This is a genomic window from Microcoleus sp. bin48.metabat.b7b8b9.023 (genome assembly GCF_013299185.1).
Classification (GTDB): Bacteria; Cyanobacteriota; Cyanobacteriia; order Cyanobacteriales; family Microcoleaceae; genus Microcoleus.
On record NZ_JAAFKG010000033.1, the window covers coordinates 30648 to 84118 of the forward strand.

A 53471-nucleotide genomic window follows, 5' to 3' on the forward strand; every position below is an offset into this window, starting at 1 on the left:
GACTTCAGTCCTCTGAATATGCGGACTGAAGTCCGCACTACAAACACTGTAATTTGGTTCGTAGTGAGGACTTCAGTCCTCTGAATATGCGGACTGAAGTCCGCACTACAAACACTGTAATTTGGTTCGTAGTGAGGACTTCAGTCCTCTGAATATGCGGACTGAAGTCCGCACTACAAACAATATATCTATCGTAGTCCTACGGAAATCTCATTGATTTTTTCCTATTAATCGCTCAACTTCCGATATTTGTAAATTCATCATTTGTGCAACTTGCTCTAAATCCATTCCAGAATTTAACAGTCCAGAAACGAGCGATCGCAAAGCGGATTCCGCCGCCAGCCGTGCAGAATGTTCGGCCCGCCGTGCAGAATGTTCGGCCAGCCGTGCAGAATGTTCGGCCCGCCGTTCTTGTTCCGATTGCTGGTAAGTTTTGAGAAACTCTCCTGTTTGAGGATTTCTAAACCTTAATTCTCCAGAGACTATGTGCAATTCTAGTCCCAATACTTCGCTATACAACCACAGCGTATCAAAAGCAATTTCGTGTGCCAAAATCGGCTGGTACTGGTTGTTAACTAAACGCAATCCTTGCAAGATCGGATTCAAATAATCCCCAGACGGATCGTACTGAAAGTATTCCTTGACTCCCAAACTTTGATAGATTTCTGGTTTAGTTTGTTGGTCTACATCTTGAGTTGTTTCTGATGTTATTTCTAAAACAAACTGCGGGGCGATCCCTGCTTCTTTCCAGATTTGATAAGTATCTCTTTGGCGTTTCCTGACTCCAACTACTACATAGACATCAGGGGCAACTACTGCTGATTTGTTGCCTTGTTCGTAATAGACGAAAGAATTTGCGGATACATAAACATCCGATCGCGTTTCAAAATAAAATTTCAGAGCTTCCACGCTGTAAGTCATGTAATCGCGCGTGATGTCACTTTCCGCCATCGGTTCTCCGTCGCTGCTGGGATATTCTATTTCTGATTGTTCGATAGAAGTTAAAACTGTCACAGTTGAAGCCTCCTCTGTTCTCGCTAATTCGATTTTAGCAGGCTAGAAATTTAATTATTTAATAAAAATACTTTGCCGATCGAGCAATAGACGCTGAAAACCCCGACTTCGCATCCGAAGTCGGGGTTCTGGGTGGAGAATTACAAACGCGGCGTTTTATCTTGTTTAAAAGCCGCCAGCCATCCGCGAAGTTCGTCGGCCGCAATCTCGCGCCCGCCCAAACCAAAAGCTAGAGCAATCCCAACGGCGATCGCCCCGAGCAACAGCCCGAAAGCCAAATTCACAATATCGCTGCCAATGCCCATCTGTTGCAGCGCCAAGGCTCCAACAAAAGCAATCACCGCGATTCGAGCCGTTTGGCCCAAAAGCCGCGCTTGGCGAGTTCCAGAGCTAGCAATCAAACTAAACGCCAGATTCGCCAAATACAAGCCGATCGCAAATACCACCAAACCAGACAGCACCCTACCAGCAACCAGCACAATACCGCTAACAATCGCAGTCAGCGCTGGAATCTTCAGCACGTCGGTAGCCGCCACCACAGCAAACAGCATGATGCCTACCTGCACCACAATGCCGAGCAATTGCGAAGGCGTGCGTGCGGGAACATCCGGTTCCTGAAGTACGGTTGCGTCGGGATCCGTCGAACTCGACGACGGTAGTTGCAGCGGCTGTTTCGGCTGCATTCCCAACCAAGAAAAGACATTGTTAAAGCCAATTCCCGTCAAGATATTCGTCACCAAATCGCCGATCCAGCGCCCCAAAATGTAAGCAACCGCGAGAATTATCGCTGCTGTAAAAATGTTGGGAAGCGCGCCCAGAATCGTATTGAGCATCGCGATCGCCGGCAAGGAAATCGCCTGGATGTCCAAAGCGTTCAAAGCTGCGATCGCCGTAGGAATCAAAATCAACACATAGACAATTGTGCCGATAATCCACGACAGCGATTGTCCGCCGGAGCTCCGGGAAATGCCAAAGCGAGCGCCCAAACTGTCCGCGCCAGCAGCAGCCAGCAGATTCGTGACAATCCGCTGCACCACTTGAGCCAGCAGCCAGCCCACAAACCCAATCAGCACAGCTTCCAGAATCTTCGGAATTGCCGCCAAAATTTGGTTCAGCAAATTATTCACCGGCAGCAGAGCCTGCTGTAAATCCAGCGATTCGAGAACCAACGGCAAAAACAGCAGAAAAATGAACCAATACAGCGCATTCGCCAGAGTATCGCTCAGTAGCAAAGGAGTCTCGGTGGGTGCAGTACCCACTTGCTGGTTCAAGCGCTCGTCTACGCCAAAAGTCCGCATCGCCCGCGATAGAGCCAATTTGGCAACTGTCGCCACCACCCAAGCAATCCCCAAGAAAATCAGGGCTTTGGCTAACTTCGGCAAAGCACCAGCAATTTGGTTGAGAAAAGTATTCAGCGGTTGCGAGACAGCCGTGAGATTCAGCCGGTTGAAAAAGGCAACTAGGAAAAAGATAAAAATGATCCAGAATACCGCTGCGGAAATCCATTTTTCCACTTGCGGCGATCCTTCTCCTTCCGGGCGCCCGGTAATCCAAGCAGCCAGTCGGTTGTCGATCGTCGTTTTCTTGAGCAATCCGCCGACTAGCGATGAGACGAGGGCTGATACGATCAAGCCAATTAGCAGGATCCCGATCGCCCAGACGAGATTTTCAATGTCTTTGCCCGCAAATAGATTGTTTAATCCCCGCTCCGCTTCTGAGAGCGGATTCGGGGCTACCTGGGCCTGTGCCAAAAGGCGATCGGACAAAGCCACTATTGGCCCCGATATCGGTTGAGTTATTTCTTGCCAAGTTTCATTCATTTTTTTCTCAGGTTAACGTCAGATTTTGACAGGAGAAGACGAAACTTTAAGAATAGTTCCACCAAATCTAGACCTCGCCTAAATTTAATGTTTGTACGCTTAAAAGCGTACTGGGTTAACTACAAAACCCTCGATCGAATTTGGGATCGATCCATCTCCGACTGCTTTTGGGCCAATCTTCATTCAAAGAACCGCTGACAGCGGCATTTATGAGTTGTCCGCTTTGGGTTCTGAACAATCCCCTTTTTACTCTACAGCCAATGTACTCAGATTTTTGTTGAATTGGTTCCAAATCCAAGGCAGAACACTTAGATGTGTAACTCTCCCCTACTAACAGAACTTGAATTTCAGCAATTTGTCCTTTGTACTGCAACATTTGCACGAGCCGGCGATGCGGAATGCAGGCAAATTTTTGAGGGTTAACCTTGCCAGGATTAATCCCATCTTTCAAATCCTGGTTCCCGCCTACAACCAGCAAGCCAATTTGATGATTGACGAGTTCTTTAATAATTGCGGAACTCGTTATGTGGAGGTAATAATCCACTTTGCAGTTACGCTTGTGCCACAAATTGGCGACTTTTTTACTGTTTTTTTGGGTGGCGGGCAGCAACGATTTCAATATTGATGAAACCCGATTGCAGTATTGGTTAGTTGACTTGAGTGCCCGTCCGTCGTAGATTTTCGGTACTAACCCAGCAATATTGTAGATTAATGTTGCCAGATTGTTTAATCCTAAATCTATGGCAGCTACTCTCTGATTGACTTGTAAAGGCTGTTCTAATTTTTCATAAACTACCTCGACAATATAACAGCCCACCTTGGGAACAATCCAGATTTCCAGAATCGAGGTCACTTTTGAGGGCAACCAAATATTAGTCCCAGAGGGATGAGCGTATACTTTTTTTAAGACTTTTTTGCAGGCAGCTTGAGAATCCAATACAACTACATAGCGCCAGCCTGCTCTTTTTCGCTCTTTTGAATCTTGATAATCAGGGATTTTGGGTGCTGCTTTAAATTTAGTTGGGTCTTCCCGATAGTTTCGCACCGCTACATGATATCTAGTCCATGCTTTGAGGAGTAAACCGAGGGTGCTTTTTGCTACCTTTGCCGGAAGTGCTTTGTAATCTGAAGTGGTTTTGAACGCCCGATCGGCAGCCCAATGGTTTGTTTGTTCGTTAGCGAAAAAGTTTTGACAGTAAATGTAGTTAGCGCAGTTGTAAAGATTTTTGTACAGCCATGAAAGTCGATCGGCTTCTCGATAAAACCTATAACTTGGTTTGATGACGTGCTTTTCAACTAACTGCATAATTTGGTATATATACTGTTATTTCCCGATGATACACTGTATTTAGGAGTGTGTCAATGTTTTACTTTATGCAAAAATTGACGTTATAACTAAGTAAATAACTCTCTTAGTAAGCAAAGTCTTACAATACCCTTCTTGTTGCAGGTTTCCATGTCTATTCGTCAAGTTTTCGAGCAATCCATTGAAATTCGCGCTGCTGCTACGTTGGTGGAGCGTTGTATAGTCGATCGCACTTTAATGCACAAATGGCTCAATCCGCTGCTGCGTTGCGATCCAGAGGGCGAATGGGATACTGCTGTAGGAAGTCGCAGTTTATTTATCATAAAAATTCCCGTTTTGCAACCCACTTTAGAGAGTGTTGTGTTGGAGCGACAACCCGGTTTAATTGTATGGGGGTTCGACGGATATTTCAAAGGATGCGATCGCTGGGAATGCCAGCCCCAAATCCAAGGGACTCTCTTGATTAACCGCTTTGAATTTCAAATTCCCAATCCTTTAATTAGATTTGGATTCAATCGCTTTGCAGCCCCTTGGACGCAAAAAGATATGAAAAGCCAACTGCGCCGACTCAAACGGGTAGCCGAGCAATTATCTCAACAAATTGGCTAGGGCATCGGGCATCGGGCATCGGGCATCGGACATCGGTAATTGATAATTGGTAATCGGTAATTGGGAATGGGTGAAGCAAAATCCGCAATCCCCAATTACCAATTACTAATTCCCAATCCAGAGCAAAATGATTTACTTCCCAGCCCCCGATGATGAGTTGGGCTGACAAATCATTTGTCTTGCTTGACCAGCCGTACTTTGCAAACCCGGGGAATTCTGATACATAGCTTGCAAATCTTGGACATCTTTAATCACTCGCTGGTAGATAGCCATCGCTTGATTGCCATCAACTTCTAACGCAGGAGGAGTGTAATTCTGCATCACTTCCATCAGCGATATTTTGCCATCTTTGGAAGCTGCGACTAAAGCATCGCGCAGTGCCGGCGCGCTTTGTGCCTTTGTAGCCGGGGTATAAGCAACTTCGCCCAATTGTTTGAAAACAATTTCCCCAAAATAAGTATTTGCCAGCCGCGAGACTATTTGGGGATCTAAAGCCACTTCTCGCGTTAATATTTCGCGCACCGATTCGGGAGTTTGTTTTGCAAGACTCAAAACGCTTTGCAATTGAGATGATGGTTTGCCGGTTTGTGCAAAGCTTTGCAAATCGCTCATGGGTAAAGTTACGTCAACAGCACCGTATTTTACAGTAACTTTGTCTAATGCAAAGGCTTTGCCACTGCTCAGCAATACTGTACTTGTTCCCACCAAAAGCGCCAAACCTAATGATAAAGACTTTGAGATTCTTTTGGCTAAATGGGCTGACTGCGGTTGCATTCCGTTGAGATAACCTTGTTGAAACTTAAAGTTCATGAGTTTATGCCTCTTTACGTCAAAATACTTTTTCGTTCGATCGAATGCCCAGGTATCAGTCGGGAAAGTGGACTCAGGTGTTCCTTCATTCAGTTGACTGCTTGACAGTTGACTGCTTGACAGCGACCTCTCTCTACCTGGAAGTCCGAGGATTGGAGTAATTAATCATCTGTTTTTAATTTCTCCCGATCGGGCTTGGGGCTTTAAACCTATTTTTTCGGGTAAATGACCTAGTCATTTTACAGTCATGTCTGTCAAATTGAACCTATCAAAAGATAGGTGTTAATTGACATTTTATATGTTATACTCCGACTTTTGACAATTTTATATACCTTTGCAAAACTTATAAAAGCGAGATTTGGCGATCGCCCCGCGAGTATATAGATTGTCGGTTTCACCTGTGATATTGTGCGAGCCAATAGCTGCAAGCTTGACTAGCGATCGCAAATTTAAGTTTAGTTTTGGTCGAGCCTTTCGAGCAATAGGCGAATTCTAGCAGCATCCTCAGCATTCGGAGCATTTGTCAGGTATAATTCCAAATCGTGCCGCGCCTCGGCCAAGCGCCCCAGTTGATAATAGAGAATTCCGCGATCGCGCCTTTCCCCCAGTGCATCAGGAAACAGCAGCAAAAGCCGATCGATCGCCGCCAGAAACCTCATAGCGTCACCCTGTTGGAAGTAAATCGCCTTCAGATTTCCCAGCATTCGCCCCAATAACTGCCGCGGACTTACTGGCGCGAGAAAAGCCGGCTGCAACTCCATAGGTTGACCGTAAATTTGACTAAGTCTCCCTTGACAATCTTCAGGAAATAGTATCTCGCCACCATTAAAGGCATCGACAAAAATCCCAGCATCCTCAAAATCCGGCCTAATCAAAAAATGTCCCGGCATCCCAATCCCCACCATCGGAAAATCAATCCGCTTAGCAACCTCCAAATAAACCAAAGATAAAGAGATGGGAATACCAGTGCGGCGATCGATCACTTGATTCAAAAAGCTATTGCGGGGGTCGTAATAATCAGCATTATTGCCGGAGAATTCCAAATCGTCATACAAATAGCGGTTAATAGTTTGAATGATCCGAAGTGGATAATTCTGTGGCGGGAGGCGCAAACGCACTCGATCGGCGATCGTGTCAAGCGCGCTGAGATAATCCAGAGGCTCAAAATTTGGGTATTCTTCCAAAGCCATGTACAGCGCAGCTTTCGCCAGGTCGATCGCAGCGTCTGGCTGATTAATTTCTTGATAAAAGAGTTGTCTGGCGATCGTCAAATTCATATTTATGATTGATTAATTTTTTAATAAACATCGTGCGAGATTGCCTCTCGCCTATTTAAATTGTATATCCTGATTGAGAGGGAGCGAGGGAGAAGGGCAGAGGAAGATAGAATTCTCCACAGTCATCGAAAGATACAATTTAAATGTCGCAACAGCTTAGGCATCCCGCGAATAACCTATGAATGGCAGAATGCGAGTTCGATCTGGAGCATCTCAGTTTTACATTATTATAGTGCGAGCTTAAAAGCTCCCATATTTTACAATACGCAAGTTCGCGACAGCTCGCACTCAAAGAAAAAATGCTTTTTACAAAACCCAGACGCACCCGAATGCGAGTTCGATCGAAGATGGCAGATACTCAAATTTTACCCTGAAATTCAGCTTCGGGAATACATCCGGACTCATTTAGATAGAGACAACACTTTAATTTAGAGTTTAAATTGATAAAATGGTAATCTACTGCACAAATATAGATAATCGAAATTGTAACCGTGAATGTAGAACAAATCGATCGCCTGCTAGCCCAGTGGAAACAGAATCTCGATCGCATCAGTCAAAATCTGATTGACTTGCATGGATTGCCAACTTATCAACAACTGACTGCAATGCCGTCTGACGTTGAGTTGACTGGCAAAACAAAAGCAAAGGTTGTTCCCGCACTCAGTGCGATGAATGACCTCTTTCAGAATTTTGATTTGTTAGTGAAAACGATCGATCGCGCTGTGATACTCCGCAAGCAAGTTCCTAAGTTTTTGAGTTCCAGTGCAGAATCTCAACTGCGTGAAATTGAATATCTTTTAACGGGAAATTCGATTCAACTTGGCGAACAACAAATTCCTCTAGCACAGCGAGACTTGCTAAGTGCAGCCCAAACCCAAAATGCAATTGCACCTGCGAAATTACTGGAAGTGATGACTGCTGCTTTTCAAGTCGCGAAGGATGTGGTTGTCGCAGTGGAGACGGCACAATCGCATTTAGCAGCACAACTGACGCGATCCCAAACTGAAATGCGATCGATCCAAGCTTTAGCTGACTCTCTCGGTGTTCGGACGAGTAATGAACTAGCAGTTGCCCAGCAAAAGTTGCTCGATTTTGGCGATCGCATTATCTGCGATCCTTTAGGTGTCAGCGATGAGTTCGAGCGAGAAATTGAACCAATTATCATTCGAGCGAGACAGTATTTAGAAGAAATCGCTCGGGAAAAAGCATCGGTTAAACAAGAATTATTTCAAGCGCATCAACTTCTGCAAAACTTAATTCATTTAAATCAGCAACATCAAACTATTTTTGCAGAGTATCAGGAAAAAATAACAGAAACTGCAACACGATCGCAGCCTTTAACAAATGAACAAATTGAAGCTTTAAATCAGTGGCTTGCTCGGCTAGAAATTAAATTTAAAGAAGGCATATTGCAACCTGTTAAGATTGGTTTACAGAATTGGCGAGTCAGAACGCAAGAGTATTTATCCGCTCAACAGCAAGCTTGTACAGACAATCAAACTGCGCTAGAAATGCGTCAAGAATTGCGAGGACGACTCCAAGCACTGCAAGCTAAAGCATTAGCTAAAGGGATGGCAGAAAACGAATATTTGAGTCAAATTGCCCAACAAGCTAAGGACTTATTATATACTCGACCCACTCCTTTAGAGCAAGCAATCCAGCTTGTCAGTGAGTATGAAAAGGTATTGAATCGTTCTTTTAAGTCGATATAATATCGTATACGATCGATTGACCGCAATAAGTTAGGTTCGTAGTGTGGACTTTAGTCCGCAGTATGTTGCGGACTAAAGTCCACACTACGAACGGTTTTTGTTATGGTAATCGACCGGACTTGATATAACTGACATCTTGCACCATTATCAATAGGAAGAATTTCATGTTTGCAAAAAACATTTATTTTGACAGTCTGATATGTCGTAGTAGGGTGCGTCAGCCACTTCTCTTGGCTCCCCATCTAAAAATTAGGCTAATGGCTGACGCACCCTACAATATCTACAATAATCGCGAGCTCTTTGGCGAGCGATCGCACTGCATTCAATTGACATTGGTGCATGATTTTCGATAACCAACTCGCTGGAATATCAAGAATATTCCTTCAAACGCAGATTGAGTCCCAAAAAGGTTAAAATAGCGATCGCACTAATTAACCCCAGACTGAATATCTCAACTTGGTACGTATTTTTAAACGCTCGATCGAGCATAGCCCCCTGCAAAATATCATCACTTGATTGCTTAGATTTATCTGGCACGTACCCCACACTTTGGAACCCTCGATCGAGATTAGTCGTAAACGCTGTAAAATTAATTTCGGTGACATCCTGGTGTTGCTTAAGGAATTGCTGGAACGCCCAATTAGATTGCCCCCGATCGTTGCCCGTACACAGTGCGATCGCTTCAGCTTTTTTGCCGCTATTTGCCAGCGATCGAATCTGTTTGTCTATGTTAACATAAACCCCAAATGCCGATAACATTTCCACCGCCGCGTCTCGCTCTCCACTAAAGGTAATATTGGCAAATTCTTCGGCGAATAATCCACTAAAGCCCGCGACATCCTTGACGTTGGATTGCTTGAATTCTTTAGCTAGGGATTCAAAATTTAAATTGCCGGGGATGACGACAATTTTTGCCATTTTCTCAACAAAGTTGCGTTCGTGTTGAGGCGCCAATTCTCGATCGAGTAAATAGCGGCTTTCATCGGCATTGGCACTGTAGGCAATAGCGCGAGCCTGTCGCAACGGTAAAAGCGAGTTGAAGGCATCCTCCTTGGCGACTTTCAGATGATAGGAAGCCGCATTTAGTGCATTGGTGATATAAAAGAAAAAGACGATCGCACATAGGGTAGCTCCCAGCAAATAGGGATTGAGATTGCGGCGCATCCGGTGGTAGAGAAACAGTTGTAATAGTCCCAATACGACAAGTGGCAAGAGGTTGCCAATAACTGCGAGAAACAAGAGGTTAGCCGATCGAGCTTTTTGTGAGATATAAGCTCGATCCAGACTCTCTAAGTTAACCTTCTGCAATTGTTCGGCAGCAGGCAGTAAAATCGAGTCCAAAATGTTTGCTGCTTTGCGATACGCCTCCAAAAGCGATCGCGAATCGCCCCGTTCATTCGCCAATCGCGCCCGTTCGATTTGCGTCATGTAGTCCCCCAGCGATAGGATCAGCGTGCGAATCTGTTGGCGTTCTGCATCCCCCTCCGTAATGTTCTCCGCCGCTAAAGCTAGGAGTTTAGACAGTTTTTCTTGCCGTTTCCGATACTCTTTAACTGCTTCAGGATTCTCGCCCGGTTTGACGAGCAATTCGTTAGCAGCATTGGCATCCAAATCGGCGAGGCTATCTTTAATTCGCTGGGCAGTTAAGACGCTGGGTGCGGTATTTTTGCCGATGGTTTCGATCGCATCGCGCTGCATTTTCACTGCTTGATTGGCAGTCCCCAAGGCTAAAAGGCTGACTCCCCACACCAGGTACAATCCCCATCGCAGAATCTGAGGGGTGGTGAATTTGGTTTGCCAATTTGCGATCGAACTTGGTTTTTTTCTTGAATGAGAATTGCTAGTAATTTGGCTCATAGATTTTGTAATTGGTAAGTGGTCAAAAGATGCGGACTTAAGTCCGCACTACGAACCGTGAATCTGAGGGGTGGTGAATTTGGTTTGCCAATTTGCGATCGAACTGGGCTTTTTTTTTGAATGAGAATTGCTAGTAATTTGGCTCATAGATTTTGTAATTGGTAATTGGTCAAAAGATGCGGACTTAAGTCCGCACTACGAACCGTGAATCTGAGGGGTGGTGAATTTGGTTTGCCAATTTGCGATCGAACTGGGCTTTTTTTTTGAATGAGAATTGCTAGTAATTTGGCTCATAGATTTTGTAATTGGTAATTGGTCAAAAGATGCGGACTTAAGTCCGCACTACGAACCGTTTTTGTTATTCTGGCAATCTATCGGACATGATATAATTTGTCAGTGGTGGGGCGGTTTATCTCTATCACCGATTTGCCTGCTAGTTAAGACTGAGTAACATTAACAGTCAGCTTTGTCCAATGTCCTAATGTAATTTCATCCCCATTTTTCAAACTAATATCTGTCATCGGCACAACTTCAATTCCATTGAGAAACGTACCGTTGGTAGAACCGATATCGCGCAGGATTAATGCCCCATCTGGTTGGCGGTGAATGACGGCGTGGCGGTGGGAAATGGCATCGTCCAAATCGAGGGCGAGATCTGGATAAATGGCGCGGACATCGCTAGTGCGTCCGATGAGGGTACTGGGTTGTTCCAGAGGGAAAGTTAGGGGTGCAAACGCGGGCGGTTCCGGGCTACCTTCGCAGCCCAAAGTGCGATCGACTGTGATGAGGAGTTTGGGAGTGCCTGTAGCTGTGGGTGAGGTAGATGTCGCGGAAACACGGGTTGCGCCCGCATTTATAGTACCCGCATCCGGGTTAGAAGAGGCGATTTGCGAAGCGATCACTTTGGGAATTGGAATTTCTCCACTCGCACCGGTGACGAAGTTATAGCCACAAATTTCGCAGAAGTTGCCGCTATCTTCCTCGTGGGGAGTCGCGCAATCGGGACAGTTAATGGTAGCTGTGGCAACTCGAACGGGCGGACTTTTGGCTTCGACAGCAGCACCTCCATTAATCTTCGCGCCGCATTCCGAACAATAATCGGATTCGATCGATTCGTGACCTTTTGGACACTGATAGACTGACATAATTATTTATACGATTTTGGATTTTGGATTTTGGATTGCAGATTTTGGATTGTATAGCAACCGCCAGATAGGTTAGGACATAAATCAATACGATCGCGATCGGAGATTCTCACAGCGAAAACTAATGAAAAATAGACACTCTTGTTTGCTTTGTTCCTCGCAATGACAATCTTAACTGAACCGTATCGAGACATAAATAATGTCATAAATAGATCCTAATACCCTTGAGCAGAAACGGTTAGATGCTCGTACTATGTAACTGTCAACTGTCAACTGTCAATTGTCAACTTTCAACTGTTAACTGCTATAGATTTGGGATGGCTAATTTCTCGAAATTCGTGCCGTTTTAGTCGATCGAGTTTCCAATGCCATTTCGTCTTCCTTCGCCACATTCCGCTTCAAACGAACGGTTCCCGTGGGTGCATCTTCCACCTCCACCACCTGGCGCAGCAGTTTCGCCGTGGCCTCATTACCAGAGTCATGGGCGAGTTTGACAGCCCTTCCCAGCTTAGCCGTCGCCGCTTCTACATCACCTTTATCGCGGGCTTCGAGTCCTTCCTGAATGGTTTGCGCGAGTTCAGCTTGTCCGGTATAGTGTGCAACTCGCCGATCGATTTTCGTCGATTTCTGTTCGTCATCCGTCCACACCGCTAGAATCCGCGCCTCGGTAATTTTCGTTTCCACCCCATCAGCGGTGTAAACTAAACTCGCCCGTCCCGCCAGCATCTCATCTCCCACATTACCGGGATTCACCTCAATGCAGAAGTGGTAATCGCGCGATTCAGCCGTTCCCCAAGCCCCTGTCGGATAGTCGCAAACTTGCGGTTTAATAGATTGAGCGCGATCGGTCAAATCGACAATTTCGGGACTAACTTGCTTGCAGAATCGCACCTTTGCCCCTTGGGGAGTCCACAAACGCAAGGCGACATCACTCACCGTTTTAGTCATTGCTTGGGCGAGAATGGTTTGGAAATCCGCTTCTATTTGCACCGCGTTGGGGATGATATCGGTGGTTCCGAGTAGCTTGTTGGCAATAAACTGAAGCTGCTTGACGCGCCAGTCGGTTCCCACGCCCCGACAATCGCACTGGAATACCCCTTCGCACGCTTGCAGCACGTTTTCCAGGCGTTTTTGGTCGGAATCATCGTTTTGCCCGTCGGTAAGCAATAGGGCTTGTCTGACGGCATTGGGCATCTGTTTGAACTGCGTTAGTGCAGCTTCCAGCCATTGGGAAATTAATGTGCCGCCACTGGCTTGGACTTCTTTAATTTTGGAGATGGCTTGGGATTTGTTTTCTGCTGTGGCTGGGGAAGTGGGAAAAATTACCTGGGCGCGAGTGGAACCTACCACTATAAAAAAGCAGGTATCCGCCGGAATTAACTGTACAAGTTTAATCATCGCATTTTTGGCGGCGTGGATTTTTCCGCCCTGCATCGAACCGGAAATATCGCAGATAATCCCGAAGAGTTTGCCTCCTGTTTGAGGTGCGATGCCGATGGTTTCGTCCCCACGGACGGTGACGGTCATAATCGCATTGACTTCTCTGGAACCTTGATGCAGGTAGGGATTTTGGAAGACTTCGGCTTGGAATTGGGTAGACATGGTTTTTGAGTTGTTGAGTAAATTTTGAGTAAATGCGATCGATGCTTTTTTCAGTAAAAATGATGCTAATTTACAGATTGAGAAAAGAGATTAGAGTGTAGGTTGAGTAGAACTGAGAGCTTGCAGCATTATCAATAATCCTGTAAGGGCGGGTTTACCCACCATCTATAATGAACATCGACAATTTACTAGAAAGAATTGGTTGAAAGCCGCAATCCCGATCAGGAGAAATTAAAATCAGACTATTCATTACTCCAATCCTCGGACTTGTAGGGAGAGGTCGCTCTCAAACTGTCAACTGTCAACTGTCAACTGTCAACTGTCAACTGTCAACTGTCAACTGTTGAAAAAAACCCGCCCTCACCTAACGACAGAAATTCGATCGCACAATCTCAGAAACCGGGTTTCTTTTTATATGCTTCGTACTCAGCAGGCCTTATTCACAGAAACCCGGTTTCTCGTCACCCAGGGATAGAATTGCGATCGCACATTCCTCAATTTTATCAAAAAGCGCGATCGTGAATCTCTCGTTGGGTGGGGGCAGGTTTATTAAGATTGTTGGTACTCATTAGATATGGTTGGCGAACCTGCCCCTACAGGTTAATGCAGAACGTTGCAATATCTTATTTACATCCCGTACACTGCTGCCGCAGCAGAACTTCCTTCTTCCTTCATATAATATTATCCTCAAACGATTAACAGAGTGACAGTAATGTTATCTCGCCCGCCACAAGAGCGAGCAAATTCTACGAGATGGCGCCCCATGCCGATCGCATCTTCTGAAGCATTGCCCTTGATTAGATCGGCGAGTTGTGGGGCGTCGGGTGCATAATTCCACAATCCATCCGTACAAAGTAACAAATATCCAGAGCCGGGAATCGGAAACTGCACCATCGAAGGAATCGCATCATTTTTAGCATCCACACCCAGCCAGCGCGTAATGGCATGAGCTTTATCGGACTTGCTAGCTTCGGCTGCGCTCATTTGTCCCGATGTAACTATTTCGTTAAACCAAGAATCATCTCGCGTCAGCAGTTGGGAGTTTTCCCGATCGATCCAGTAGGCGCGACTATCTCCCAACCAAGCAATTGTCGCGATCGCATTTTGGACGACTGCGGCTACAATCGTCGTCGAAGGTGCATCTTGATTCAAACTTCTATGAGGAATAACACAGACTTCATTGAGTGCGGCAGCGATTCCGTGTTGGAGAGCTGTTTCTGGAGGGAGATGTTGTTGCAGAGCAGTGACAATGCCATCTCTGGCACCTTCTGCCGCTGCTTTTGATGCCAATTCGGGAAACTGAGAACTCGACACCCCATCGCAGGCGATCGCAATATAAGTGTTGCTGCTTTCTATTACCGCACAAGCCAAGTAATCTTCATTGCGTTCGTGTCTCAATCCCCGATCGCTCACTCCCGCGAAATTAGGCTGAAGATTCACTTCCATGCGATCGGTTTCTCGGACTTGCCGGCGTTCATTCTTAAACCCGCAAACCGAACAGTATCCATCGGTATCGATCGCCTCTGGTGCCGCGCCGCATTTATTGCATAGTTTTGTAGAATTTTCAGTAACATTGACGGGTGCATTGACCAGTGGCGTACCGCATTCTTCGCAAAAGCGATCGTCTGTTTGAACTACAGCTTCACAGTTGGGACATTGCATATAGCCTTTCTCAGAAAGATGAGGTACTCATGGGGATAGGGCATTGGGCAAACAGGGCAAACAGGGCATTGGGCAAACAGGGCATTGGGCAAACAGGGCATTGGGCATACCTCACTTTTTTGAGAACCGCTATAGTTTGGGTCTAAAAAAAGCATAAGTAACAAGAAAATATGGCGGTTCAAACCGCGACTACAGGAGTAAAACCTGCCTGCACAGGTTAAAAATTCCTGAGTCCTTCTGATCTCGGACTTCGTTTCTGTAGGAGTGATATCGTTTCCGGTTGCATCAGAATGATTTAACCGCGAAGGCGCAAAGGACGCAAAGGAAGAGAAGAGAGAGATTAATACAGGACGATGCTAACGGATTTGATATGAATTGCATTCGCTTTTCTCTCCTACAACCACGTTCTCGGACGCACGCGATTCGCCTCATCAACCAAACGAATCTTTTCCACTCCCGTGGATAAATGTGCCATGGCGCGCAAGGCTTTTTCTAACCCTTTTCTCAGCTCAACTTCTTGCAGTTGATGACCCAAAAGGACGATCGCCGATGGCTGAATCGCTTTTGAAGCGATCGATCCTAGGGCCGTTTCTAAAAGCTGTTTCGTCAAGCGGTGCCGCTCCATGCCTTCGAGCGTTAAGGCTTCGAGCGTCGTGGCTGCTAGGCTCAACTCCTTGGCTCCTGGTGCGGTATGTTTTGGATCGATCAGCATCCGTGCCATTTCCACCCGCGATCGCACCGACAAATTCGAGGTTGGCGGCACTCGTCGCAACGCCTCCACCGCCGCCTGACGATCGCCTGTGGCACTCAAACACCTGGCCAAGCCAAACGTCGCGCTAACGTAACTGGGGTCAGTCCGACACACGCGATCGTAAAGCTTAATTGCCTGCTTGCGATCGCCTGCCAATTCCGCCGCCAGCGCCAATCCCAGTTGGGGAGCCAGTTCCCCCGGCAATTCCGAGTAAACGCGATCGAACTGTTCCTGTGCCGGTTTTGCCTGACCCCGCGCCAGCAGCAACCTACCGCGATACCAACGCACGCGCCAATCCCAAACATCGAGTTGTTCGGCTTGCGTTAGTGCCGTTTCGGCGGCTGGATAGCGGCGAATCTCGATCGCACTGTCAGCCAGTCGGAGTAAGGCTTCGCGAGAGTTGGGATACTGCTGCACCACCTGCTCCAAATTCACCTGACGTTGTATGGGATCGGCGATCGCTTGGGCATTCAATACGGCGTTAAAAGCTGGATCGTTGCTATCCATCGTCGGTACGGGCAACTGTCGGAAGTCCGCGCCAATCGGTTCCAAGTCTGAAGATGCCGTCAGCGCGAGCATATCGGAGCCGAACAGGGTACTGGCAGCCGGATGCGGCGTATTTGTTTCCAGCGCCACCACTTCCCGCAACACGCCCAACAATCGATCGGCCATTTCCTCCGCCGACTGGAAGCGATCGTCAGCGTTGTACGCCGTGGCTTTGAGCAAGAAGCGATAGAGGGATTCTTGGTGGGCAAATAGGGGCTCTTCTTGCGGACTGGGTAACTTGTACTGGTGTTGTTTGCTGAAGCCCGAAATGTTCGTCACCAAGACGGCGAGGGTGCGGGCGATCGTGAATAAATCCGAGACGATGGTGGGCCCTTCTCCTGCTTCCGGTGCGCTGTACCCCACCGTTCCGTAGATGTCCCCGTCTAAGTCGTCAATGCGCCGCACCCCACCCATATCGATCAGTTTCACGTCATTGCTTTCGAGCATGACATTATCCGGTTTGAAGTCGCAATAAACTAAACCTTGAGCGTGCAGGTAGGCAAAAGCGCCGAGAATGCGGTGAATGTAGGCGATCGCTTCAGCAACGGGTAACACTCCGCGCGTCTTGCGAATCTCCTTGAGCGTCTGACCTCCAACGTACTCCATAATAATGAAGCCTTCGTTGAGGTGGTTGACGAAGTTGTAAATCCCAACGATGTTAGCGTGTTTGACAGAGGCGAGGAATTGGCGTTCGGCTACAGCAACGGCGGCGCTGGCTTCATCCTCCGTGTTGAGCAACCCTTTAAGAACGACGTAGCGCGACAGACTCCTATCAAATCCCAAATAGATCCAGCCGAGTCCCCCATAGGCGATCGCACCTTTGACTTCGTACTGGTTAATGACGCGATCGCCCGGTTTGAGGCTGGGAACGAAGGAATACTTATGGCCGCACTTCGGACAAAACCCTCTTTCCCGACTTAAAGCGTTGTTGCAACTGGAACAGAAGCGTTTGTTTTCCGGGACTACGGCTTCTGCAAGCAGCGCCTTTTCCGGTTCAGTGGAAGGGAGTTCCGGAATCGACACCAATCCCGCACCTAATTGTTTGCGGCTGCTTCTAGAGGTGCTACCCGTGCGCCGGGAACTGCGGTGGCTGGCGGAGGATGAACCCGTCGGCGTACTGGCTGTGGGTGAATTGGTTCTCGATACGCTTGCGTTCGATGCAGTAGGGAAAGGCGAAGAGAGCAGCCGTTCAGCGGTTTTGACGGCCGCCATGCCGCAGACATCACAATAGCCATCTTCGATCGTTCCCGTACAACCCGATTTTTGGCATTTATCGCCATCCATTATTACAGATTTCCTTAAGCAAGAATTGGTGTATGGTGGATTGTTTCACATATTTCAAGTATGCGCGATGAACTCAAGTTCGAGGATATTTGGGATAGCTTTGCAATAGAATTTAACGAAATTTAACGATGACCATCCTGTTAATCCTTTTTATCTAAAAAAGCCACTATTTTTAATAAAGCTTCACGATAGATTTTTTTCCCATCAGCATTGAGGTGAACGCCATCGGAAGTCAAATTAGCCTTCAAAGCTTTACCTTCAAATAACGGCTGCAAGCCAGCTTCATCAATTGATAAATTTTCAGCAGCAGCAACCGGGCGGAGCAACTGATTAAACTTATCGACTCTCGGAATCGGAGCAGCAATAGTAACATCGCGACTTGCCTCAACAGTGGAATAAAAAGCTGGCATCAAAATCACCTGTTTCGCCCCCATATCTTTTTTCACAGTGCTAATTATTTGCTGCATATTTTGCACAAATTGTCCGTCCATACTTCTGTAAATAGCATCATTCGTCCCGAGAGCAACAATCGCGCGATCGCACTTAACTCTAGCAGCAGTTAAAAACTTAAGCTGTTCCAACTGAGAAATCGCAGTCATGCCAGAGATCGCAAAATTGAAAGAACTGTCACCCAGATTATTCCCCAGCATCGAAGTGATGGAATCTCCAAAAAAACAAGTTTCGATCTGCGCGTTCTGAGTCACAGAAACTTGATAACTTACCTCATTTTGCCACCAAGAATGAGAACTCAGCGTATCTGTAGGTACTTGTAAATAATTGGCATTTGCCATTACCAAAATTCTACCCAAATAGCCCTCTTTCCCTGTATAAATCAAAATAATAGATAGCAAAAATACATTCAACACAATCGAAAATATAGAAACATTTTTCATTTCTTTTACCCTAATGCACAATCTATTGTCATCTAAAAAAGGTTTGAGCTTTCGGACTTCAGTCCTTCTTTTTGCGGACTAAAGTCCGAACGATCAAAGCCATTATCAAAAAATTTTTCTCTCTTGCTTCTCAGATCTGGACTAAAGTCCGAAAAATTTCTTCTCTCTTCTCTTCCTCTCTGCGTTCTCTGCGCCCTCTGCGGTTGAATTCTGTAGTTAATTTATCATTTTCAAATCCCGTGACTTTTCCCAAGCACCCAACTGCGACGAAAAATCCGAGCCAAAGTCGATTCTTCCAACGCAAAATAGATCGGGCGGCCGTGCGGACAAGTGCGCGGATTGCGAGTTTGCTGCCATTCATTCAACAAATTTTGCATTTGGGAAAGATTGAGAGGAGTACCGTTGCGAATAGCGCTGCGACAAGCAGTAGCAACTTGAGCAGCTTGCAAATCTGCAACTTTACTGAGTTCAAAAAGCGCATCCGCACAGTCATCTCGATCGACCAATAAATCCGGTATTTCCCGCACCGCCCATAACTGTTCGCCAAAACTTTCTACTTCCAAACCCAACCGAGACAAATTCTCAATTTGCATGGCAGATAATTGACTGAGAATCACTGGTTTTTCTAGAGATTTTAGCTGCCAATCAGCGCAGATACGTTCGTACAAAACGCGTTCGTGAGCGATGTGCTGTTCGACTAACCACATTCCGCTAGAGTGTTCTGCAACAATGTAAGTATTGTGAACTTGAGCGATCGCCCTCAGTTCCATCAATCCTATTTTACGATTTGTTGTCTGTTCGTCACCGCGATCGCTCTTTCGAGCTGAAGCCCCCAGGCTGTAAGCACTTTTTTGTTCTGATGCTTTCAGCAACTGTCCCACGCGATCGGGAATTGGAGGATCTGCTAAAACCTCATCATTCAGGTGCAAAGCCCGATCGATTGCAGCGCCAACTTGTGCTTGCCAAAAACTCGGATCGTGCAGATAAATTTCCACTTTAGCCGGGTGGCGGTTCCAGTCGATTTGAGAGGGGGAGAGTTGTAGGTGAACAAAACACACGGGATAGCGATCGCGCGGACAAGTACGGGCGAAGGCGCTGAGAATAGTTTGCTCTATTTCGGGCGATCGCACAACCCGCCGATTTACTGCCACCTTAACCCAATCCGGCCGCCTGCGGTGACAGCGATCGGGCAAACCAATTACTAACTCCAAAGACTGGGAATTGGGCATTGGGAATTGGGTATCGGGCATTCGGCATTGGTAACTCGGCTGTGTTTTTGACAATAAAACAGCCGAGTTTGCCAAATAATCTGGCGATTTATTCTTTTCAGGAACTGAAGGCAAACTTACTTTTAAATACTGCAAATCATTCAAGCGAATTCCCCGCACAAACTGAGGTAAAATTTGTTCCGCTGTGCTGGCAGAAGTTACGTAAAAACAAGGCGCATTTCCTTGGCGCAACTGCCAATTAACGTAGGGGTGACAAATTGCAATTTGCTCGATGATTGATTGGATCGATCGCATTTGCTGTGCCGGCGACAAAAAAGTGCGGCGCACGGGCCAATTGCCAAACAAATTAGCCACAGTCACCACCGTACCCGGAGCAATTGCCACTGTTTCCAGCTCCACAGCTTCCCCAGCGTTGTTGTAAACTACCCGCCAGCCCGATCGAGCATTTTCAGCTCCCGCCTTGTTAAACGATGATTTCTCAACTCCTCCCCTTAACAAGGGGGGGCTGGGGGGGTTTCCCCAGACTGTCGATTTTCCCAATAATCTCCGAATCCCAAATCGTTGGGCCTGCTCAAAACCTCCAAACAGCCTAACTGAGCCAAACTGTGCAAAGCTTCACCGCGAAATCCCAAAGTAGCAATTTTGTAAAGGTCAGCTTCCGTGGTAATTTTGCTCGTACTGTGAGGCGAAGCCGCCTGCTGCAAGTTTTCCCGATCCATTCCTGTACCGTTATCCGCAACTTGCACCCGCCATTGTTCGGGCCAAACAGACACAACGATGCGAGTTGCGCCAGCATCCAGAGAATTTTCTACTAATTCTCGTACCGCAGCGGCGATCGAGTCAATAACTTCGCCTGCGGCAATTAAATCGATAACTTCTGCGGGTAAGGTTTGAATAGTAACTGGCATCAGATTTTTAGCAGATCGTTAATTCAATTATAGCTGATTCTGCCACTGCATACACACGATCGTAACCTGCCCAAAAACTGGTACTGTGGCACCTAGTTAAGTCGTAGATGTTCCCAACATTTTAGACAAAAGTTCAAGCTCCCAGATTCACTTTTGGGGCAACTATCCAATCTCAAACTTGTCCTGAGCGTATTGTCCTGAGCGTAGCCGACGAAGGGAGCCGAAGGAAGTCGAATAATCTCAAATTGAATAAATGATTGATTGAATTCGGTGGTGACAAATAAACATTACTTAAACTCGACAGGCTAACGGATAACTTTTGGCAAGCGGATGTAAAAAGTTGTCCCTTTTTTGTTTTCCGACTCATAACTAATTTCCCCTTTGTGAGCATCAACAATCGACTTAGCAATCGCCGTTCCCAAACCAGTACCAGTCCGCTTGCCATAGGTTATAAACGGTTCAAATAACTTATCCTTGATTGATTGAGGAATGCCAGGGCCGTTATCATAAATGCTAATTTCTGCCCAATCCTCACTTTGTGTCAGCATAATCTCTATTCGGCCCCCGCGTCCGCCAAAAGCTTCAACAGCATTCCCAACTAAATTTTGTAAAATTCGCAAAATCTTATTCTCGTCAGCTTCTACTATCACTTCTGATACTCGCAGCACTAAGTCTACTTTTGCTGCCTCAAAATAAACTCTGTTCAACTTTTCAAACTGCTGCAACGTCTGGATGAGATTAACTGGTTTTTTATTTAATGCAGAGTTACCCCGCGAAAATTCTAATACTTCCTCAGCCATGCCCAACATTCGCTGAACTTGCAATTGAATAAGTTCGCACCATTCCTGAGTTTCAGCATCGGGGTGCATTTCTTTGAGCATTTCGCTGGAGAGTTTAATTCCCGTAAAAGGACTTTTGAAATCGTGAATAATTGTGCTCACCATTTCACCCACCAAAACCATTTTTTGTTTGTGTACAAACTGGCTAACATATTGATCGGTGGTAGCGCGCAAATTTTTAATAATGAAACTAAACATTTGCATTACTGAACTGCCTTTAGCAAACTCGAGGTTTGCTATCAATTCTTCGCGGCTTATTTTGGCCAAAGTCGAGCCGGCAACTGCCACAGCTCTTGCACTGCGAGGCTCTCCGTCTAAAACTCCGAGTTCGCCAAAAAAATCGTCGGGCTTAGCGACAGCAATAGTTTGATATTTACTGTTGTCAATCTGCTTGCTAAACTCGACTTCACCTTCTAAAACTAGATATAAAAAATCCGCTGTTTCTCCTTCTTCAAAAACCACTGTTTCTTCAGCAAAACTTTCCAATACAGCTATTTGGCACAGGTGAGCAGCTTGAAGAGGTTCAAAATAAGACATAAATCGATGAGATGCCAGATCCATGTGAAAATACCTGAGGCTTAATTGAAACTGTTTCTTTCTTCTATCTTCGCGCTATAAGCATCGATGCGTTAATAAAATACAATACTGCTGGAATTTGCTGTTATTTTCTGGCATCCCTGGCTTTGAGGGAAGGGTAAGCCTCGATATGGAGAGCCAGACTAGCACAGCGGTACCAGAAATCTCACCAACATTCTAAGTTAATTGACTAAAATACATATATATGGTATTTTATCTCAGATTTAAATAAGAAGTGCGATCGCACGAGCTTGACACGCCCCACAAAATTTTAATTGTAGAGAGATGCTGCAATTTCAATGCCGATCGCCTTCGATTACCAAAAATTAACGATCGCCCGACAACACAATCCCAGCATTCTGCCCGCCAAAGCCAAAACTCAAACAAACCGCATTTCTCACAAAGGTCGATCGGGCAAACCTCACAAAATCTAACTCAAACCCAGGTTTTTTCATGCCAGTACAAGGTGGCAACATCTGGTATTTAATACCCATCAAACAAAAAGCGACGCCCAAAGCACCCGAAGCTCCCAAAGTATGACCAGTAGCCCCTTTAGTCGAACTAACAGCAACTCCTTGGCGAAACAATTTCTGAATTAACAGGGCTTCGTGTCGGTCATTTAAATCAGTGCCAGTACCGTGAGCGTGAATAAAATCTATATCAACCGCCGTTAAATTGCTACGTTTCAAACATTGAGTTACGGCTGCGATCGCACTTTTTCCGCCCAACTCCGGCGAATTAGCATGAAAAGCATCATTTGTCAACCCAAAACCGGAAATTAGACCGTAAATTTTAGCGTTGCGGCGCCTTGCCAACTCACTTGATTCTAATACAAATAAAGCCCCGCCTTCGCCGAGCACAAAGCCTTCCCGATGTTCGTCAAAGGGATAACAGCCGGTGTTTGCCAAAGCACCCATCCGGTTAAATCCAGCCACAGTCAGCGGTGTAATTGGCGCTTCAACAGCACCAGCGATCGCCCGCTGACACTCACCGGTGCGGATTAAATCAACAGCGCGGGCGATCGACTGTAGGCCCGTCGCACAAGCAGCCATCGGCGCCAGCACAGGCCCCATCGAGCCAATTGCCCTCGCCACCGCGATCGCCCCCATATGAGGCAAAAAATCCACAAATTGGGAATTGGGAATCGGGAATCGGGCATCGGGCATCGGGAATTGGGCATCGGGCATTGGGCATTGGGCATTGGGCATTGGGCATTGGGCAATTCTCCCCCTCTCCCCCTCTCTTAGCAACTGTTCCAAATTTCCTTGAAAGCCGCGACTAGAACCGATCGCAATTCCGCAATCAGGAATCGGCAAAGTCAAATTAGCATCTTGCAAAGCATCTGCTAAAACAGGCAAAATTAAACTTATTAAATCAGCAGGTTTTGTACCCACCAAAGCCAAAAGTTGCGGTTCAAGTTCTAAAAAAGGTTGATGTTGCTCAATTCCCGAATCTCCAGCCAACAGTCTTTTCCAGCTATTTTCCAGATTCCCCAACGCTGAAACAAGACCAATTCCCGTAACGACAACATCCATAAGTATCAGGTAGAAGGCAGTAGTTATTCGTTAGTAGTCATTCGTTGGTTGTGATTAGTTATTCGTAATATATTACTTGTTGGTTGTTGATGCGTAATATATTATTTGTTGGTTGTTGATGCGTAGTTATCAGGTATTAGTTTTGGCTTGTTACCAATAACCAATAACCAATAACTACTGCTTTCCTCCCAACGGCAAACTGTCAGGGTACATCTCAGTTTTGTTTTTAATAGTGCTGTCCCCGCTCGCTTATAAAACCAAGCGAGCGGGGACAGCACTGTAAAAAGAAATGTTTTTTGCAAAAATGAGATGCTCCCAACTGTCAACTGTCAACTGTCAACTGTCAACTGTCAACTGTCAACTGTCAACTGTCAACTGTCAACTGTCAACTGTCAACTGTCAACTGTCAACTGTCAACTGTCAACTGTCAACTGACTAACTAGCAGCCTTAAAATTTTCGACACCCTGGGTGACAGTAGCCTTCTCAATCCGATCGCCCGCTTGAATCTTATCAATCACATCCATCCCTTGCTTCACGTAGCCAAAAACCGCATAGCTACCGTCCAAAAACGGCACATCGGTCAAAGTAAAGTAAAACTGAGAAGAAGCCGAATCAGGACTTTGCGATCGAGCCATAGCCACAGCCCCGCGAGTGTGCATCAACACGGGTTTCTGAGCAATCCCAGCTTGTTCTAGCGTTTGGCTGTAAGTCGGACTCGGGGCATCTTTAGCCTTAATTTCCAGAGGAATCCTGCGTTCTGTAGATGTTTTCGGGTCAATAAAACCCCCAGTTCCCAGCCGCGACGCAGGGAATTTAGGGTCTTTGCCCTGGGGGTCGCCACCCTGAACTACAAAAGGCTGAGGTTCCCGCACCACTCGGTGAAATACCAGCCCGTCGTAGACTCCTTTCTGAACCAAATCGACAAAATTGCCCGCAGTAATTGGGGCATTTGTGCCGTCGAGTTCGATCGTAATCGGAGAACCTTTAACCGTCATCACTACCGTTGCTTTTCCTTGCAAGCGCGGCAAATTGCTAAATTGCGAACTCGCCGCCACAGCAGCAGGAGACGGAGGCGGAGACGGAGACAAAGAAATGCTTTCACCCGACGCCGGATTTGGTGTCGGAGTAGAGTTTGCAGCAGGGGAACTACCGCATCCCCCGACAAACAGCGCGCCAATTATTAAAAGTGAGAAGAACCACCGCTGAATTTTGATTTGCATTTGCATTTGTATTTTCACTTTCACTTCATTCAGATCGGGTACATGGCCGGGCGCACTCTAGATTTATCGATTTTGTGCGCCCCGCCGTCCAACCTACAAAACATTACCAATATCAAATCGAAAATCCCAAATCCCAAATCCCAAATCTCTACAGCCCTTCTAGGGGAACTTGCAAAAATCGAGCCAATTCGGCAGCTTGATTTTCCACATCAGACAAAGAAATGGGCTGTCCGACTCTTGTCAGGGGAAACTGACGGCGGTCTTTGAGCTTAAGATAAATGCTGCGGCGGGGGCTGAGACCTTCTTTAATATCGACCCGCACAGATTGCACGTCCGATGTCTTGCAAGTAAAATCAAGTTTGCGGTTTTTGCCGGGAAATCCCCAACGGAAGATCCGAATGCTACCTGACGCGCGATCGAACTCATTGTATCCGCCGCCGACATCCCACAGAACAGTCAGCCACAGGTAAAGCCCCAACAGCAGGGCGCAGACACCGTAGAAACCCATCGCGATGCCTTGGGGAATGAAAATAAGCTGAGTCGGGTCAGCAAAAGGCAGCAGGTTCTTGTGTAAGTAGCTGGAAATGCTCGACAGCAAGAAACCAGTGCCTCCAATGCTGACAACCGTTGCCCACCAGTAATTGCTGAAGCGACGAGATCCCAAAACCTCGTAGCGCAGGACAGAATCGATCGAGGTCATTGTTTTTGCAGTCATAAATTTAAACAGCCTTAAACCAAAATTTTAATTCAACTAGCCTACCTCACTCTCACTCCGCTGGCGCGATCGTGACCGGGCGATCGCGATTCTGTATCAACTCCTGCTGTTCTAGTTGAAAATTAATGAACTTATAATATATAGTTATGTTAAGTTTAATTAGAAACCTTGGTCTTTTAACAAGCAAAAGGATTTTACCAAAATGACAATCGCAGTCGGACGCGCCGAGAACGAAAGAGGCATCTTTGATGTACTCGACGACTGGCTCAAGCGCGATCGCTTCGTCTTCGTAGGCTGGTCTGGCATCCTGCTATTCCCCTGCGCTTACATGGCAATCGGTGGCTGGTTAACCGGCACCACCTTCGTTACCTCCTGGTACACCCACGGTTTGGCAAGCTCCTACCTCGAAGGAGCCAACTTCCTCACCGTCGCAGTCTCCACCCCAGCCAACAGCCTCGGACACTCCCTGCTGTTCCTGTGGGGCCCCGAAGCACAGTGGGACTTCACCCGCTGGTTCCAACTCGGTGGTTTGTGGGCATTTGTCGCCCTCCACGGCGCCTTCGCACTGATCGGCTTCTGCCTGCGTCAGATCGAAATCGCCCGTTTAGTCGGCATCCGTCCCTACAACGCCCTCGCATTCACCGGCCCCATCGCCGTGTTTGTGTCGGTATTCCTGCTGTACCCCTTGGGTCAATCAGGCTGGTTCTTCGCCCCCAGTTTCGGCGTCGCAGCAATTTTCCGCTTCCTGCTATTCCTGCAAGGCTTCCACAACTGGACGCTCAACCCCTTCCACATGATGGGCGTTGCAGGCATCTTGGGCGGCGCGCTGTTGTGCGCTATCCACGGTGCCACCGTGGAAAACACCCTGTTTGAAGATGGCGAAGGTGCAAACACTTTCCCAGCTTTTAACCCAACTCAGTCAGAAGAAACCTATTCCATGGTTACAGCTAACCGTTTTTGGTCGCAAATCTTCGGAATTGCTTTCTCCAACAAACGTTGGTTGCACTTCTTCATGCTGTTCGTACCCGTCACAGGCTTGTGGATGAGCTCCATCGGTATCGTCGGTTTAGCATTAAACCTGCGTGCTTATGACTTCGTATCACAAGAATTGCGCGCTGCTGAAGATCCTGAGTTTGAAACGTTCTACACTAAGAACATTCTGCTTAACGAAGGCATTCGTGCTTGGATGGCTCCGACCGACCAACCCCACGAAAACTTCATCTTCCCTGAAGAAGTTCTGCCTCGCGGTAACGCACTTTAAAAAAATCAGGATTTGGATTTCAGCTTAATTTATGTTTTTTAAATTCAAACTAGAAATCCAAATTCCTATTCACCGGGTGGACGCAGTGCTCCTGCGGTCACCCGGAGAACAAAAAAACCGAAATCCAAAAACTAACATCGTTGGAGGTTCTACCGCGTGGTAACGCTCTCTAATTCCTATGCAAGCGGTCGCGACCAAGAATCCTCCGGATTCGCTTGGTGGTCAGGCAACGCTCGTTTGATCAATCTCTCAGGCAAACTGCTGGGCGCACACGTCGCTCACGCTGGTTTGATCGTGTTCTGGGCCGGAGCAATGACTTTGTTTGAAGTCGCTCACTTTATCCCAGAAAAACCCATGTACGAACAGGGCTTAATCTTGATGCCCCACGTCGCTACTTTGGGTTGGGGCGTCGGCCCCGGCGGTGAAGTCACGGATATCTTCCCCTTCTTCGTAGTCGGCGTTCTGCACTTGATTTCCTCTGCTGTTCTCGGTTTGGGCGGCATTTATCACGCTGTTCGCGGCCCAGAAGTTCTCGAAGAATACTCGAACTTCTTCGGCTACGACTGGAAAGACAAGAACCAGATGACCAACATCATCGGCTATCACCTGATTTTATTGGGTGGCGGTTGCTTGCTGCTGGTTGCTAAGGCCATGTTCTTCGGCGGTGTCTATGACACTTGGGCTCCGGGCGGCGGCGACGTGCGTATTATCACGAACCCAACCCTCAACCCCGCTGTGATTTTTGGCTACTTGGTTCGCGCTCCTTTTGGTGGCGAAGGCTGGCTGCTCAGCGTTAACAACATGGAAGACATCATCGGCGGTCACATCTGGCTCGGCCTGATTTGTATCTCTGGTGGTGTTTGGCACATTTTGACCAAGCCTTTCGGCTGGGCTCGTCGCGCCTTAATCTGGTCTGGCGAAGCTTACCTGTCCTACAGCTTGGGCGCTTTGTCCCTCATGGGCTTCATCGCTTGCTGCTTTGTCTGGTTCAACAATACTGCTTACCCTAGCGAATTTTACGGCCCGACGGGCCCGGAAGCTTCTCAAGCACAAGCTTTGACCTTCCTGATCCGCGACCAACGCTTGGGTGCTAACGTCGGTTCTGCACAAGGCCCTACCGGTCTGGGTAAATACCTGATGCGCTCTCCTACTGGCGAAATCATTTTCGGTGGTGAAACGATGCGTTTCTGGGATTTCCAAGGCCCTTGGTTGGAACCCTTACGCGGTACTAACGGTTTGGACTTGAACAAAATCAAGAATGATATTCAGCCTTGGCAAGCTCGCCGCGCTGCTGAGTACATGACTCACGCTCCTTTGGGTTCTTTGAACTCTGTGGGCGGCTTGGCAACTGAAGTTAACGCCTTTAACTATACTTCTCCCCGTTCTTGGTTGGCCTGTTTCCACTTTGTGATGGGTTTCTTCTTCTTGATCGGCCACTTGTGGCACGCTGGTCGCGCTCGCGCGGCTGTCGCTGGCTTTGAAAAAGGTATCAATCGCGAAAATGAAGCGGTTCTTTCTATGCCTGATTTGGACTAATCATCGCCTTTGTGCTGATTTGATTGTCTAATCGAAAAAGGCTCCTGCTTAACGGCAGGAGCTTTTTTTTTGAGCCAATATCTCGGAAAAGTGACGTTGCGATACGATAAAAAGCCTTTGTCTAAATAATATCCTTTGCGTTTGGATCGATACTTCGGACTGTTTTTTAACGGGCCTTTAAGCCGATGGCGAAGAAGTCCTGCCATTTTTAACGCATTTTAGGCAACGATCGCGATCGACTAAAACTTAAACAAATAATCTACTATATAGCCAGTAAGGTTTTCGGACACAGGATCGCAGCTAAAACGGTCTGAAGTATTGTTGGCGGAATAATAATTTTGCGATCGTGCAGTGCTGTCTCCGATCGCTCTTTGGTGATAGCACTGTATAATTCCGATGTAACCGGAAATAATATAACTCCAAAATTATTGAAACTTGATAATTTTGATGAGCTCGGGTAAAGAACTTGCAGGCCGGCTCTACCAAAATTAGGGGTTAGAGCCTCGTCCTTCCAGCACGACTTTATTCTAGAAATCTTCTTGCTATTTTGTAGAAATCTAGTAAAATCAAACAAGGAGGTGATGCAAGTGTTCAATCTGACTTATGAATTCAAATTGAAACCAACAAAAACACAAGTAGCAATATTTGAGGATTGGTTGGAACAATGTCGCAAGGTCTATAATTATGCCCTGCAAGAACGTAAAGATTGGTATAATTCGCGAAAATGTCGGATTGACGCTTGTTCGCTTCGCTCGGAATTCATCATCAGAGCTGAAACACCCAGACCAACTTACTCAACTCAATGTAAAGCCTTAACTGCATACAGGAAAACCAGCCCTGCATTACAACGTATCAATGCTCAAGCTTTACAACAAGTGCTGCGCCGACTAGAAAAGGCATTTGTAAGTATGTGGGAACAAAATCACGGATTTCCCCGATTCAAAAAAAGGGGAACTATGAGGTCTTTTGTGTTTCCACAACTAAGTTTAAACCCAATTCAAAATAGTAGTGTGAAACTGCCTGTAATTGGTTGGGTAAGATTTTGGCAATCTCGAACGATTCCCGATGGTGGAATTATTAAGCAGGCACGGGTGGTAAATCGTGCATCCGGCTGGTATGTAATGCTGACCGTTGCATGGGACGTAAAACTTCCCGAGGTAATGCCACACGGAAATCCCCTAGGAATCGATGTCGGACTAACGAATTTCATAGCAACTTCTAACAGTCTTTTAGTCAAGAGGCCAAGGTTTTTTATAGACGCAGAACGCAAGCTGAAATTGCTGCAAAAACGTGTAAGTAAAAAGCGCATTGGCTCAAATAACTGGCGGAAAGCTCAGAAAAAAGTTGCTCTTTTGCACGAATACGTGGCTAATTGTCGCTCAGATTGGCATCGCAAAATCTCTCATCAAATTTGCAATGATGTAGGGATGGTATTCGTTGAGGACTTAAATTTAGTTGGACTATCCAGAGGGATGCTGGGCAAGCACTGCTTAGACGCTGGATGGGGTCAATTTTTCACTATTTTGGAACAAACCTGTAGGAAACGTGGGGTGTACTTCCAAAAAGTGGATGCGAAGAAAACGAGTCAGATTTGTCCAAATTGCGGTGTCGTAACAGGTAAAAAAGAGCTTTCTGAGCGTACTCATATTTGCTCAAATTGCGGTTACACAACCGATAGAGATGTTGCAGCAGCTCGCTTTAGTTCTAAGTAGAGGACTTGCAGCCGTAGGGCATACGGTCAAGATGCTTGCAGAGGGTAAATTCGTCGGAATCCCTGCGAAGCAAGAATCCTCTCGCCTTTAGGCAGAGGTTTGTCAAAAAGTTTATATTTAATTAAGGTACAAAAGTTTTAATGACACAAAATTGAAAATTGCCATAGGAAGTTGCAGTTTGAAGGTAGATCCTTAGCTGTGCAAAACTCATCTACTTTTATTAAATGCCTGTGCTTGCAAAAATTGATAACACCCACAAAACTTTTTAGCCAATTATTATTATTGCTGGGAAAGCAAAAGATTAAGAATGGACTCATTAAAGATCCAAAATGTCAAGGTGATTTACGATCGAGCAAATTTACTCGATCGCATCGCCAACCGCATTCGCCGCTCCCTAGAATTGCCAGAAATTCTCAGCGCCACAGCAGCGGAACTTCAATCGTTTTTGGGAACAGACAGGGTAAAAATCTATAAATTTCATAGCGATGGCAGCGGTGAAGTGATTGCTGAATCAATTAACGGCAACCGCTTGCCATCATTATTGGGGCTGCATTTTCCAGCAGACGATATTCCCCCTCAAGCCCGCGAACTGTTCGCCCAAGTACAGGTGCGATCGATCGTCGATATCGATTCCGGGTTGCTAGGTCAAAGTCCCCGCCGCGACGAGGTTTCCGGTCAAATGCTGCCCGATGAAGTGCTGTACAGGCCGATCGACCCCTGCCACGCTGAATACTTGTCTGCACTCGGCGTTAAAGCTTCCTTGGTAGTACCAATTTTTCACGACCAAAAATTGTGGGGGTTGTTGGTATCTCACCACTCCCAGTCCCGGAGTGTCGCAGAGGAGGAACTGCAAGACGTTCAGATGGTGGCAGATCAGCTCGCCGTCGCGATCGCCCAATCAACCATCCTCTGGCGAACCAAGGCCAAAGCTGAGCGTGAAGCTGCCGTCAACCGCGTCGCAGCAGCCCTGCACTCCCAGCCCGCGATCGAACTGCAAGCAGCTTTGACAGAATGTGTAGCTGCACTAGAGGCAGCAGGCGGCAGGCTTTGCATTTTCCACAGCAACAATCTCGCGAGTTTACTACCTTACTCGGACAATTCCACAGAGGCACTCAAAGTCTACACTTGTGGCTCAGGCCCGAGAATGCCTATTTCTGCCAAATACCAGCAGATAGAGCTATACAGCGTCTGGCACGAATATTTTAACTCCAGCGAGCAACAGGTTTGGGCAATTCCCGACTTGTACAAAATTAGCAGTTTGAGAAGCCTGCAACCTGCATTTCGATCGACAAAAATCCGCAGCATTTTAATCGCACCACTCAGAACCAGGCAGCAAATATTCGGTTACTTGAGCATTTTTAGAGAAGAATTTGACACCGAAACTCTCTGGGCAGGACAATTAGATACCGACGGACGACTCGCTCAATCTCGGATATCTTTTGAAGCGTGGAAAGAGTCAAAAACAGCCCAAACTCGCGAATGGACTGTTGAAGAAATAGAATTATTACAAACTTTTTGTAGCCATTATTCTCAGGCAATTAACCAATACAAGCTGTACCAAGAAATAGAAGAACTTAACGCAAATCTAGAAAATAAAGTTCAAAAACGTACAGATCAAATGCAACAGTTAACTCAACAGCAGCGAGTGCTGTTTGAAGTGGTGGCTAAAATGCGGAAATCTCTCGACTTGAACGATATTTTTACCACGATGTCCCAGGAAGTGCGAGGGGCTTTAAATGCCGATCGCGTTGGGGTTTACCGTTTCGATCCCGCATCGGAATTTAACGACGGCGAATTCGTTGCCGAAGATGTTTTTCCAGATTTTAGATCGGCAATGGCAGTCCGAGTCAACGATCGCTGTTTTGGAGAAAACTACGCCAATCTTTACTCTCAGGGGCGAGTACACGCATTGGCAGACATCAGACAAGCCGAATTACAAGATTGCTTTCGGAAAATATTGGAGCAATTTCAGATTAAAGCGACTTTAGTTGCACCCGTAATGAAAGGCAGCGAGCTTTGGGGGCTGCTATGCGTGCATCAGTGTTCGGCTCCCCGCAACTGGGAATCTTCCGAAATTCAGTTTCTCACTCAAGTTTCTGCTCAGTTAAGTATCGCTCTAGAACAAGCGGATTTGCTCGCTCAAACTCAGCAGCAAGCTGTTGATTTGCAGCAAGCTACTGAACAGCAGCGGATACTATTTGAAGTGGTAGTAAAGATTCGAGAATCTCTCGATATTAATGCAATTTTTAAGACAGCAACTCAAGAAGTTTGTCAGTTTATGCAGGTTGATAGAATTGCTGTATATCGCTTTAATTCTGATTGGAGCGGAAAATATGTTGCCGAGTTTGTGAAAGACGGTTGGATCAGATTGGTAGGCGAAGATATCAATACGGTTTGGGAAAATAGTTATTTGCAGGAACACCGAGGCGGCCGGTATCTCAATAATGAGATTCTAGTCGTTGACGATATCTATCAAGCTTGTCACTCGGAGTGCAACTTCACTATTTTAGAGCATTTTCAGGTGCAGGCATATGCGATAGCGCCGATTTTTGTAGGACAAGAACTTTGGGGTTTGTTGGTAGCCTACGAACATTCTGGGCCGCGCTGTTGGGAAAGTTCAGAAGTTAAGTTTTTAGCTCAGATTGCCAATCAGTTAGGCGCAGCTATCCAACAAGCCGATTTGCTGGAGGAAACCAGACGCCAATCAGCACAAATAGCTCAAAATTTAAAGGATTTGCAGCACACTCAAGCTCAATTGATTCAGACTGAAAAAATGTCTGGTTTGGGGCAACTGATGGCGGGCATTGCTCACGAAATTAACAATCCAGTTAATTTTATTTACGGCAATCTCAATCACGCTACTGATTATACTAAAAACTTGCTAAGTTTGCTGGAACTTTACCAGCAGCAATATCCCGATTCTAGTCCTGAGATTGGCGAGTTGGCAGAAGATATTGACTTGAAATTTCTGGTGGAAGATTTGCCGAAGTTGCTATTATCTATGCAGGTGGGAGCCGATCGCATTCGTCAAATAGTTTTGTCTTTGAGGACTTTCTCTCGTTTGGATGAAAGTCAAATGAAGGATGTCGATATTCACGAGGGCATTGACAGCACGCTGTTAATTTTGCAGCACAGGCTGAAATCTAGTTCGGATAGTGCCAACATTCTGCTAGTTAAGGAGTACGGCAATTTGCCTCTGGTTGAGTGTTATGCTGGACAGTTGAATCAGGTGTTTATGAATGTGATCGGAAATGCGATCGATGCTTTGCAATCGGAAAAGTTGAGCGATCGCAATTCAGTGAGTCCTCAAATTAAAATCTCTACTGCTGTCGGTCAACTTAATGGCAATGTTCCGAGCGCGGTGATTCGGATTGCTGACAACGGTTCGGGAATTTCGGAATCGATTAGAGAACGCATATTTGACCCTTTTTTCACGACTAAGCCGGTGGGCAAAGGTACTGGATTGGGACTGTCAATTAGTTACCAAATTGTGGTAGAGAAACACGGCGGTGTTTTAAAGTGCAGTTCAGAATCTTGCAAGGGTACTGAATTTGCGATCGAGATTCCGATCCGACATCAGCGAGCAGTCAGCAGTCAGTAGTCATTAGTTATTGTAGGGTGCGTCAGCGGGCTAAATGTTTTCGTCACCTGCTCAAGGATTCCGGCCCCGTGACGCACCCTAAGGTTAGCTTTGTTGATGTAGAGTCTGCGTTTCAACCGCCGAGTTGAAGAGAGTTCGATCGCCCGCAAGCGTTGCTCGCAGAATAGGTTGGCCCCAAAACATGGTAAATTGAATCCCCAGTAATAATTCAGGGGTAGCGGACTTTTAACGGCAAAGACTTAATGCCACTATCGGCGATCGCAGCCATCCGATCGCAAAATCCGCGCCAACCATCTTCGTTTATCAGCCCGATGCAGCCGGCAGTACCCGGTACATTGGCGTCAAAGTGAATTCCAAGCTCAGCCCGGATGCCTTTTTCTGACACGACCGGATCCGGCGTAATGTGAAAGAAAAGCCCTTCGACTCCGCGTGTCTCCAACCAGTAAGGATCGGTAGGAATTTGATAATCACCTCCGGGTATTGGGCCTTTGCCCCGCACCCACTCATCGCCGGGCTGTTGCCAGCCAGCACACCCGGAAGTGGCCAGATAGTCGATTATCTTCTTGTCTGGATAAATAAGTTTCAGGCTGCCGTACAAAAGCTCGGAAGCAACGCTTAAATCCATAGTGAAAGTTAACTGCATCTACGTACAATCTCCTTTTTTACGTTGTCCAATGCCGCCTCATTTGCACTTATCTCTTTGTCAATTTCGTCGATCAGATTTTGATTTTGTGCACATTTTTTTCGAGACCTAAGACTTAAGATATCCCTAGTAAACCAAGGGATAAGTTCCAAAAGCGAGTCTGTTGGTGCAGCCGGATCGGCTAAAAGTTTTTCTGCCGCCTGTATTGGCATTACTGTGACCTCCTGATTTCTGAAATGGCGGCCCGCCAATCTTCAAGGTTGTCGAGCCGCTTTCCATAAAACTTAAGAGTGGCTTTTCCTTCAGCACGATCGGTGGCGTCTGCCTCTGCCTCAGCCGTAATGTCTCTGATGGATTTCCACAAGAAACCTATGATTCCCAGAATCACAGTTAGTACAGCTAGATCTACTTTTAGAAGAGTCGAAATTAATTCCACGGTTTCTTAGCGCCAATTCTTAATAGCAAGTTTCTAGATAGTGGGTGGCTAGCTCTTGCACGAGCTTTCAGAGGCTGCGGTTAAAAACCCGCCTCCGCCGGTGCTGCCCCGGTTCGCCACATTAAATTACTGCGCGGGTTCCGTCGAGGATTCAGGCGCAGGAGCATCAAGAATTACCGACGACATTTGAGCGGAAATGTTTTGCAAAGCCGCGAGTGCCTCGTTCATCCGGGTTTCGTTCTCTCCTGAGCCACCAGTCCGTTCGTCGATTTGTTTCAAGATTTGGAAATTGATGGAGAAAATTTCGACAACGGCTTGAGCAAATGTTGCATCCATGATTTGTTACCTCTTTGATGAGTTGTTTTTTGCGCGTCAAAGGCTTCCAATATCGATCAGGTTTTCTAGCTGACTGGTAAGGTCTAGCAGTTGCTCAGTCGATTGCTCGACTGTAGGGCCTTCTTCGGCTTCTTCCCCTGCATAAACATCAATTTGAAGAAGCAAATCAAGAAGCCAAGGAACCGGAAGAAACCGGAGCCTATACTTGTCGCTGTACTCAACCTTGATGATATTTTTCACCCCTATTGGGACTTTCCATCTCTGGAATTCCATCCCAAACCCTATCTCTTGAATTAGAGTTCCAGCCAGCCACCAAGTTCGCCTCGCTCCCGGCGACTGTGCGAGGACTCTAATAAAAGATTTGTTGAATATTTGCGGCCCGGCGATCGGCTCAAACCTTCCTTGATAAATTCCGGTTCGGGCCCGCGTGAAGGAACCTTGAAAAAATGTCTGCCAATCTTCTTCTCTATCTAATGGCATTACTTATCAAGGCCAAAGAACTACGGTACTAATACCAATGATTGAGTTACGGCTCGATACCGATATTCACGGGCCGGCCGGTCTTTTAGCATTACCCCTAGTTGATAGCGCACTTCATCTCTGCTATCGAAAGTCACAGCTTGGTTGATATCGGGAGAGGTTGCGTATGTCCCAGCATCCGAGAGGTACCCGAGAATGGCGTTAGTTGCCAAATCGAAGTCAATGATGACGTATTTTTCCATGTTGGTTTAAGATTTTACTACTACAAATGCAAGCCAGCACTAAGCCTGGCATCCAAGCTAATTATTAGGCGATCGTGTAGCGACGGCGGCGAACAGGGCGGACTTTGACAATCCTATTCCCATCGTAAGTCTTACCCACTAGGCTTTTAAATACCGTATCCGCCTTTGATGGAGGACACAGCAACAGCGCTGATTGCAGTTTAGTACCTTTTCTGTAGGCGATTCGGAGTGGCAGGCATCCCAATTCCAAGGCATCTTCTTTGGAGTTACCGACCAATGTTTTGTTAGCTGGTAAAGCCCCGTTTTCGGGAACCTTGGTGTATCCCAGCTCGGTAGCAATCGCGGTTATATTCTTTTCGACAAGCTGCAACTCCACTACTGAAGTCGCGTTGATGTCTAGAAAGAAAGCTGCTCGTTTTGGTTTTGCCATATCGTTCGTATTTTTTTTGGGCTATGACAACACAGTAGTTCGCCTCGCCATCATCCCGCAACCCTTGCTAGACAAGCGTTTAGCGCGTGCCTGAAACAGCGTGGAAGGTTGCAACCTTCCGGATTTGCGATCGCAATTTAAACACAGCGATTGTAAAGAATTATTAAGCAGACCCTTTACCTAAACTTTGGGTCAGTGGGGTGGTTGCTACTGGCAGAGAAAATTATCATTTTTTGCTGGAGACCGCCTAGCTCGATTTCGGCGTACCGAAAGCGAACCTCACAGTCCGGCCTGCGCTCGGGAAGCTTCACTTCTTCTCCCAAAATGCGCTTGTTGCCGGGATTGGCAGGGAAAGCCTTTGCTTCCCCCTGGTTTTGGCTGAAGGTCATCCGGGCGGGATCGAAGAGATGCCCTTGAAGGCTCAAGACATCCTCAATTAACTTTTTCCCCTTCGCCACGGACGGACTGAGGATTTGCAGCTTGTACCCCAATTCCCAATGATTGTAATTAACGTATCTTTTACCCTTGTCCCAAAAATACCCCTCCCTTTTGCCGAAAACCTGTCCGATTTTTAGGGCAATTTTTTTGACATTTGAAACAGTAATTGAGGAGTCAGTTTCGTCCATCAATCTAAAACTCAGCGTCCCTTCTTTCGGCCTTCTGCCGCCCTTCGGTTTCTCCTCCTCAAAATGCAGGTAGATTTTAGGATGACCGCTTAACATCGCCACATCAGAGTTTCGCCCGCCGGAGGCGCCAGCCTGTCGGAGGCGGGCTTTAATCAAATCGTCGATCGCCTTGAGCAAACTCACCTGCAAGGGAATCAAAGGTTCCGCACCCGATAGCAGCATTTTCACCCCGTCGAGTTCCATCTCGTACAGGGCGAAACGAGCGCCAGAATCCTCATCCTTGCCCTTGATGACCGTCACCGATTCCTGCTCGGATAACTTACGAAAAGCTTCTTTTTTGAGCGCTTCTAGTTGCGGGTTTTTCACTTGCTAATTTTTCCCCTTTGCTTCCTGCGTCTTTTTAGCCGAGAACCGGAGAGTTTCTTGATTTTTATAAGCGAAGATTCAACCTTCTCAGGTTTGCTTTTTACCGATATCCTGGAATTAGCAAAATTGTTTTCGACTTCCTGAAAATAGACTTTTAAGTTTCCTACTCCCAAAGATTGCTCAATTTTACTAACAGTTATGCCAGCGTCGAATTGAACTGATTCATGCTCGGATTCAATTCTAGAGGCTAACTCTTCTTTGAAACCAGCCTTCTCTTGGCTGGGAGAAGGCTTCCTACCTTTACCTTTACCATTCCCCGCACCCGGTTTCTTTGGTTTAGTCGTCATACATACTCTGCGTACAAGTCTTCCTCGGTCAATAAATCTCCTATGGTGTCGAAGAACACTTCAAACCCGTTTATAACAGCGTCTTGCGCTTCTTCGCCCGGGACAATGTCGCGTATTTTTTCCTCAAACTTTTCGGCAAAAATGAAACTTTCCCCTTCTTTCTCGCCCCCGAGTTCCTGCCCCGTGACTTTTTCTATAAACTGCCTGCCATTGAGATACAAGAATTTCATTAAAATCAACTGAGCAGCCGATTTTACCGCATACCAAATATCCGTAACTGCATCTATCAAACTATCTCTTATAGTCTCACTGCCACCAGATAGCTCTATGAGTCTAGCTAGTTGCCCGGTGTTGATTCTCACTTTGGGAATGTTATTCCCGCCCAGCCCCCTGCCGACGAGAACCGTCGCGATAGAACGCCCTACAAATTCTCCTAGAGGTTCGTACAGATTAGTTACCGCGCTCTTAATGTCTTCCCTCAATTGGTTCTCCGAGATTTTCCAGTTGAAGTGCCAAAACTGCTGCACCGATTGCACCAAACGAGAAGCTAACTGCGGTGCGAATGCAGCAGCTATCCAAGGGAATAGTTTAGCGGCCCATCCGAAAACTGGCTTGAAAATCTTGCCGAGGAAACTGAATACCGGTTTGGCAATTCCCCCTAAGAATTTGCTAATGCTTCCCATTCTTGTCGCCGTGAAAATTTTCCCGCCCAGGGCGACGATAAACGGCTTGAGCTTGACGGCGGCGGAGGCGACCTTTGCGATAGTCAGAACCAAAGGTATGGGCATTGTTATTTCTCCTTTCTAATTGTTAGTTTGCAAAGCATTTGCCTAATATTGTCGCCCTCGGATGGGGTAAAAGTAGGCACTGGAATGTCGCATTCTGAGCCTTCTAATAGGGTTGGAATAATGCTTTCCAGTTCTTCTTTAGACATCTCGGTAAATTCTTTGGGCTTGCTGTCTTTTCCGTAACCTTTCTTGATGCCAGCAAGATTAAACTCAAGCTGCATCTTTTTGGGTTTGTAGCGGAAAGGCATTCCCAGCATTTTAATCATTTCGCGAATGCTTTCGCTGACACCGGCGGCGATTTTGAGGATTCGCGTCACAGCAAAGGCGATTCCTATTTGGATACTCAGTCGAGCGTTTCCGGCTGCTTTTAATTCGTGGAGCATTTCCAGGACTGCTTGCATGGCTACGCCTGGGGAATTGTAGGTATAAATACCCGATTGATCGCCTGCTGTTGTCTTGTCTGTATCCTCGATTTCTACCGTGATTGGTGCATCCATTCCGTGGCGGTTGATGGTCATCAGAATGGCGTTCACCATTTGCGGGTAAGTCTTCAGGATCTCAGGGGGCAGATCTTTACCCTCTTCGGGGATTGCTAACAACTCGCCGGGAATTTGATACTTTCCTTTGAGCACGTTTTCCACTTGCATTACTGTTGATAGATTTCGCAACATTCTCATTGATTCGCGACAGCATTCATCCATTTTTATTCTGGGTGGTGGGTTGGGTGGGGGGAGGGATGGTGCTTTTTCCTGTAACCCTACAGGAACAACCTTAACAATTTTTGGGGTGATGCTTCTGCCCGAACTTTGGGTTTGAAATCCCGATGTTAGAACGCTTTTTATGTAGCGATTACAAGCTGTTTTTGTCCCAAATAGCACTACTGCATCGACACCAAGTAAAGTTGTCCATAAAGGGCCTGGTTGTCCATCGATCGAGGCAGTACTAGTGCCAGTTGAATCAGTTCTTGTAATCCATACTTGCGCGTAACCCACGTAGCTGAGAAAACCTCCCTTGACAAGCCGACCAGCACCCTCAAAAGTCTGAATTCTGCTTTGGGGAGATGCGCCAGGGAATGAGTTTGTATCTTCCCTTCTGGCTTGATTTTTAGCGGAAATATCGAAAGGTAGTCGTGCCAAATCTTCGACAAAATCCGGCACTTCACCTGTTGAAACGTTCACGCTAGCAGAAGAGAAAGAGTTTTGGTATATAGACCGTTTCTCCCAAGCTTCAAAGATGAAACTTAGTACCACAAAAACTTTGTCTAGCCCGTCACCCAATTCCGCTCCTGGTGTTGGGGTTGGTGTTGGTGTTGGTGTTGGGGTTGGGGTTGGGGTTGGGGTTGGTGTTGGGGTTGGGGTTGGGGTTGGGGTTGGTACTGGTTTCTTCTCTCCAAATCCAAGACTTATCGAAACTGGAGTTCCAGGGATTTGAAACGACAGTTCCATCCCCACACCTTCATCACCCTTCGACACATTAATCCCAAAACCCAACACTTCACCGCCAATTGAACCGCCTTTAACTTCCCCCGTGGCAGTATCGATCGTGATTCCGCCGCCAACTCCCAGCAAGCCGCCGGGAATTTCAGCAGAGGCGCCGATCGATATTTGGTCCTTCCCATTGCTCGAAATTTCCAAGTCCAGCGGCGAGACATCGACTGAAACGCCACCCTCTATCTGCAAGCCCCCGATCGTAACAATTTCCTGCGTGATGCCAATGCCACCAGAGGAACTCGACACCTGGGATTTGCTACCCATATCGACGCCCGAATCTTTGCCCAAGTCGATCCGGCTCGATCCGCTGCTGGCGGCCGAAGAAGGGGCAGAAGCGGATGACGATCGGCTAGGCATAACTTGCTTCCATCCCTGCCAATCGTGAAGTGCCGTTTTCGGCGATCGCCCACAATTCCCCAGTAAGCATCGGCGCATCGGTTAGTGAAAGCGATCCACCACCTGGACTCAGAAAAATGCCCGATCCAACGGCCAAACCGCTAGCCGTGCCGGCCAGCCATACGCGACTTTCCCCTGCATTCGTGACATAAAGTAGCGCTCTATTGGGGTTAGCGGTGCGAAATCTTACCGCTGTAGATACATCAATCCCATAAGGTTGAGCGACGCCGATCGCCCTCGCCTTTGGTTTCTCGATTAGGTCTAATGAAAACCTGAAATCGCCTTCTAAGTTGATGTAGTCGCCACTCATTAAAGTCCCGTGACCGTAGTTAACAATCGACACTCCCAAGCTGTCATCGGGGCTCAGCAGCTTTATCTGGTTAACTGTCAAATACGGAATAACCAGCGGGATAGTAGTCTCCCGTCCCCTATTTTGCAACAAGCTTGTTGCTAAAGCCTGCCAAGCGCCGGATCCTTTTCGAGCGTGCAGCCGCAAGCCTATGAATGGGTACTTTTTCTCTACTTCCAACAGTGCAGCAATCTTTTCCGCCGCGTTCATTTCTGGGAAGGTTTGTGGGAATGGCGCTTCTTTTTTGGAAGGCAAATAAGTAGCGCCGCTTAGGGCTTCTAAATAGAAGCTTCTCCCTATAAAATAAGAGCTTTCCAAGCTAGAGAATTCATTAAAAATATCGCTACATTTAAGGATTTCAATAATATTAGTTCCGTCGGCTGCTGTAATCTGCCGGCGAAAACTTCGAGTTCCGCTTAGAGAGTTATCAGCCATTTATGTTAGGTTCCCTAATGGTGAAAGCCCTGCGTACCTCCAACCGCCCAAGCCGTCGGAAAAAGCTTGCAATGGAATTTTCACCGTTGCTTGTAACTCTGCATCTAAAGTCGCCGTCGAGCCTGGGCGGGCGCTCGCTAATTGCCAGCTTTCGACAAGAGCGAGGCTGAGAGGATTCTTGTCTAACTTCAATTGCAAGAAATTCATCAAGCGAATTGCATCAGCTAAAGCTGTTGTCCAAGCAACAGATGTAAAAGTAGGAGTTCCACCAGATCCGATCGTGTATCCGATGCTCGGTGCTGTCAGATAGTCGGGAACTGTTATCTGTGTTGGCTGTGCAAAAGGTAGTGAAATCGTTTGGCATGGAGGGGTAAAACTGATAGTGCAAACTCCCCCGTTGTTGTTCGCAACTCCTTGAATTTTTTCCTCTCTGTCCTCAGCGACGGACAAGTAATCCAATCGCTGCGGGTTTAGTGCGCTATCGGCTTGACCCCTTACGCCTAGTACCGCCAATTGATAAATCATTCCCCCCAAGGTTGCCACGCCGGGAGTTGCTGCGCCGGCCGCATCGACTCCCTTTATCGTTCCATTGGCATTGACTACAATATTTGTCACAGAGGTTCCAGCTTGTTTCTTCAGAGCTAACCTCAGTTTAAATAATATTTTGTTGGTATTTTGCAGCCAATCTTTTCTTAAGAAGTTGCTGAAATAGATAAAAGAGCAACTTCTTAATTTTTGATTATTCCCTCACTGTACGGGTTTGGGGAGTTACACTACAGGAGGGTGTTAAAAGGTTGTCGATTGTCTTGTTTTGATAAGGAAAAAGCAACACGTGAAAGTCGAGGGAATTGGTCAAGCTACGAAAATGACTCAAGACATTTACGAGCAAATCAGCAAACATTTGTTTACGGATGTTCATAAGGTATTTCTGGGTGTTGCTTGGTACACTGGAGAGAGACCAAATGCAATTTTGCAAAGCAAGGTTTGCCACTTCTATGTAAATCCATCGAGACGAATCGTGCGGTCGGAGATCATCTATCCGTCTGCTGCGAGGAAGGATAAAAAAACTAGGGAAGTCCCTTGTCACCTGGCTCTAGAGAAAATTCTTCGGGATTACGAATGCTTGGAGGATGGCTATTTATTCCCGTCCCGAGTTAAGTCGGGACAACCTTTATCCAGGCAGGCAATGGATCGCGCTTTTCGGCGCGCATTGAAAAAAGCGGGGCTTGAAAATCAGGGATATTCCCTGTATTCCGCACGAAGAGGCTTCATTACGCGGCTAGATAGTCTCGGTTGCAGCCCGGGCTTAATTAAATCGCTCTCCGGGCACGCCAGCCTTTCGTCCTTAGGACGATATATCGAGGTTTCGGAAGAGCAAAGAAAAAACGCGATCGCAAATTTCTAAATAAATAATGCTTGTCAACAAATAATGCTTGTCAACCTAAATTCAACTAGCAGCATCAACGTCGCCGAGGATATTCGTGGCGCCAAGACCACAACCGCCGTCAGTGCATCGACTACTGTGGGGGTGGCTCTAGCAGCCAATCCAAACAGGGCGGCTTACAGCATCTATAACGCGGGTACGGTTCCCGTTTTTGTAAGGGAGGGTGCTGTCGTTTCAGCCAGCCTTTACGAGTTCATTATCCCGCCTGGATTTTTGTGGAAAGAAGATTTTGCAACCACGCCTAGATATCTAGGAGCTATTAGCGTTATCACTGCCTCGGGGACAACGAACCTGATGGTTGCCCAAGCGGATTTATTAACTTAGGCTCATGGGTGGATTGATAGATTTAAATTCTCAGATTCCTGAGAGCAGAATATCGGGGGCGATGGCCACTGATGTGGAATTGATGGAGGCGGTCGCAGCGCACGAAGCAAAAGCAGATCCGCACCCAAACCTGTGGCAGAGAATAGTTGCCGGATTCCTCAGTCTGACCGGCGGGCAACGGATTCTGAAAAATAATCCGCCGATCGCACCTACCAGTTTTTATGGTGGCGCCAACCACCTAGAGTTCACCACGAACGACGGGAGTAACCCCATTCTTGCCTTTCACAAACGTGGTGAGTCTGCGACATCCCTATACCATTCGGGGTATGGAAATAATTCCCTGCGGATAATGAATGCTGATGGCTTTGACGGAGCTCTAATTCATGACGGAAATATTTCCGCGAAGACAGCCGGCAACGCGAACAATTTGCGGAATTTGTTGGGAGCGTGGAACGCCGCAGTCACACACTGGGACGGCACTTATGGATGGTGGCATTTAGGGGACTGGGGAGCCAGCAATAACTCGGTTTTGGTTCGTCGTGCAGCAGTTGCCGATCGCGCGGCTTCCGCAGTCTCTGCCGATTTCGCTGCTGGCCTCACGCTAGACGGGGTGGCGACAAAAACAAAGCTGATTGAGGGGACTACTGCTGCTGTGCAAGGATCCATGGTAGTCATACCCATTGGCATTGACATGGCTAAAATTATTTCAGCTCAAGTCCTTGTCCGATCAAATCAGGGTGCAATAGCACCGCCAAGCATCCAACACGTCTTGGGAACCCAGCATCAATTTGAATGGGCCCTGTGGGCAAATAATTTATACGTCACTAATGTCGCCGATAAATCGGCGGCTCTCTTATCCCGCCCATTTTCAGCCACTATCACGTATCGCGCGTAAGCCATGAAAGGATTTAGAAAGTTTAAAGTATTTCGCGCCACAAGCAATCATCAGATAGAGAAGTTTACAGAATCTCAAATAATTTTTGCCCGATCGCCCGAACAAGCAAACAACTACGCGAAAAGATGGGCGATGGAATTGGTTGAATATGGGGCGGAAGAAGTCAGGCCCGAAGCATCTCCACAATTTCCGCAGGTCTAACACTGATCGCCAAAAGCGATCGCACTTCCTGCACTTTTGCCTGCGCGATCGGCGAGTCAGTGTTGCCACCCCGAATATGAATGTGGCGCATCTTCGATCCGTCGCGATACGAGAATCGGAAGTATTCGCCGCCACGGGCTGTTCCGCGCGGACGGTAGGTAGATATTGCTTTGCAATTTGATGATACAGAATCATCGGAGGGATTTGATTCTGTATCAACCTCGACAAGGGTGATCGACTCTGATACAGAATCATCGGAGGGATTTGATTCTGTATCAACCTCGACAAGGGTGATCGACTCTGATACAGAATCAATTGTGTTGGCCGGAAGCAATGCAAACTCACCCGGGTAAAGATACCCCCAAGATTCGGTGAGCTCGTTCCAAAATTTGCAACTTCCGTCCAGCGGATGAATGCCCTCGATTTTGACAATATCTCCCTTTTTCAGGCCGGCGGTGTGAGGTGTCTTTCGCTTCAGTTTCAAAAGATCGCCAACCCTGTAGAGCGTTCCGACCGCTGGAGAATTCTCGAATAAGGAAAGTTGAGTATTCATATAAAGCCAAAATCTAAAATCTAATTTGTGCAAGCCGATCGCTCTTTTGGGCGATCGGCTAATTTTCAAAAAACCTTAGATATCGCTAGGTGCGAAATCCAAAGGCATTGTCACCGGGAAGCTCGGTGGCATTGTGGGAGCAGTACCCATAGTTAGCTGATCGAGAAGAGCCTGAGCTTGCTGGATGGTTGCAAGTTCCTCGGTTGATTCGCGAGATTCTTCTTCTTCCAATACAGCCAAGCGATTGCCTTGACTGTTTACGACCTCAAGAATCGTTCGCAGCAGTTGAAAAATAATAGGGTTCATGGGTTTAACGTCCTTGTTTACTTGGTTGGTAAGTGCCGGTCTCTCCCGGCTGTCACGCCACTTCGGATCTACTCTGGCAGGTGTCGCCAGCTTGCCCTGCTACGCATGAATGAGGCTTCCATAGAAAGCCTATTTATCTGTAGCAATCTCTTCGGAATCATCTAGTTTTTTCAGATCGTCTAATTTCACCATTCTCAGGTTCGGGAATATGCAGCGAAGTTTGTCATTGATGTAGTCACATTCCCACTCCTCTACTCGCAATCTAGTGCCGTCGTTGTGAACGTTGGCTTGAGTAAAGTCAATTCCCCGCTTCAAATTTCTCTCGCAGATTTTGATGTACTCGCCAATCAGACCCGTGAATTCGATAAATGTGTGGCAGTTGGTGGCGATCGCCTCGCGGTAGTAATTGGCGTTAGCCGCTTTCATTGCCTCAAGTATCTCTTCAGGGGTTTGGGGATTGTCTGGGAGCTTTCGCTGTGGGCCGCCTAGCAAGGCTTTTGCTTCTTCTCTGTCAATCATTGAAATCTGTACCTTCAACTAATATGTCGTGCTGTTCGTGCCATCCGAGTTCGAGCACTTTGTACGTAGCCGACTCGGAATTGAATAATGACTGAAGCTCGATCGCTACATCCCTCGCTATTTTCGTCAGTGCCGAGTTGTCTGCTAGAGATGGATGCCTAATAGCTAGTTGAATGTGGCTCACGATGGCGATCGCCTGCAATGGGAGGATTTGAATCTCACAGGCCGGTGCATTTTCCAGTTCGGCGAGTTCGGCAGAATATTGTTTGAGACTTGGCTTACTCATTCCTTACTGCCTCCCGAAAGTTCTTTCCAGCGGTGAAGACCGGAGCTACACCAGCAGCAATTTGTATAGGTTCGCCTGTTTTGGGGTTGCGGCCTTGACGGGCTTTACGATCGCGGCTCTCGAAAGTGCCAAATCCTACTAGGGTTACTTTGTCGCCACTGGCAAGGGCTTCTATGATTACGTCTAAGAGTGCGTTTAATACAGCGTTAGCTTGTTTCTGTGTGGTGTCGGCTCTGTCGGCAACAGCTTCTACGAGTTCCTTTTTGTTCATAAGTGCGATCGCTCTTTGGTTATCAGTTATTAGTTGTTGGTCATTAGTAGCGCAAAAGCCAGCACCCCCTGAGGGATGCTGGCTTTTGCGCTATTCAGGATTTGATTCCTCTTGATGGCTAATAGGTTCTAACTGCTGCTGCTCTTCTTTCTGCCGTGCCTGCAACTCTTTTAGCTTGATTAGATTGTTTAGCTTCTGCTCGCACTCCTTCGCTTCCGATTGATACCAAACGATGCACTCCAAACTCTTGACCAACTGCTTTTGTGCATCGTCGATCAGTTGGTCAAGGATTCCCCCAAGGGCGTCACTAGCCCCAATTCCCTCCTCGCCACCTTCTCGATCAGGTGAGACGCACTGATTCCCAATTCCCTCGCCAATTCGTCCAGCATTTTCGCTGCCGTTGGTGTCAGTCCGTAAGTCCGGCCGCTCTTCTTCTCTCCGTATTCCTTCTGTTTCGCTTTCCTTGCCATAGCTCTCAATCATAAACGCCACCTCAAAAATAACAAGTCTTAAGTAAGATGTTGACAATGTAATAAGTAAGACTATATCATATACTCACAGTGTTAAGTAAGACTTGACTGCACTGCATACCCTGCAAGAACCGGGCGGGACTGCTTGACCCGCCCTTTCCCCCACTAACCGTGAACCTATGTACACCCTAGAACAGTTACGGGAAAAGACTTTTAAGAAATTGAAGGAAATCGGCTACCAGCTTGACATTCTTCCAGCAGGCGACAGACGTTGCCGCCAAAACTGGATCGACGCCATTGTCGGAGTTAAGCCCCCGCTGCTGAAACTGCTGGAAGTTTCCCCCAGCATCGAGCTTCAAGCCCAGGAGCCGCCGATCGAATCTAAATTCGGCCGCATCCTCTATCCAAAACCGGCGGCTGAGCCGATTGAGTACGGGCGAATCACTGGCTACTTATGCCGTCTCAAGCCGATCGCACAAGTGAGTGAAATTTCCCCCGGTGTCAGTTTCGACGTTGAGGAATTCCAGCAGACTCACGCTGCCGAGATTGACGGATATGTAGCAAGTTTCACCGACGATCGCCCTCCGAACAGAGGCGGCGGCGACAGGGGCAGACTGGAAAATGAGCCAATATTGAGCCGCCAAAGTGCGATCGCCTCCGTACCCGAAAATTCCCCCGGTGTCGATCGCAATTCAACAGCCCATCAACTTTTGGAACGGCTGAAGTCCTCGCCACACATTGAGGACTTTCCGACACTGTCCGGCAGTTTTCTCGCTCGCTATTCCCCGCCACAATCGGAGAGCCTGCGCTATCAGGCCGACGCTGACGGGCAACTGAGCCTACTTGATTTCGAGGTGGAATCAGTGGATGAGCCGCCAGACTTCGACGACTATTCGACAGAATTTGAATTTTGGGCTGCTTATGACGCTTGGTGCGATCGCAACCCAGACGATTTTGACTCCCTCGATGCCTTCACCGAACTACCAGCCTGCCCGGATGCTGAAAACCCTGAATCATTTGCTGTGGCGATGGATTCGATGCGTGAATGGGCGGCGTGTCCCGATGACTGGTACGAGCCAACAGCCGAAATTTTGCCACCGGAAGCTTCATCCATGAAAGTGATGGAAGTTTCACCGGCAATCGAAACAATCGAAAGTTCCAGCACTTGCGAATTCCTTATTCCTGTTTTTGGCGCTGCGGGCGATCGGCAAAACGACAAAGACGAGCCGCCCAACGCGGGAAGTTTCGCCCGCTTGCCCAACCCAAAGCCTCCCAGTTTTCCGCCCATGGGTGTCGTTGCGGGCGATCGCGCAAACCGCATCAAAAAGTTCGCCCGCAGCGCAATACTTTCGAGCGGGCGATCGCCCCCAGGAGGTGATGCCAGCTTCTAACTATGGTTGTCTACCCATATTTCCATCATGCTTACATTCTTGTGCGATCGTTTCTTAAGCGAGGGCGATCGCTTCCTCCGCACCCAAAAATTAACAAGTGAAAAACAATGACTTACCTAAAAATATCTATCCCGGTTTACAAGAGAGGCAAGTGGGACGGCCTCAAACAACAGGGGCGAGTTGTAGTCAGCAGCGAAGTGAGTGAACTGAGCGAAGGCTATAAAGAGCTGAAAGCTCAGATTGACAAATTGCTCGACGAGTTGAATGCTCAAAACCGTTTGGCGGATGATGCTAAAAGTTTAGAGGAAGAAATTAAGAACAAGGCTTTTACTTTGAAGAATCTCATTAGAGATATCGAGAGGGCGGCAGAACACTATGAAGACCTCAAGATTTTTCTGCAAGCTTTTGGAGTAGATCCCGGTGCGAGTAGATTGACCTTTGATAAGCTGCTTTTGCTATCAGAATCATCAGAGGCAGAGGCAGTTTCTTCTCTCATTATCGATTAATCATGGAAACAACCGCCGACTTTAACGATATTTATTGGGAACCTCCAGAAAGCGAGTTCCAACCGCTGCTGGACTTTGAATCCGAGATTTCCCGCGAAGTCCCACACAACGATATTTCTGTCCTCACACAGCGCATCAAACGCTCGTTTCTGGACTACGTACGGCAAGGTGTAATGCTGGACGCCGTGTGTCGGTACCGGCTGTACAAACAGCAGTACAAGGACTTTGCCGAATACTGCAATCTCGCGTTAGGGCGATCGCACTTTTACTGCAAGAAAATCATTCAAGCGGCTAAGATTTGCCTTGAACTCATCAAATCCAAATTCAAAATTCTCCCCACTTCCGTAGCCCAAGCACTGCCGCTCCTGAAGTTCGCGAAGGTTGACGAGTACGGCGATTCCCAACTGCAAGACAAGTGGCAAACCGTTGTTGATGGTTTCCCGCCAGAGCTCATTACAGCGGCCAAGATTAGCGAGACACTGGATGAAAATCCAGAGGACAGAGCCAAGCAAGTCCGCATCGGCGGCAAAGCTTACCAATTGCTGCAACAGAAAGCCGCCGCAGCAGGAACGTCTGTTTCTAAGTATCTCGAAATGCTGATCGGGGGAACCGAGCCGCCGGACGAAGAACCGCCAGAGGGTGAAGGTGAGGGAACGGAACTGACCGCTGAGAAAGAAGAGATTTGCGATCGGGCGGAAGCCTACATTAAATCTAAATCTAAAAAGAGAGGATTTGCTATCAGAGTGCCATCGAAAAGCTATCAAAAAGCCATCGCTGGCAAAAATAGATCCGGCAAAGTGTCGGACTCATCCTAATCTCTAGTCCTTTAAAATCATGAACACTTTCACTTACAGGCATTCAGATTTGCCCTCAGTTCCTCCTGCAATTCAAGCCAAAATTGTGGGGTTAGACGTGCAAATTGCCGATTTAATTCTCATGAGCCAAGGAAATTACCGCGCTCTAGAGCAGCTATCGGAAATACTAGACAATGCGCTAGACAGTTGCAAACTGAATCTAAATTCAATCCGCATCATTCCCGACAACAGCCCTCAACCCGCAGCAAGTTTCAAAGACTTATCTTTAGATGAAAAACGGATTATTTATTCGTGCTCGTTTACTAATTCACTCCTGCTAAGTATGCTGTCTGACGTTTTTGGCATAGATCCTGAAACCTTAGCAAAACACATAGCACATGAAGTCTTGGCTCACCACAAACCAGTAGCAGACGACGAGGTGGAAAATTTTATCGACGATTTACTTTCAAAAGTCCAGAAGGCAAAAGACAATAACTTCTTGTTTGAGCGGCGGGTGGGGAAACCCTCACCAGGAGAATCAGAAGCAACTGAAAACGCCATTCAGCCCAACATTTAATCACAAAAACAAGCGGCTAAATTACACTTTAACCGCTTGGCATCCAAGCTATCCTGACCAATCTACCCGCAATCATATCATGAATGCACAAACCAAAAACAAGCATACTACTGCTTGTGTGAAACTCGCAAAAGAGCGATTTGATAATTTTAGCGAAGCCAAATCACACAAGGTTTTCCTCATCATCAAAGAAGCCAAATCTCGGGGGCTGCTACAAAAACAGCCACCCGACCGATGCTTAAGCCCGTACATTAACGCGGCCAATCGAATTTTAGAAACTTTTGGAACTGCAACATTTTTTCCGACAATTTCTCTCAATATCACGCACGTGTACGCCTACGTTGCGCTAGTCGCAACTAACACGATCAAAATAACCGCCGCCTGATGAGTGTCGCATTGACTCAGCGGCCGAAACTCCCCCTTATAAAGGGGGAGTCGCGGGACGAGTCGCAAGATGAGTGGCGCCTTAAAATTGAAATTAGCTTAATTGCTATCTTGTATTCGTAGGCGCCAGCCCGCAATCAAACCGGACAAAATAAACGAGCCTTAATCAGTGAAGTAAGCATTCAGTTGCTTTTGGGAGATTCGTAGGCTCTTCTTGTCCTTGTACTTTTATTCTCCCCAACTACATGAAATATTTAATCGTAGGCATTGACGTTTCTCGGTCATCAATTGCCGCGTGTTTTATGCTGGAAAAACCCAGCAACCCCCGCGACGACTACTTTGACGCCGACATCAAGGAGTATCGCTCGAACCTTGAAAATTTAAATAATTTAAGGAAAAAAATCGAGAGCTTCAGCGCCGACAAAATAATTGCAATCTGCGAGCCAACCGGAATTAATTACGCAAAGCTCTGGATGAATAAACTTGCCGACTGGGGAATCGAAGTAAGAATGATTTCCAACAGCAAACTGCCCAACTACAGGGCAGAATTGATGGGGAAAGAAGGCAAAAGCGGCGCAAAAACTGATGACATTGATGCCTTTGCTATTGCTTGCTGGTATTTCGACAAACCGGAATCAAGCTACCTCAAAATTCGGGATTCCCTGGTGAGCCAAGTTAAGCAAATTTGCTTGCGGATAGAACATTTGAATCGAGTGCAATCCCCTATCATCAACAGAATGAGGCAGGAGCTAGCGTGGCAATGCCCAGAGATTGCCCAAGTGCGATCGGCAAAATCGCAAGAAGAATTACCGCCCCTGATGTGGGGATGGCTGGCAGGACGGCGAAAGTCGCAAAAGTACGATCGCATTTTGGACGCAACCGTTGGCGCTGGAATCGAAGCTCAAACTCAGTGGGCCGCCAGCCAATACTGTGAAATCGAAGAGGAAATTTTCAAGCTCAAAAAACAGTTGGTTCAACTAATCGAGCATCCGCAGTTTCGGGAATATCGGCGGATTTTTACAAAATTCGGTTTCGGGTATCAACTGCAAGGGTACTTGCTCGGTGCGATTTACCCGATCGAGGATTTCTTGAAAGACGGTCGGCCGGAAGTAAAACTCCGCAAGAATCGCCAAACCGGCAAAGAGTGCAAACTCAAATTATCAGAGCGCCGCTTCATGAGAGCGGTCGGCATGGGCGTGATTCGCGATGACAGCGGCCAGAAAAAGAAAGGGAAACAATCCGGCAGTGCGCTGTGTAGAAAAGCCCTTTGGCAATGGTGCTTCACGCGGCTGGAAGTTAGCCGCAATAATCCACCGCTGAAATTTACTTACGGTCAGGGCGCCGACGCCGAGCAAATGTCCCCAGCCGAAAACCTCAAGAGGAGGAAAAAGGGTGGCACTCCGATTAAGCTAGCCCGCCAGCGGGTGATAGCTCGCTGCGTTCGTGAGTTGTTCAAGGAGTTGTGCGGCATCAAAATCTAAAATCCAAAATCCACTTAAAGACCCACGGGAGTAGTCTGTCCGTGGGTCTTTAAATGAGGAGAAACCTTGTTACAGTGAATAGCCAGACAGACTTTTGTCAAAGTACAGAACTGAGCGCTTGCAGTCGATCGCCCGATACGCCATGCCAGATTCCGAATTCTCAGATGATTTAAAATGGACGGCTGAAGCTAAGGCCAAGCTGAAAAATATTCCCTACTTTGTCCGGGGACAAGCCCGCGTGCGGATCGAGCAATTGGCCCGCGAAGCCGAAACAGAAGTCGTCACCATTGACTTTGTTGAGCAAGCTCGCATCGAGTTTGGACAATGAGGGATCGAAATGTACCCTAAAGCTTTAGACTATAAAATGCGTTGTAAGGACAAGGATTTAACAAAGTAGTGCGGAAAATAGTTATAGCTGGCAACTGGAAAATGTACAAAACTAGGGCAGAATCCCTAGAGTTTCTTCAAGGATTCATGTCCTGCCTGACGGAAACCCCAGAAGAACGGGAAGTCGTGCTTTGCGTTCCCTTCACAGATTTAAGTGTCCTCTCGAAAAACCTGCACGGAAGCCGGATTAGACTCGGTGCCCAGAATGTCCACTGGCAAGAGTCTGGAGCTTATACTGGTGAAATTTCCGGGCAGATGCTGACAGAACTTGGGGTGCGCTACGTCATCATCGGGCACAGCGAGCGCCGGCAATATTTTGGGGAAACCGACGAAACGGTGAATTTGCGGCTGAAAGCTGCTCAGAAATCCGGTTTAATTCCGATTCTGTGCGTGGGAGAGACGAAGCAACAACGGGATGCCGGGGAAACGGAAGCTCATATTTTTTCTCAGTTGGCACAAGATTTGGTCGGTGTTGACCAAGATAACTTAGTAATAGCTTACGAACCGATTTGGGCGATCGGCACTGGCGACACTTGCGAAACGAAGGAAGCTAACCGAGTTATTGGTTTGATTCGCTCTAAATTGACTAATCCTGATGTGCCGATTCAGTATGGCGGCTCTGTGAAAGGAGAGAATATTGATGAAGTTATGGCGATGCCTGAAATTGATGGGGTTTTGGTAGGTGGTGCGAGTTTGGAAGCTGCTAGTTTCGATAGAATTGTCAATTACAAATAATTGGTAATTGGTGGTTGTACGAATAGTTTTGATGTGGAGAAATGACAATCTGTACGAGTTACCCCAAAACCTTCGAGTATTAGTTGATGATGGGGAAACTAAGGCTCGCGAATTAAATATTTTACACATATTTGTGGGATGGGCGTCCCGCCCGTCCCACAAGAATAATAAAAATTGTAAGTTATTTAATTCTCATTCCTAACCACTTTTTAGGCTGACAGCTTTCTTCAATTCCATTAATGTCAACGGCGGGAATTGTTGTAGATTTAGATCGATCGCTCCATCACGGGCATTGGCTTTTGGTATCCAGTTCATCTGGTGCGTTTTGCTCCCTTTCTCTAGTATCTAATTATCTGACGATAGCGATCGCCTATAATTGTAGTGTGCCTTTGAGTGTTTTTTCGATCGAGAGAATTGTTCCATGAATGCGATCGTTCAATCCAAACCCGCTTTAGAGGAGTTCCTCAAACTTCCTGAAACTGAACCGGCCTCAGAATTTATTGACGGAGATATCCTTCAGAAACCCATGCCTCAAGGTGAACATAGCGTACTTCAATATGAATTATGCAAAACTATTAATCAATTAGCGCAAACTCAAAAAATTGCCAAGGCTTTTCCTGAATTGCGCTGCACTTTTGGCGGTAAGTCGATCGTACCAGATATAGCAGTATTCCGCTGGGAAAGAATTCCTTTTTTGCCTTCGGGTAGAATTGCCAACATCTTTGAAATCAATCCAGACTGGTCTATTGAAATTTTATCCCCAAACCAAAGCCAAACAAAAGTCCTTGGTAAATTGCTGCACTGTTCGCGACACGGTACTGAGTTGGGTTGGTTGCTAGATCCAGAGGAAGAAACTATTTTAGCAGTATTTCCCGGACAAAAAGTAGAATTGTACCGAGGTACAGCTCAACTGCCAATTATTAATGGAATTGAGTTAGAATTGACGGTTGATAATGTTTTTAGCTGGTTGAGTTTTGGTTGAAGAATCTTGGACGCATCCAACTATAAGAAACCGGGGTTTTTTAAGAAAATTATGGCGTTGCTGAGTTAGAGTATGAATAGGAGGAATAATTTATGCAATGCCCTGAATGTAAATCAACCCATATCCGTAAAAACGGCAAGAAGAAAGGAAAACAAAATCACATTTGTGTCCAATGCAGTC

General features: G+C 47.0%; 53 protein-coding genes and 2 pseudogenes. 21 read left to right on the top strand and 34 right to left on the bottom strand.

Annotation, left to right across the window (positions count from 1 at the left end):
* Window positions 1-210 precede the first annotated feature (210 nt).
* The 3 genes from QZW82_RS19015 to QZW82_RS19025 all read right to left on the bottom strand — a co-directional run bounded on the left by QZW82_RS19015 (window position 211) and on the right by QZW82_RS19025 (window position 4140).
* Entirely contained in the window at window positions 211-1014 is an 804-nt protein-coding gene (locus QZW82_RS19015) for a Uma2 family endonuclease (protein WP_293151121.1), read from the bottom strand.
* A 140-nt stretch (window positions 1015-1154) separates the two neighbouring features.
* Window positions 1155-2834, bottom strand: a complete 1680-nt coding sequence (locus QZW82_RS19020) for a mechanosensitive ion channel (protein WP_293151124.1) — start codon at window positions 2832-2834, stop codon at window positions 1155-1157.
* 115 nt (window positions 2835-2949) lie between these two features.
* On the bottom strand, window positions 2950-4140 hold the full coding sequence (locus tag QZW82_RS19025) for a transposase (protein ID WP_293151127.1): 1191 nt from the start codon (window positions 4138-4140) through the stop codon (window positions 2950-2952).
* Between the two features lie 150 nt (window positions 4141-4290).
* Between QZW82_RS19025 and QZW82_RS19030 the strand changes: the two genes are divergently transcribed.
* The gene (locus QZW82_RS19030) at window positions 4291-4749 is read left to right on the top strand and encodes an SRPBCC family protein (protein ID WP_293151130.1); all 459 of its coding nucleotides are present in this window, start codon (window positions 4291-4293) and stop codon (window positions 4747-4749) included.
* A gap of 132 nt (window positions 4750-4881) precedes the next feature.
* Here QZW82_RS19030 and QZW82_RS19035 read toward each other — a convergent pair whose 3' ends face one another.
* Together QZW82_RS19035 and QZW82_RS19040 are read right to left on the bottom strand one after the other, a co-directional pair.
* Window positions 4882-5559, bottom strand: a complete 678-nt coding sequence (locus QZW82_RS19035; protein WP_293151133.1) for an alpha/beta hydrolase — start codon at window positions 5557-5559, stop codon at window positions 4882-4884.
* Between the two features lie 455 nt (window positions 5560-6014).
* Window positions 6015-6836: a tetratricopeptide repeat protein gene (locus tag QZW82_RS19040; RefSeq protein ID WP_293151136.1), complete on the bottom strand. Its 822-nt coding sequence runs from the start codon at window positions 6834-6836 to the stop codon at window positions 6015-6017.
* 491 nt (window positions 6837-7327) lie between these two features.
* On the opposite strand from QZW82_RS19040, the gene QZW82_RS19045 reads away from it, so the two are divergent.
* A complete protein-coding gene (locus QZW82_RS19045; RefSeq protein WP_293151139.1) occupies window positions 7328-8548 on the top strand; it encodes a hypothetical protein in 1221 nt (406 codons plus the stop codon).
* A gap of 369 nt (window positions 8549-8917) precedes the next feature.
* Here the strand turns inward: QZW82_RS19045 and QZW82_RS19050 are convergent, their stop codons facing one another.
* The 9 genes and pseudogenes from QZW82_RS19050 to QZW82_RS19090 all read right to left on the bottom strand — a co-directional run bounded on the left by QZW82_RS19050 (window position 8918) and on the right by QZW82_RS19090 (window position 23375).
* A complete protein-coding gene (locus tag QZW82_RS19050) occupies window positions 8918-10405 on the bottom strand; it encodes a hypothetical protein (protein WP_293151141.1) in 1488 nt (495 codons plus the stop codon).
* Window positions 10406-10842: 437 nt separating this feature from the next.
* Window positions 10843-11550, bottom strand: a complete 708-nt coding sequence (locus QZW82_RS19055; RefSeq protein ID WP_293151143.1) for an FHA domain-containing protein — start codon at window positions 11548-11550, stop codon at window positions 10843-10845.
* A gap of 321 nt (window positions 11551-11871) precedes the next feature.
* Window positions 11872-13152, bottom strand: a complete 1281-nt coding sequence (locus QZW82_RS19060; RefSeq protein WP_293151146.1) for a VWA domain-containing protein — start codon at window positions 13150-13152, stop codon at window positions 11872-11874.
* 687 nt (window positions 13153-13839) lie between these two features.
* Window positions 13840-14814 (bottom strand): protein phosphatase 2C domain-containing protein, encoded by a 975-nt coding sequence (locus QZW82_RS19065; protein WP_293151149.1) that lies wholly within the window; start codon window positions 14812-14814, stop codon window positions 13840-13842.
* 394 nt (window positions 14815-15208) lie between these two features.
* Window positions 15209-17395, bottom strand: coding sequence for a serine/threonine-protein kinase (locus tag QZW82_RS19070; protein WP_293151152.1), 2187 nt, complete (start codon window positions 17393-17395; stop codon window positions 15209-15211).
* A gap of 140 nt (window positions 17396-17535) precedes the next feature.
* Window positions 17536-18288, bottom strand: a complete 753-nt coding sequence (locus tag QZW82_RS19075) for an SGNH/GDSL hydrolase family protein (RefSeq protein ID WP_293151155.1) — start codon at window positions 18286-18288, stop codon at window positions 17536-17538.
* Between the two features lie 230 nt (window positions 18289-18518).
* Window positions 18519-20425: pseudogene (gene mutL, locus QZW82_RS19080) on the bottom strand (DNA mismatch repair endonuclease MutL).
* A gap of 305 nt (window positions 20426-20730) precedes the next feature.
* On the bottom strand, window positions 20731-21825 hold the full coding sequence (locus tag QZW82_RS19085) for an ATP-binding protein (protein ID WP_293151158.1): 1095 nt from the start codon (window positions 21823-21825) through the stop codon (window positions 20731-20733).
* A gap of 341 nt (window positions 21826-22166) precedes the next feature.
* Window positions 22167-23375 carry a beta-ketoacyl-ACP synthase gene (locus QZW82_RS19090; RefSeq protein ID WP_293151161.1) on the bottom strand — a complete coding sequence of 403 codons (1209 nt, stop codon included), beginning with the start codon at window positions 23373-23375 and terminating at the stop codon, window positions 22167-22169.
* A 309-nt stretch (window positions 23376-23684) separates the two neighbouring features.
* Between QZW82_RS19090 and QZW82_RS19095 the strand changes: the two genes are divergently transcribed.
* The gene (locus tag QZW82_RS19095; RefSeq protein ID WP_293151164.1) at window positions 23685-23810 is read left to right on the top strand and encodes a hypothetical protein; all 126 of its coding nucleotides are present in this window, start codon (window positions 23685-23687) and stop codon (window positions 23808-23810) included.
* On the opposite strand, the gene QZW82_RS19100 is transcribed toward QZW82_RS19095, so the two are convergent.
* Window positions 23811-24596, bottom strand: a complete 786-nt coding sequence (locus QZW82_RS19100; RefSeq protein ID WP_293151167.1) for a peptidylprolyl isomerase — start codon at window positions 24594-24596, stop codon at window positions 23811-23813.
* 148 nt (window positions 24597-24744) lie between these two features.
* On the bottom strand, window positions 24745-25311 hold the full coding sequence (locus QZW82_RS19105) for a photosystem I assembly protein Ycf4 (RefSeq protein WP_293151170.1): 567 nt from the start codon (window positions 25309-25311) through the stop codon (window positions 24745-24747).
* A 202-nt stretch (window positions 25312-25513) separates the two neighbouring features.
* Between QZW82_RS19105 and psbD the strand changes: the two genes are divergently transcribed.
* From psbD to QZW82_RS19125, 4 genes are all read left to right on the top strand, one after another.
* Window positions 25514-26572, top strand: coding sequence for a photosystem II D2 protein (photosystem q(a) protein) (psbD, locus tag QZW82_RS19110; RefSeq protein ID WP_293151173.1), 1059 nt, complete (start codon window positions 25514-25516; stop codon window positions 26570-26572).
* Window positions 26573-26728: 156 nt separating this feature from the next.
* Window positions 26729-28108, top strand: a complete 1380-nt coding sequence (psbC, locus tag QZW82_RS19115) for a photosystem II reaction center protein CP43 (RefSeq protein WP_293151178.1) — start codon at window positions 26729-26731, stop codon at window positions 28106-28108.
* A 614-nt stretch (window positions 28109-28722) separates the two neighbouring features.
* Window positions 28723-29820, top strand: coding sequence for a transposase (locus tag QZW82_RS19120; protein ID WP_366665050.1), 1098 nt, complete (start codon window positions 28723-28725; stop codon window positions 29818-29820).
* A 307-nt stretch (window positions 29821-30127) separates the two neighbouring features.
* Entirely contained in the window at window positions 30128-33421 is a 3294-nt protein-coding gene (locus QZW82_RS19125) for a GAF domain-containing protein (RefSeq protein WP_293151181.1), read from the top strand.
* A gap of 208 nt (window positions 33422-33629) precedes the next feature.
* Here QZW82_RS19125 and QZW82_RS19130 read toward each other — a convergent pair whose 3' ends face one another.
* From QZW82_RS19130 to QZW82_RS19185, 12 genes are all read right to left on the bottom strand, one after another.
* Window positions 33630-34064, bottom strand: a complete 435-nt coding sequence (locus tag QZW82_RS19130) for a hypothetical protein (RefSeq protein WP_293151184.1) — start codon at window positions 34062-34064, stop codon at window positions 33630-33632.
* 211 nt (window positions 34065-34275) lie between these two features.
* Window positions 34276-34500 (bottom strand): hypothetical protein, encoded by a 225-nt coding sequence (locus tag QZW82_RS19135; RefSeq protein ID WP_293151187.1) that lies wholly within the window; start codon window positions 34498-34500, stop codon window positions 34276-34278.
* A 126-nt stretch (window positions 34501-34626) separates the two neighbouring features.
* Entirely contained in the window at window positions 34627-34836 is a 210-nt protein-coding gene (locus QZW82_RS19140) for a hypothetical protein (protein WP_293151190.1), read from the bottom strand.
* Window positions 34837-34872: 36 nt separating this feature from the next.
* Entirely contained in the window at window positions 34873-35316 is a 444-nt protein-coding gene (locus QZW82_RS19145; RefSeq protein ID WP_293151193.1) for a hypothetical protein, read from the bottom strand.
* 20 nt (window positions 35317-35336) lie between these two features.
* Window positions 35337-35558: a hypothetical protein gene (locus QZW82_RS19150; protein ID WP_293151196.1), complete on the bottom strand. Its 222-nt coding sequence runs from the start codon at window positions 35556-35558 to the stop codon at window positions 35337-35339.
* 64 nt (window positions 35559-35622) lie between these two features.
* Window positions 35623-35988 (bottom strand): hypothetical protein, encoded by a 366-nt coding sequence (locus QZW82_RS19155; RefSeq protein WP_293151199.1) that lies wholly within the window; start codon window positions 35986-35988, stop codon window positions 35623-35625.
* A gap of 176 nt (window positions 35989-36164) precedes the next feature.
* Window positions 36165-36980 (bottom strand): hypothetical protein, encoded by an 816-nt coding sequence (locus tag QZW82_RS19160; protein ID WP_293151202.1) that lies wholly within the window; start codon window positions 36978-36980, stop codon window positions 36165-36167.
* Window positions 36977-37327 (bottom strand): hypothetical protein, encoded by a 351-nt coding sequence (locus QZW82_RS19165; protein ID WP_293151205.1) that lies wholly within the window; start codon window positions 37325-37327, stop codon window positions 36977-36979. The genes QZW82_RS19160 and QZW82_RS19165 overlap by 4 nt, the downstream gene beginning before the upstream one ends.
* Entirely contained in the window at window positions 37324-38115 is a 792-nt protein-coding gene (locus QZW82_RS19170; protein WP_293151208.1) for a hypothetical protein, read from the bottom strand. The genes QZW82_RS19165 and QZW82_RS19170 overlap by 4 nt, the downstream gene beginning before the upstream one ends.
* Before the next feature lie 2 nt (window positions 38116-38117).
* Window positions 38118-39962, bottom strand: coding sequence for a hypothetical protein (locus QZW82_RS19175; protein ID WP_293151211.1), 1845 nt, complete (start codon window positions 39960-39962; stop codon window positions 38118-38120).
* Window positions 39955-40785: a hypothetical protein gene (locus QZW82_RS19180; RefSeq protein WP_293151214.1), complete on the bottom strand. Its 831-nt coding sequence runs from the start codon at window positions 40783-40785 to the stop codon at window positions 39955-39957. The genes QZW82_RS19175 and QZW82_RS19180 overlap by 8 nt, the downstream gene beginning before the upstream one ends.
* Window positions 40786-41400, bottom strand: a complete 615-nt coding sequence (locus QZW82_RS19185; RefSeq protein ID WP_293151217.1) for a hypothetical protein — start codon at window positions 41398-41400, stop codon at window positions 40786-40788.
* Window positions 41401-41650: 250 nt separating this feature from the next.
* On the opposite strand from QZW82_RS19185, the gene QZW82_RS19190 reads away from it, so the two are divergent.
* From QZW82_RS19190 to QZW82_RS19205, 4 genes are read left to right on the top strand one after another with little or no spacing between them, the layout of a single operon-like run.
* A complete protein-coding gene (locus QZW82_RS19190; protein WP_293151220.1) occupies window positions 41651-42190 on the top strand; it encodes a tyrosine-type recombinase/integrase in 540 nt (179 codons plus the stop codon).
* A gap of 24 nt (window positions 42191-42214) precedes the next feature.
* Window positions 42215-42553, top strand: coding sequence for a hypothetical protein (locus QZW82_RS19195; protein WP_293151222.1), 339 nt, complete (start codon window positions 42215-42217; stop codon window positions 42551-42553).
* A 4-nt stretch (window positions 42554-42557) separates the two neighbouring features.
* A complete protein-coding gene (locus tag QZW82_RS19200; RefSeq protein ID WP_293151225.1) occupies window positions 42558-43448 on the top strand; it encodes a hypothetical protein in 891 nt (296 codons plus the stop codon).
* A 3-nt stretch (window positions 43449-43451) separates the two neighbouring features.
* On the top strand, window positions 43452-43649 hold the full coding sequence (locus QZW82_RS19205; RefSeq protein WP_293151228.1) for a hypothetical protein: 198 nt from the start codon (window positions 43452-43454) through the stop codon (window positions 43647-43649).
* Here QZW82_RS19205 and QZW82_RS19210 read toward each other — a convergent pair.
* The 6 genes from QZW82_RS19210 to QZW82_RS19235 all read right to left on the bottom strand — a co-directional run bounded on the left by QZW82_RS19210 (window position 43612) and on the right by QZW82_RS19235 (window position 46067).
* Complete coding sequence (locus QZW82_RS19210) at window positions 43612-44271, bottom strand: hypothetical protein (protein ID WP_293151231.1); 660 nt, start codon at window positions 44269-44271, stop codon at window positions 43612-43614. The genes QZW82_RS19205 and QZW82_RS19210 overlap by 38 nt on opposite strands.
* A gap of 6 nt (window positions 44272-44277) precedes the next feature.
* Window positions 44278-44508 carry a hypothetical protein gene (locus tag QZW82_RS19215; RefSeq protein ID WP_293151234.1) on the bottom strand — a complete coding sequence of 77 codons (231 nt, stop codon included), beginning with the start codon at window positions 44506-44508 and terminating at the stop codon, window positions 44278-44280.
* Window positions 44509-44637: 129 nt separating this feature from the next.
* Window positions 44638-45027 carry a hypothetical protein gene (locus tag QZW82_RS19220; protein ID WP_293151237.1) on the bottom strand — a complete coding sequence of 130 codons (390 nt, stop codon included), beginning with the start codon at window positions 45025-45027 and terminating at the stop codon, window positions 44638-44640.
* Window positions 45020-45313: a hypothetical protein gene (locus tag QZW82_RS19225; RefSeq protein ID WP_293151239.1), complete on the bottom strand. Its 294-nt coding sequence runs from the start codon at window positions 45311-45313 to the stop codon at window positions 45020-45022. The genes QZW82_RS19220 and QZW82_RS19225 overlap by 8 nt, the downstream gene beginning before the upstream one ends.
* The gene (locus tag QZW82_RS19230) at window positions 45306-45584 is read right to left on the bottom strand and encodes an HU family DNA-binding protein (RefSeq protein WP_293151242.1); all 279 of its coding nucleotides are present in this window, start codon (window positions 45582-45584) and stop codon (window positions 45306-45308) included. The genes QZW82_RS19225 and QZW82_RS19230 overlap by 8 nt, the downstream gene beginning before the upstream one ends.
* A 90-nt stretch (window positions 45585-45674) precedes the next feature.
* Window positions 45675-46067 carry a hypothetical protein gene (locus QZW82_RS19235; RefSeq protein WP_293151245.1) on the bottom strand — a complete coding sequence of 131 codons (393 nt, stop codon included), beginning with the start codon at window positions 46065-46067 and terminating at the stop codon, window positions 45675-45677.
* A 166-nt stretch (window positions 46068-46233) separates the two neighbouring features.
* Between QZW82_RS19235 and QZW82_RS19240 the strand changes: the two genes are divergently transcribed.
* From QZW82_RS19240 to QZW82_RS19285, 10 genes and pseudogenes are all read left to right on the top strand, one after another.
* Complete coding sequence (locus tag QZW82_RS19240; protein ID WP_293151247.1) at window positions 46234-47445, top strand: hypothetical protein; 1212 nt, start codon at window positions 46234-46236, stop codon at window positions 47443-47445.
* 107 nt (window positions 47446-47552) lie between these two features.
* Complete coding sequence (locus tag QZW82_RS19245) at window positions 47553-47951, top strand: hypothetical protein (protein WP_293151249.1); 399 nt, start codon at window positions 47553-47555, stop codon at window positions 47949-47951.
* A 2-nt stretch (window positions 47952-47953) separates the two neighbouring features.
* Window positions 47954-48766, top strand: coding sequence for a hypothetical protein (locus QZW82_RS19250; protein ID WP_293151251.1), 813 nt, complete (start codon window positions 47954-47956; stop codon window positions 48764-48766).
* 19 nt (window positions 48767-48785) lie between these two features.
* Window positions 48786-49322: a hypothetical protein gene (locus QZW82_RS19255; protein ID WP_293151254.1), complete on the top strand. Its 537-nt coding sequence runs from the start codon at window positions 48786-48788 to the stop codon at window positions 49320-49322.
* 79 nt (window positions 49323-49401) lie between these two features.
* Window positions 49402-49707 carry a hypothetical protein gene (locus QZW82_RS19260; RefSeq protein ID WP_293151257.1) on the top strand — a complete coding sequence of 102 codons (306 nt, stop codon included), beginning with the start codon at window positions 49402-49404 and terminating at the stop codon, window positions 49705-49707.
* 244 nt (window positions 49708-49951) lie between these two features.
* The gene (locus tag QZW82_RS19265) at window positions 49952-51187 is read left to right on the top strand and encodes a transposase (RefSeq protein ID WP_293151260.1); all 1236 of its coding nucleotides are present in this window, start codon (window positions 49952-49954) and stop codon (window positions 51185-51187) included.
* 142 nt (window positions 51188-51329) lie between these two features.
* Window positions 51330-51515, top strand: coding sequence for a PCP reductase family protein (locus QZW82_RS19270; RefSeq protein ID WP_293151272.1), 186 nt, complete (start codon window positions 51330-51332; stop codon window positions 51513-51515).
* 68 nt (window positions 51516-51583) lie between these two features.
* A complete protein-coding gene (tpiA, locus tag QZW82_RS19275; RefSeq protein ID WP_293151263.1) occupies window positions 51584-52309 on the top strand; it encodes a triose-phosphate isomerase in 726 nt (241 codons plus the stop codon).
* A 421-nt stretch (window positions 52310-52730) separates the two neighbouring features.
* Entirely contained in the window at window positions 52731-53291 is a 561-nt protein-coding gene (locus QZW82_RS19280) for a Uma2 family endonuclease (protein ID WP_293151266.1), read from the top strand.
* A gap of 92 nt (window positions 53292-53383) precedes the next feature.
* Window positions 53384-53471, top strand: a pseudogene (locus tag QZW82_RS19285) (IS1 family transposase); the annotation flags it as partial.

Excerpts from the sequence above, each read along its gene's own strand:
- QZW82_RS19020 (WP_293151124.1), bottom strand. The coding sequence starts at position 2,834 with ATGAATGAAACTTGGCAAGAAATAACTCAACCGATATCGGGGCCAATA.
- QZW82_RS19025 (WP_293151127.1), bottom strand. The coding sequence starts at position 4,140 with ATGCAGTTAGTTGAAAAGCACGTCATCAAACCAAGTTATAGGTTTTAT.
- QZW82_RS19030 (WP_293151130.1), top strand. The coding sequence starts at position 4,291 with ATGTCTATTCGTCAAGTTTTCGAGCAATCCATTGAAATTCGCGCTGCT.
- QZW82_RS19035 (WP_293151133.1), bottom strand. The coding sequence starts at position 5,559 with ATGAACTTTAAGTTTCAACAAGGTTATCTCAACGGAATGCAACCGCAG.
- QZW82_RS19040 (WP_293151136.1), bottom strand. The coding sequence starts at position 6,836 with ATGAATTTGACGATCGCCAGACAACTCTTTTATCAAGAAATTAATCAG.
- QZW82_RS19050 (WP_293151141.1), bottom strand. The coding sequence starts at position 10,405 with ATGAGCCAAATTACTAGCAATTCTCATTCAAGAAAAAAACCAAGTTCG.
- QZW82_RS19055 (WP_293151143.1), bottom strand. The coding sequence starts at position 11,550 with ATGTCAGTCTATCAGTGTCCAAAAGGTCACGAATCGATCGAATCCGAT.
- QZW82_RS19060 (WP_293151146.1), bottom strand. The coding sequence starts at position 13,152 with ATGTCTACCCAATTCCAAGCCGAAGTCTTCCAAAATCCCTACCTGCAT.
- QZW82_RS19065 (WP_293151149.1), bottom strand. The coding sequence starts at position 14,814 with ATGCAATGTCCCAACTGTGAAGCTGTAGTTCAAACAGACGATCGCTTT.
- QZW82_RS19070 (WP_293151152.1), bottom strand. The coding sequence starts at position 17,395 with ATGGATGGCGATAAATGCCAAAAATCGGGTTGTACGGGAACGATCGAA.
- QZW82_RS19075 (WP_293151155.1), bottom strand. The coding sequence starts at position 18,288 with ATGAAAAATGTTTCTATATTTTCGATTGTGTTGAATGTATTTTTGCTA.
- QZW82_RS19085 (WP_293151158.1), bottom strand. The coding sequence starts at position 21,825 with ATGGATCTGGCATCTCATCGATTTATGTCTTATTTTGAACCTCTTCAA.
- QZW82_RS19090 (WP_293151161.1), bottom strand. The coding sequence starts at position 23,375 with ATGGATGTTGTCGTTACGGGAATTGGTCTTGTTTCAGCGTTGGGGAAT.
- QZW82_RS19095 (WP_293151164.1), top strand. The coding sequence starts at position 23,685 with ATGCTCCCAACTGTCAACTGTCAACTGTCAACTGTCAACTGTCAACTG.
- QZW82_RS19100 (WP_293151167.1), bottom strand. The coding sequence starts at position 24,596 with ATGCAAATCAAAATTCAGCGGTGGTTCTTCTCACTTTTAATAATTGGC.
- QZW82_RS19105 (WP_293151170.1), bottom strand. The coding sequence starts at position 25,311 with ATGACTGCAAAAACAATGACCTCGATCGATTCTGTCCTGCGCTACGAG.
- psbD (WP_293151173.1), top strand. The coding sequence starts at position 25,514 with ATGACAATCGCAGTCGGACGCGCCGAGAACGAAAGAGGCATCTTTGAT.
- QZW82_RS19125 (WP_293151181.1), top strand. The coding sequence starts at position 30,128 with ATGGACTCATTAAAGATCCAAAATGTCAAGGTGATTTACGATCGAGCA.
- QZW82_RS19130 (WP_293151184.1), bottom strand. The coding sequence starts at position 34,064 with ATGCAGTTAACTTTCACTATGGATTTAAGCGTTGCTTCCGAGCTTTTG.
- QZW82_RS19140 (WP_293151190.1), bottom strand. The coding sequence starts at position 34,836 with ATGGATGCAACATTTGCTCAAGCCGTTGTCGAAATTTTCTCCATCAAT.
- QZW82_RS19145 (WP_293151193.1), bottom strand. The coding sequence starts at position 35,316 with ATGCCATTAGATAGAGAAGAAGATTGGCAGACATTTTTTCAAGGTTCC.
- QZW82_RS19150 (WP_293151196.1), bottom strand. The coding sequence starts at position 35,558 with ATGGAAAAATACGTCATCATTGACTTCGATTTGGCAACTAACGCCATT.
- QZW82_RS19155 (WP_293151199.1), bottom strand. The coding sequence starts at position 35,988 with ATGGCAAAACCAAAACGAGCAGCTTTCTTTCTAGACATCAACGCGACT.
- QZW82_RS19165 (WP_293151205.1), bottom strand. The coding sequence starts at position 37,327 with ATGACGACTAAACCAAAGAAACCGGGTGCGGGGAATGGTAAAGGTAAA.
- QZW82_RS19170 (WP_293151208.1), bottom strand. The coding sequence starts at position 38,115 with ATGCCCATACCTTTGGTTCTGACTATCGCAAAGGTCGCCTCCGCCGCC.
- QZW82_RS19175 (WP_293151211.1), bottom strand. The coding sequence starts at position 39,962 with ATGCCTAGCCGATCGTCATCCGCTTCTGCCCCTTCTTCGGCCGCCAGC.
- QZW82_RS19180 (WP_293151214.1), bottom strand. The coding sequence starts at position 40,785 with ATGGCTGATAACTCTCTAAGCGGAACTCGAAGTTTTCGCCGGCAGATT.
- QZW82_RS19190 (WP_293151220.1), top strand. The coding sequence starts at position 41,651 with ATGACTCAAGACATTTACGAGCAAATCAGCAAACATTTGTTTACGGAT.
- QZW82_RS19195 (WP_293151222.1), top strand. The coding sequence starts at position 42,215 with ATGCTTGTCAACCTAAATTCAACTAGCAGCATCAACGTCGCCGAGGAT.
- QZW82_RS19200 (WP_293151225.1), top strand. The coding sequence starts at position 42,558 with ATGGGTGGATTGATAGATTTAAATTCTCAGATTCCTGAGAGCAGAATA.
- QZW82_RS19205 (WP_293151228.1), top strand. The coding sequence starts at position 43,452 with ATGAAAGGATTTAGAAAGTTTAAAGTATTTCGCGCCACAAGCAATCAT.
- QZW82_RS19215 (WP_293151234.1), bottom strand. The coding sequence starts at position 44,508 with ATGAACCCTATTATTTTTCAACTGCTGCGAACGATTCTTGAGGTCGTA.
- QZW82_RS19220 (WP_293151237.1), bottom strand. The coding sequence starts at position 45,027 with ATGATTGACAGAGAAGAAGCAAAAGCCTTGCTAGGCGGCCCACAGCGA.
- QZW82_RS19225 (WP_293151239.1), bottom strand. The coding sequence starts at position 45,313 with ATGAGTAAGCCAAGTCTCAAACAATATTCTGCCGAACTCGCCGAACTG.
- QZW82_RS19230 (WP_293151242.1), bottom strand. The coding sequence starts at position 45,584 with ATGAACAAAAAGGAACTCGTAGAAGCTGTTGCCGACAGAGCCGACACC.
- QZW82_RS19235 (WP_293151245.1), bottom strand. The coding sequence starts at position 46,067 with ATGATTGAGAGCTATGGCAAGGAAAGCGAAACAGAAGGAATACGGAGA.
- QZW82_RS19240 (WP_293151247.1), top strand. The coding sequence starts at position 46,234 with ATGTACACCCTAGAACAGTTACGGGAAAAGACTTTTAAGAAATTGAAG.
- QZW82_RS19245 (WP_293151249.1), top strand. The coding sequence starts at position 47,553 with ATGACTTACCTAAAAATATCTATCCCGGTTTACAAGAGAGGCAAGTGG.
- QZW82_RS19250 (WP_293151251.1), top strand. The coding sequence starts at position 47,954 with ATGGAAACAACCGCCGACTTTAACGATATTTATTGGGAACCTCCAGAA.
- QZW82_RS19255 (WP_293151254.1), top strand. The coding sequence starts at position 48,786 with ATGAACACTTTCACTTACAGGCATTCAGATTTGCCCTCAGTTCCTCCT.
- QZW82_RS19260 (WP_293151257.1), top strand. The coding sequence starts at position 49,402 with ATGAATGCACAAACCAAAAACAAGCATACTACTGCTTGTGTGAAACTC.
- QZW82_RS19265 (WP_293151260.1), top strand. The coding sequence starts at position 49,952 with ATGAAATATTTAATCGTAGGCATTGACGTTTCTCGGTCATCAATTGCC.
- QZW82_RS19270 (WP_293151272.1), top strand. The coding sequence starts at position 51,330 with ATGCCAGATTCCGAATTCTCAGATGATTTAAAATGGACGGCTGAAGCT.
- QZW82_RS19280 (WP_293151266.1), top strand. The coding sequence starts at position 52,731 with ATGAATGCGATCGTTCAATCCAAACCCGCTTTAGAGGAGTTCCTCAAA.